The sequence below is a fragment of the Bacillus sp. mrc49 genome, from assembly GCF_002803435.1.
Genome location: NZ_PHNG01000762.1, coordinates 1 through 57,671 on the forward strand (window position 1 = coordinate 1; position 57,671 = coordinate 57,671).

Annotated in this window: 52 protein-coding genes, 1 riboswitch and 1 other annotated feature (1 of these 54 running past the window's edge); of the genes, 15 read left to right on the forward strand and 37 right to left on the reverse strand. The window is 45.0% G+C overall.

Annotated features, from left to right (window positions below; translation table 11 throughout):
- Positions 1-121: 121 nt before the first annotated feature.
- The 3 genes from CVN76_RS22580 to CVN76_RS22595 all read right to left on the reverse strand — a co-directional run bounded on the left by CVN76_RS22580 (position 122) and on the right by CVN76_RS22595 (position 3,063).
- Positions 122-1,441 carry a DRTGG domain-containing protein gene (locus tag CVN76_RS22580; protein ID WP_100533199.1) on the reverse strand — a complete coding sequence of 440 codons (1,320 nt, stop codon included), beginning with the start codon at positions 1,439-1,441 and terminating at the stop codon, positions 122-124.
- 71 nt (positions 1,442-1,512) lie between these two features.
- Entirely contained in the window at positions 1,513-1,737 is a 225-nt protein-coding gene (locus tag CVN76_RS22585) for a hypothetical protein (protein WP_061142234.1), read from the reverse strand.
- Between the two features lie 645 nt (positions 1,738-2,382).
- Positions 2,383-3,063, reverse strand: coding sequence for a metal-dependent hydrolase (locus CVN76_RS22595; RefSeq protein ID WP_100533133.1), 681 nt, complete (start codon positions 3,061-3,063; stop codon positions 2,383-2,385).
- Between the two features lie 119 nt (positions 3,064-3,182).
- Between CVN76_RS22595 and CVN76_RS22600 the strand changes: the two genes are divergently transcribed.
- Complete coding sequence (locus CVN76_RS22600) at positions 3,183-4,280, forward strand: M24 family metallopeptidase (RefSeq protein ID WP_100533134.1); 1,098 nt, start codon at positions 3,183-3,185, stop codon at positions 4,278-4,280.
- Between the two features lie 78 nt (positions 4,281-4,358).
- On the opposite strand, the gene CVN76_RS22605 is transcribed toward CVN76_RS22600, so the two are convergent.
- Positions 4,359-4,928 carry a hypothetical protein gene (locus CVN76_RS22605; RefSeq protein ID WP_157805763.1) on the reverse strand — a complete coding sequence of 190 codons (570 nt, stop codon included), beginning with the start codon at positions 4,926-4,928 and terminating at the stop codon, positions 4,359-4,361.
- Positions 4,929-5,139: 211 nt separating this feature from the next.
- Between CVN76_RS22605 and CVN76_RS22610 the strand changes: the two genes are divergently transcribed.
- Positions 5,140-5,592 carry a universal stress protein gene (locus CVN76_RS22610; protein WP_061142238.1) on the forward strand — a complete coding sequence of 151 codons (453 nt, stop codon included), beginning with the start codon at positions 5,140-5,142 and terminating at the stop codon, positions 5,590-5,592.
- A gap of 55 nt (positions 5,593-5,647) precedes the next feature.
- Here CVN76_RS22610 and argH read toward each other — a convergent pair whose 3' ends face one another.
- Entirely contained in the window at positions 5,648-7,024 is a 1,377-nt protein-coding gene (gene argH, locus CVN76_RS22615) for an argininosuccinate lyase (RefSeq protein WP_100533136.1), read from the reverse strand.
- Positions 7,021-8,226 carry an argininosuccinate synthase gene (locus CVN76_RS22620; protein WP_100533137.1) on the reverse strand — a complete coding sequence of 402 codons (1,206 nt, stop codon included), beginning with the start codon at positions 8,224-8,226 and terminating at the stop codon, positions 7,021-7,023. The genes argH and CVN76_RS22620 overlap by 4 nt, the downstream gene beginning before the upstream one ends.
- 214 nt (positions 8,227-8,440) lie before the next feature.
- Here CVN76_RS22620 and CVN76_RS22625 point away from each other — a divergent pair, with 214 nt between their 5' ends.
- Complete coding sequence (locus CVN76_RS22625) at positions 8,441-8,755, forward strand: hypothetical protein (RefSeq protein ID WP_100533138.1); 315 nt, start codon at positions 8,441-8,443, stop codon at positions 8,753-8,755.
- Positions 8,756-9,129: 374 nt separating this feature from the next.
- Here the strand turns inward: CVN76_RS22625 and CVN76_RS22630 are convergent, their stop codons facing one another.
- From CVN76_RS22630 to CVN76_RS22645, 4 genes are all read right to left on the reverse strand, one after another.
- Positions 9,130-9,642: a MogA/MoaB family molybdenum cofactor biosynthesis protein gene (locus CVN76_RS22630; RefSeq protein ID WP_100533200.1), complete on the reverse strand. Its 513-nt coding sequence runs from the start codon at positions 9,640-9,642 to the stop codon at positions 9,130-9,132.
- The gene (locus CVN76_RS22635; RefSeq protein WP_100533139.1) at positions 9,642-10,481 is read right to left on the reverse strand and encodes an EcsC family protein; all 840 of its coding nucleotides are present in this window, start codon (positions 10,479-10,481) and stop codon (positions 9,642-9,644) included. The genes CVN76_RS22630 and CVN76_RS22635 overlap by 1 nt, the downstream gene beginning before the upstream one ends.
- A gap of 212 nt (positions 10,482-10,693) precedes the next feature.
- Positions 10,694-11,911, reverse strand: a complete 1,218-nt coding sequence (locus CVN76_RS22640) for an acetate kinase (protein WP_100533140.1) — start codon at positions 11,909-11,911, stop codon at positions 10,694-10,696.
- Positions 11,912-12,100: 189 nt separating this feature from the next.
- Entirely contained in the window at positions 12,101-13,087 is a 987-nt protein-coding gene (locus CVN76_RS22645; protein WP_100533141.1) for a class I SAM-dependent methyltransferase, read from the reverse strand.
- A 356-nt stretch (positions 13,088-13,443) separates the two neighbouring features.
- Between CVN76_RS22645 and CVN76_RS22650 the strand changes: the two genes are divergently transcribed.
- The gene (locus tag CVN76_RS22650; protein WP_100533142.1) at positions 13,444-13,749 is read left to right on the forward strand and encodes a hypothetical protein; all 306 of its coding nucleotides are present in this window, start codon (positions 13,444-13,446) and stop codon (positions 13,747-13,749) included.
- A gap of 194 nt (positions 13,750-13,943) precedes the next feature.
- On the opposite strand, the gene tpx is transcribed toward CVN76_RS22650, so the two are convergent.
- From tpx to CVN76_RS22695, 9 genes are all read right to left on the reverse strand, one after another.
- Complete coding sequence (gene tpx / locus CVN76_RS22655; protein WP_100533143.1) at positions 13,944-14,444, reverse strand: thiol peroxidase; 501 nt, start codon at positions 14,442-14,444, stop codon at positions 13,944-13,946.
- Positions 14,445-14,618: 174 nt separating this feature from the next.
- Positions 14,619-15,083, reverse strand: coding sequence for a GerW family sporulation protein (gene ytfJ / locus CVN76_RS22660; RefSeq protein ID WP_061142248.1), 465 nt, complete (start codon positions 15,081-15,083; stop codon positions 14,619-14,621).
- Between the two features lie 14 nt (positions 15,084-15,097).
- Positions 15,098-15,790 carry a DUF2953 domain-containing protein gene (locus CVN76_RS22665; protein ID WP_100533144.1) on the reverse strand — a complete coding sequence of 231 codons (693 nt, stop codon included), beginning with the start codon at positions 15,788-15,790 and terminating at the stop codon, positions 15,098-15,100.
- Between the two features lie 94 nt (positions 15,791-15,884).
- Entirely contained in the window at positions 15,885-16,421 is a 537-nt protein-coding gene (locus CVN76_RS22670; RefSeq protein ID WP_100533145.1) for an RDD family protein, read from the reverse strand.
- A 12-nt stretch (positions 16,422-16,433) separates the two neighbouring features.
- Entirely contained in the window at positions 16,434-17,435 is a 1,002-nt protein-coding gene (gene sppA, locus CVN76_RS22675) for a signal peptide peptidase SppA (RefSeq protein WP_061142250.1), read from the reverse strand.
- Between the two features lie 406 nt (positions 17,436-17,841).
- Positions 17,842-18,837, reverse strand: a complete 996-nt coding sequence (pdxA, locus tag CVN76_RS22680) for a 4-hydroxythreonine-4-phosphate dehydrogenase PdxA (protein WP_064466007.1) — start codon at positions 18,835-18,837, stop codon at positions 17,842-17,844.
- Positions 18,838-20,130, reverse strand: a complete 1,293-nt coding sequence (locus tag CVN76_RS22685) for a four-carbon acid sugar kinase family protein (RefSeq protein WP_100533146.1) — start codon at positions 20,128-20,130, stop codon at positions 18,838-18,840.
- Between the two features lie 12 nt (positions 20,131-20,142).
- On the reverse strand, positions 20,143-21,117 hold the full coding sequence (locus CVN76_RS22690; RefSeq protein WP_064466009.1) for a 2-keto-3-deoxygluconate permease: 975 nt from the start codon (positions 21,115-21,117) through the stop codon (positions 20,143-20,145).
- A gap of 155 nt (positions 21,118-21,272) precedes the next feature.
- Positions 21,273-22,943 (reverse strand): sigma-54-dependent Fis family transcriptional regulator, encoded by a 1,671-nt coding sequence (locus tag CVN76_RS22695; protein WP_198512627.1) that lies wholly within the window; start codon positions 22,941-22,943, stop codon positions 21,273-21,275.
- 476 nt (positions 22,944-23,419) lie between these two features.
- Here CVN76_RS22695 and CVN76_RS22705 point away from each other — a divergent pair, with 476 nt between their 5' ends.
- Positions 23,420-24,223, forward strand: a complete 804-nt coding sequence (locus CVN76_RS22705) for an NAD kinase (protein WP_232732428.1) — start codon at positions 23,420-23,422, stop codon at positions 24,221-24,223.
- A gap of 42 nt (positions 24,224-24,265) precedes the next feature.
- Here CVN76_RS22705 and CVN76_RS22710 read toward each other — a convergent pair whose 3' ends face one another.
- Genes CVN76_RS22710 through CVN76_RS22730 form a run of 5 tightly spaced genes read right to left on the reverse strand, consistent with a single transcriptional unit; the run spans position 24,266 to position 27,862 of the window.
- A complete protein-coding gene (locus CVN76_RS22710) occupies positions 24,266-25,036 on the reverse strand; it encodes a TatD family hydrolase (protein WP_100533149.1) in 771 nt (256 codons plus the stop codon).
- Between the two features lie 19 nt (positions 25,037-25,055).
- Entirely contained in the window at positions 25,056-25,808 is a 753-nt protein-coding gene (locus CVN76_RS22715) for an ABC transporter ATP-binding protein (protein ID WP_100533150.1), read from the reverse strand.
- On the reverse strand, positions 25,783-26,565 hold the full coding sequence (locus tag CVN76_RS22720) for an ABC transporter permease (protein WP_061142254.1): 783 nt from the start codon (positions 26,563-26,565) through the stop codon (positions 25,783-25,785). The genes CVN76_RS22715 and CVN76_RS22720 overlap by 26 nt, the downstream gene beginning before the upstream one ends.
- Positions 26,562-26,846, reverse strand: coding sequence for a thiamine-binding protein (locus CVN76_RS22725; RefSeq protein WP_061142255.1), 285 nt, complete (start codon positions 26,844-26,846; stop codon positions 26,562-26,564). The genes CVN76_RS22720 and CVN76_RS22725 overlap by 4 nt, the downstream gene beginning before the upstream one ends.
- Before the next feature lie 11 nt (positions 26,847-26,857).
- Positions 26,858-27,862, reverse strand: a complete 1,005-nt coding sequence (locus CVN76_RS22730) for an ABC transporter substrate-binding protein (RefSeq protein WP_100533151.1) — start codon at positions 27,860-27,862, stop codon at positions 26,858-26,860.
- Between the two features lie 127 nt (positions 27,863-27,989).
- Positions 27,990-28,099: riboswitch (TPP riboswitch) on the reverse strand.
- A gap of 227 nt (positions 28,100-28,326) precedes the next feature.
- On the opposite strand from CVN76_RS22730, the gene CVN76_RS22735 reads away from it, so the two are divergent.
- On the forward strand, positions 28,327-29,157 hold the full coding sequence (locus CVN76_RS22735) for a protein-glutamine gamma-glutamyltransferase (RefSeq protein WP_100533152.1): 831 nt from the start codon (positions 28,327-28,329) through the stop codon (positions 29,155-29,157).
- Positions 29,158-29,216: 59 nt separating this feature from the next.
- Here the strand turns inward: CVN76_RS22735 and rarD are convergent, their stop codons facing one another.
- The 7 genes from rarD to ezrA form a co-directional block, all read right to left on the reverse strand.
- Positions 29,217-30,146 carry an EamA family transporter RarD gene (gene rarD / locus CVN76_RS22740; RefSeq protein ID WP_100533153.1) on the reverse strand — a complete coding sequence of 310 codons (930 nt, stop codon included), beginning with the start codon at positions 30,144-30,146 and terminating at the stop codon, positions 29,217-29,219.
- A gap of 47 nt (positions 30,147-30,193) precedes the next feature.
- A complete protein-coding gene (locus tag CVN76_RS22745; RefSeq protein ID WP_100533154.1) occupies positions 30,194-31,825 on the reverse strand; it encodes an amidohydrolase in 1,632 nt (543 codons plus the stop codon).
- A 143-nt stretch (positions 31,826-31,968) separates the two neighbouring features.
- Entirely contained in the window at positions 31,969-33,552 is a 1,584-nt protein-coding gene (gene mbcS, locus CVN76_RS22750; RefSeq protein ID WP_100533155.1) for an acyl-CoA synthetase MbcS, read from the reverse strand.
- Between the two features lie 534 nt (positions 33,553-34,086).
- Positions 34,087-34,293, reverse strand: a complete 207-nt coding sequence (locus CVN76_RS22755) for an alpha/beta-type small acid-soluble spore protein (RefSeq protein ID WP_057911412.1) — start codon at positions 34,291-34,293, stop codon at positions 34,087-34,089.
- A gap of 82 nt (positions 34,294-34,375) precedes the next feature.
- Complete coding sequence (gene thiI, locus CVN76_RS22760; RefSeq protein WP_061142261.1) at positions 34,376-35,587, reverse strand: tRNA uracil 4-sulfurtransferase ThiI; 1,212 nt, start codon at positions 35,585-35,587, stop codon at positions 34,376-34,378.
- Complete coding sequence (locus CVN76_RS22765) at positions 35,584-36,732, reverse strand: cysteine desulfurase family protein (protein WP_100533156.1); 1,149 nt, start codon at positions 36,730-36,732, stop codon at positions 35,584-35,586. The genes thiI and CVN76_RS22765 overlap by 4 nt, the downstream gene beginning before the upstream one ends.
- Before the next feature lie 210 nt (positions 36,733-36,942).
- Positions 36,943-38,637, reverse strand: a complete 1,695-nt coding sequence (gene ezrA / locus CVN76_RS22770; protein ID WP_061142263.1) for a septation ring formation regulator EzrA — start codon at positions 38,635-38,637, stop codon at positions 36,943-36,945.
- 168 nt (positions 38,638-38,805) lie between these two features.
- On the opposite strand from ezrA, the gene hisJ reads away from it, so the two are divergent.
- Positions 38,806-39,609 carry a histidinol-phosphatase HisJ gene (gene hisJ, locus CVN76_RS22775; RefSeq protein WP_100533157.1) on the forward strand — a complete coding sequence of 268 codons (804 nt, stop codon included), beginning with the start codon at positions 38,806-38,808 and terminating at the stop codon, positions 39,607-39,609.
- A 2-nt stretch (positions 39,610-39,611) separates the two neighbouring features.
- Here the strand turns inward: hisJ and refZ are convergent, their stop codons facing one another.
- Positions 39,612-40,256 (reverse strand): forespore capture DNA-binding protein RefZ, encoded by a 645-nt coding sequence (gene refZ / locus CVN76_RS22780; RefSeq protein WP_061142265.1) that lies wholly within the window; start codon positions 40,254-40,256, stop codon positions 39,612-39,614.
- 155 nt (positions 40,257-40,411) lie between these two features.
- On the opposite strand from refZ, the gene CVN76_RS22785 reads away from it, so the two are divergent.
- The gene (locus tag CVN76_RS22785; RefSeq protein WP_100533158.1) at positions 40,412-40,891 is read left to right on the forward strand and encodes a GAF domain-containing protein; all 480 of its coding nucleotides are present in this window, start codon (positions 40,412-40,414) and stop codon (positions 40,889-40,891) included.
- 38 nt (positions 40,892-40,929) lie between these two features.
- Here CVN76_RS22785 and CVN76_RS22790 read toward each other — a convergent pair whose 3' ends face one another.
- A complete protein-coding gene (locus tag CVN76_RS22790; protein ID WP_100533159.1) occupies positions 40,930-42,807 on the reverse strand; it encodes a sensor domain-containing diguanylate cyclase in 1,878 nt (625 codons plus the stop codon).
- 506 nt (positions 42,808-43,313) lie between these two features.
- On the opposite strand from CVN76_RS22790, the gene rpsD reads away from it, so the two are divergent.
- Positions 43,314-43,916: a 30S ribosomal protein S4 gene (rpsD, locus tag CVN76_RS22800; RefSeq protein WP_061142268.1), complete on the forward strand. Its 603-nt coding sequence runs from the start codon at positions 43,314-43,316 to the stop codon at positions 43,914-43,916.
- 234 nt (positions 43,917-44,150) lie between these two features.
- On the opposite strand, the gene tyrS is transcribed toward rpsD, so the two are convergent.
- Positions 44,151-45,407 (reverse strand): tyrosine--tRNA ligase, encoded by a 1,257-nt coding sequence (tyrS, locus tag CVN76_RS22805; protein ID WP_100533160.1) that lies wholly within the window; start codon positions 45,405-45,407, stop codon positions 44,151-44,153.
- Positions 45,408-45,474: 67 nt separating this feature from the next.
- Positions 45,475-45,691 (reverse strand) — a binding site (T-box leader).
- Positions 45,692-45,840: 149 nt separating this feature from the next.
- Here tyrS and CVN76_RS22810 point away from each other — a divergent pair.
- The gene (locus CVN76_RS22810; protein WP_100533161.1) at positions 45,841-48,843 is read left to right on the forward strand and encodes a transglycosylase domain-containing protein; all 3,003 of its coding nucleotides are present in this window, start codon (positions 45,841-45,843) and stop codon (positions 48,841-48,843) included.
- A 115-nt stretch (positions 48,844-48,958) separates the two neighbouring features.
- Here CVN76_RS22810 and acsA read toward each other — a convergent pair whose 3' ends face one another.
- On the reverse strand, positions 48,959-50,677 hold the full coding sequence (acsA, locus tag CVN76_RS22815) for an acetate--CoA ligase (RefSeq protein WP_100533162.1): 1,719 nt from the start codon (positions 50,675-50,677) through the stop codon (positions 48,959-48,961).
- A 336-nt stretch (positions 50,678-51,013) separates the two neighbouring features.
- On the opposite strand from acsA, the gene CVN76_RS22820 reads away from it, so the two are divergent.
- The 4 genes from CVN76_RS22820 to CVN76_RS31205 all read left to right on the forward strand — a co-directional run bounded on the left by CVN76_RS22820 (position 51,014) and on the right by CVN76_RS31205 (position 53,828).
- Positions 51,014-51,646 carry a GNAT family N-acetyltransferase gene (locus CVN76_RS22820; protein ID WP_100533163.1) on the forward strand — a complete coding sequence of 211 codons (633 nt, stop codon included), beginning with the start codon at positions 51,014-51,016 and terminating at the stop codon, positions 51,644-51,646.
- Between the two features lie 26 nt (positions 51,647-51,672).
- Entirely contained in the window at positions 51,673-52,323 is a 651-nt protein-coding gene (locus CVN76_RS22825) for an acetoin utilization AcuB family protein (protein ID WP_061142273.1), read from the forward strand.
- On the forward strand, positions 52,316-53,497 hold the full coding sequence (locus CVN76_RS22830; protein ID WP_100533164.1) for an acetoin utilization protein AcuC: 1,182 nt from the start codon (positions 52,316-52,318) through the stop codon (positions 53,495-53,497). Before CVN76_RS22825 ends, CVN76_RS22830 begins: the two co-directional genes overlap by 8 nt.
- Positions 53,498-53,657: 160 nt before the next feature.
- Positions 53,658-53,828 (forward strand): hypothetical protein, encoded by a 171-nt coding sequence (locus tag CVN76_RS31205; protein WP_157805765.1) that lies wholly within the window; start codon positions 53,658-53,660, stop codon positions 53,826-53,828.
- Between the two features lie 73 nt (positions 53,829-53,901).
- Here the strand turns inward: CVN76_RS31205 and ccpA are convergent, their stop codons facing one another.
- Entirely contained in the window at positions 53,902-54,906 is a 1,005-nt protein-coding gene (gene ccpA, locus CVN76_RS22835; RefSeq protein ID WP_100533165.1) for a catabolite control protein A, read from the reverse strand.
- 382 nt (positions 54,907-55,288) lie between these two features.
- Positions 55,289-56,365, reverse strand: coding sequence for a bifunctional 3-deoxy-7-phosphoheptulonate synthase/chorismate mutase (locus CVN76_RS22840; protein ID WP_061142276.1), 1,077 nt, complete (start codon positions 56,363-56,365; stop codon positions 55,289-55,291).
- 237 nt (positions 56,366-56,602) lie between these two features.
- On the opposite strand from CVN76_RS22840, the gene pilM reads away from it, so the two are divergent.
- On the forward strand, positions 56,603-57,671 hold the 5' end (the start) of the coding sequence (pilM, locus tag CVN76_RS22845; protein ID WP_100533166.1) for a pilus assembly protein PilM. The gene runs 1,073 nt beyond the window's last position; only the first 1,069 of its 2,142 coding nucleotides appear in the window; it begins with the start codon at positions 56,603-56,605; the stop codon falls past the right edge of the window.

Sequence of the window (57,671 nt, forward strand, 5' to 3'; positions counted from 1 at the left end):
TCGGCCTGTTCAGCATTTTTGGAGGCTATAAAATGTATAAATATTACCTGCCATATGCGATTGAAGAAGCCGCAAATCAAAAAGGATAATCGACCTTCGATTATCCTTTTTGATTCATTTTTCACGATCTGTCCAGCAATTGGCACGTTAACATTGCCTTCCCGACAAGTTTACCTTGGTTAAACACCTCGACATCCACTTTTCCGAATTTACGCCCTACGTCAAGAACACGCGGGTGAATTTCAAGCGTACTGTCGATTTGGACTGGCTTGATGAAATAAATCGTCATATTCTCCACGACCAAGTCACCCCGCTTGTAGCTTCTCAGTGCCCGGTTCGCTGAATCCGTAACCAATGTCGTGAACACCCCGCTCGAAATCGTCCCAAGGTAATTGGTCATTTGCGGAGTGACGCCATAGTTATACACTTCCTCACCTTTCCCCCGGTTCGAAGTCATCACAAGCTGACTCGTAATCGTATCATCGATCGTCTCGCCAACCTGCGGCTGCCTTTGGCTCATTTGCAGCGCCTTCAGCACATCCTGCCTGCTCACGATTCCTTTGAGGATATGACTGTCATTCACGACCGGAATCAATTCAATCCCTTCCCAAACCATCATATGCGCAGAAGAGGCCACACTCGTTTTATCACCGACGGTCAACGGATTTTTCGTCATCACCTTTTCGATGAGTGTCAACTCCTCCTGACCGATGATATCTTTTGAAGTGACCATTCCTTGGACCTTCATATTGTCATCAACAACAGGGAAACGGCTATGCCCTGACTCCTGATTGAGTTCGTGCCATGTCTGAACCCTGTCACCGATCGTCAAAAAAGTCGTCTCCTGAACCGGTGTCAAGATATCCTCCACAAGCAAGATTTCCTTTTTGATCAACTGGTCATAAATCGCCCGGTTGATCATCGTTGCGACAGTGAAGGTATCATAGCTCGTGGAAATGACGGGCATTTCCAATTCATCAGCTAACCTTTTAACCGGCTCTTCCGTATCGAAGCCTCCGGTAATGAGCACCGCCGCTCCCGCTTTTAGCGCATGCTCATGGGCCTGTGTACGGTTTCCGACGATCAGCAGATTTCCTGCGCCTGTATATCTCATCATCGCATCCAGCTTCATTGCCCCAATGACGAATTTATTCAAGGTTTTATGAAGTCCCGTTTTGCCGCCCAGAACTTGTCCGTCCACAATATTAACCACCTCGGCAAAAGTGAGCTTTTCAATATTCTCTTTTTTCTTTTTCTCGATACGAATCGTGCCTACTCGCTCAATCGAGCTCACAAAGCCCTGATTCTCTGCCTCTTTAATGGCCCGATACGCCGTTCCTTCACTAACATTCAATGCTTTCGCAATTTGGCGGACGGAAATCTTCTCGCCAACTGGAAGCCCATCGATATGCTTTAATATTTGTTCATGCTTTGTAGCCAAGCGCTTCACCCTTTTCACGGTATTCCTATTCCCCATTATAAGGTCAAAGAGCCCAGTTTATCAAACAACTACTAATATTGGCGCAGCCTTTTGTATTCTACCTCCCGTTTCCGCTTGTGCTTTTTAGGTGAATATAGAATGCCCGTCAAGTTCCCGGCCACAGCCAGCAATGCGAACAACAGCCAAGATCCGGCAAACAAGCCCTCCAGCCCGCCGCTTTCCAACGACAACCGCGGCACGGCATAATAGAGCATCACTCCGCATAAAAGCAAACACAACAACAACCTCTGCTTCATCCAATCCCCCCTTCTTTGCCATCTATTCATTTTATGCCTGCGAAGGAAAAAAAGACTGACCTGCATGAACGAGATTAACTTGTCTATATGTCCATATATCGCGCACCCTATAAAATGAAGCGCAATAACGTGGATTTAATGTTACACGAGACTTTACGAGGATTTCTTCGTTCTCACGCAAAAGAGGGTGGAACCGCAGGAGTGACACTCGTGAGGGAAATGCGAGTCTGCGTGAGACACCGAAGGCGCAAAGCACGACCTATGCATTCTTTTTTTCGGCCTGCACTCATCTTAATTCGGCCTACATTCACTTTTTTTCGGCCTGCACCCAGCTTAATTCGACCTACTTCCACTTTTTTTCGGCCTGCACTCAACTTAATTCGACCTACTTCCACTTTTTTTCGGCCTGCACTCAACTTAATTCAACCTACTTCCACTTTTTTTCGGCCTGCATTCAACACCAGCCTACTCCACCTCATTAATACTGCAGGCTCAAGGATTTCTTTTTAATGTTGGAGTGGATTGGAACGTTCAAGCCCGCAGGATCAAAGAAAAAAGCAATAATAAAAAAATGCAGCCAAACTCCATTATTATCGAGTTTGGCTGCATTTTTGCAGAAGCTCCTAAAGGCTACCGCTCTTCTCTTTATAGGTCAATTTCATCTCCAGGTTCCATGATAAATCCATTTCCCTCTTCAAGCAGGTCAAGGAATCGGTTGGGATCCTGCTTGATGACAGGGAAGGTATTGTAATGGATCGGCACGACTTGCTTGGCTTGAAGGAATTTCGCTGCCAGCGCCGCATCTTCCGGACCCATGGTGTAATTGTCGCCGATCGGCAAAAAGGCCAGGTCAATCGGATGACGTTCCCCGATCAATTTCATATCGGAATATACCGATGTATCTCCGGCATGATAGATCGTTTTTCCTTCTATCGTCAGTAACACACCTGCTGGCATGCCTAAATAGATGATCTGTCCATCTTCTGCATTGAAGCCCGTACCATGAAAGGCTGGTGTCAGCTTCACTTTTCCAAATTCGAACTCAAAAGCTCCGCCAATGCTCATGCCATGAGTCTTGACACCTTGTGCACCAAAGTAACCGGCAAGCTCTGCAATGCCAATGACGAGTGCATCATGTTTCTTGGCCAATTCAACCGTGTCCCCTACGTGGTCATTATGTCCATGAGTCAGGATGATCACATCCGGTTTGACATCGTCAACCTTCAAATCGGTTAGTGCATTTCCGTTGATGAACGGGTCGAATATGATCGTCTTACCATTCGTTTCGACTTTTACAACTGCATGTCCATGAAAAGATACTTTCATTTATGATGCTCCCTTCCATACCCAATAATTTTGATTCAATAGATTTCTTGAGACTTTCCCATTTACTATGCTTTTAAATATTGCTAAGGTAATTATATCTTATTAATGGAGGTATCGTCATGAATGAACGTTTGACAGAATTACAAAATTGGCTTCAGACCAATGAGGTGGAAGCCGCTTTTCTTACATCCACCGAGAGCATCTTCTATTTAAGCGGATTTTTTAGTGATCCCCATGAAAGACTGCTTGCACTTGCCATTTTTGCAGATGCCGACCCATTCCTCGTCTGTCCGCAAATGGAGGTTCCCGATGCGAAACAAGCTGGATGGGCTGGGGATATCATCGGATATACCGATATTGAAAACCCATGGGAAAAAGTGAAGCAAGCCGTGACGGACCGCGGACTGACCATCCATAAAATGGCGATTGAAAAAGAACATATGAATGTGGAGCGCTACGAGCACATCCAGCATCACTTCGGAGCACCAAAGCTCGTTCCGGCAGAAGAAAAACTGCAAAAGATGCGAATGATCAAATCGGATGATGAAATGGTCAAAATCCGGGAAGCCTGCCGACTTGCCGACTTCGCGATTGAAGTGGGTGTCAGCGAAATCCATGAAGGTAAAACGGAAATGGAAATCCTTGCAGCGATCGAATACGAATTGAAAAAGGCCGGGGTCAGCCAAATGTCATTCTCCACGATGGTACTGACGGGTAAAAATGGTGCCTCGCCTCATGGTACACCTGGAAATACGAAGGTTCAGCGCGGAGACCTTGTTCTCTTCGACTTAGGCGTCGTTCATGAGGGATACTGCTCTGACATCACCAGGACCGTCGCTTACGGTGACATCAATGATAAACAGGCAGAGATATATGAAACGGTCCGCATTGCACAGGAAGCTGCCGTAGCAGCCAGTAAGCCAGGCGTTTCCTGCTCAGCGGTTGACTTGATAGCCAGAAACATCATCCGCGATAAAGGATATGGCGATTTCTTCCCGCACAGACTTGGCCACGGACTTGGGATCAGCGTCCATGAATACCCGTCCTTGACCGAAACCAATTCACTCGAGCTTCAATCCGGTATGGTTTATACGATCGAACCGGGTATCTATGTTCCAAATGTTGCTGGCGTCAGGATCGAGGATGATCTTTTGATCACCGAAACAGGCTGTGAAGTCCTGACCAAATATCCGAAGAGCTTGCAAATCATCAAGTGATGGGGTGACCAACCCCAGGAACCCCCAATCTCAGTCGAGATGGGGGTTTTGCTTTTCATTCACGATCCAATTTCATGACTAATCGGTCCATACTTCATGCTTAACGACCTTATCACTTTCGTCATACCAAAGGAGCAGCCACTCACTATCTATACTTATGAAGCCCCTTTCGGCTCCAAGATAATAAACGATCGCATCTTCCGCTGAAAAATATTCGGTATCTGTCGGCGGACCTAAAAGAGCGATTACTTCTTTTTCCGTCTTTCCGATGAGCCGACGTTCCGTCAATAAATCATCGACCATATCGGTTCTTTCTTCATGATCCTTCAGCCACCTATCAGTGCTGAAACGGGATTTAGATTCGTTCACTCCCAAAAGGAACAGGCAAGCAAGCAAAAGAAGAAAGCCGACACTTGTTATGATTTTGAATATCGTTTTCCTTTCCTTGTTTTCATGTCTATCAGTATATTTCAAGGATATCCCCTGAACCACTAGCAAAGGTGCAAATGGAAGAAGCAAGGCAGCCACGCTTGCGGCACTGATAGATACCCTTGCGATATTAATGTATATGATCGCAATGAAATAGATTAGCATAAACACGAGTACATATAAATAAAAGGCCAGATTCACCATTCTTGACAGTCTCAAGGAAAAAACACCCCTCCCGCTCATCAGATTACCATAAATAAACAAATAGCGTAAAGACATAAAAGATATAAGGAATCAATCTCTTTTATTGTGGCTGATTACGGTTTCTTCGCTCATTGGCTAAAACATTCGCTAATTTGTTATAATTGAAATAATATCCAACAGGAAAACCATAGTATAATAGGAATGAAATAGAAGGAGGAGATTCACTATGAATAGTATAGATTATAAAAATATTCTCGTAGCGGTGGATGGTTCGGAAGAAGCGGAGTGGGCATTAAAAAAGGCCATCTATTTGGCGAAACTCAGTGACGCCACGCTTGTGCTGACACACATCGTTGATACAAGGAATTTCCCTACAATCGAAGCTTATGATATGACCCTCCGTGAACGTTCTGATGCCTTTGCCAATGAGCTATTGGAAAAGTACAAAATGGAAGCAGTGGCATCCGGAATCGTACACGTCCAAACTGAAGTGGCATATGGGTCACCAAAGGTACAAATCCCAAAAGATTTAGCGAAAAAACATTCAATCGATTTAATCGTTTGCGGTGCAACTGGCCTTAATGCCGTCGAACGCTTCCTGATCGGCAGCGTGTCAGAGGGCATCGTTCGCCATTCCAGCTGCGATGTAATCGTCGTGCGTACGAATACTGATAAATAATCAGCAAAAAAAGCTCGTTCACATTTCCGGTGAATGAGCTTTTTTTTTGCTGTTATTACCTTACTAGCTTCTCCGCTTTTTCAATGGCAAGCTGCACTTGAGCAAAACCAGTACCGCCCGCACTATTACGGCGTTTGACAGCTTCAAAAGGATTTAAGGCCTCGTATATATCATGGTCGAACAGCTCGGATGCTTCCTGGAATTGCCCGATGCTTAGGTCGACCAGATAACAGCCCTTCTGCACACACTGCAATACCAGTTTCCCGACAACCTCATGCGCCTCGCGGAAGGGCATTCCCTTTGCAGCTAGATAGTCAGCCAACTCCGTCGCATTCGAGAAATCATTCCTTGTCGCGTTCTCCATGATGTCCTTTTTCACGTTCATGGTTGAAATCATGCCGGCAAAAATCTTGAGTGAACCTACAATGGTTTTAACCGTATCGAAAACGCCTTCTTTATCTTCTTGCATATCCTTGTTATACGCAAGAGGGAGTCCTTTCAAAACGGTCAATAACCCCGTTAAATTCCCATAAACACGTCCGGTTTTCCCACGGATCAACTCAGCCATATCCGGGTTCTTCTTCTGCGGCATGATGCTGCTTCCCGTTGAAAAAGCATCGTCCAATTCAACGAATTGAAATTCCTGGCTTGACCAAAGGATGATTTCTTCACTGAAACGCGATAAATGCATCATCATCGTCGCGCTATTGCTCATGAACTCAATGGCAAAGTCACGATCGCTTACCGCATCAAGGCTATTTTCATATATTCCATCGAACCCCAAGAGCTCTGCACTGAGGGCACGGTCAATCGGGAATGTCGTCCCGGCCAATGCGCCAGCTCCCAATGGTGACATGTTGATTCTTTTGTAGCTTTCGGAAAAACGCTCTTTATCACGCTCAAGCATCCAAAAATAGGCCATTAAATGGTGGGCAAATGAAATGGGCTGTGCCCGTTGCAAATGAGTATAACCTGGAATGAGTGTTTCGACATTTTCCTTTGCCTGTCCCAAAATCGCTTCCTGAAGATCATTGATGAGTTGAAGAATAACATCCGTTTGATTCCGCATATATAAATGAAGATCTGTGGCAACCTGGTCATTACGGCTTCTGCCGGTATGGAGCTTACCGCCCACTGGACCGATTTCACTTATCAGCATGCTTTCCAGGTTAAGATGGATATCCTCCATCTCAACCTTAAAAGTCAATTCTCCCTTTTCCGCTTTTCCCTGCAAGGTTTTCAGCCCGGCAATAATCTGATCTGCATCTTCTTCAGGCAGGATGCCGCATTGCTTTAGCATCGTGACATGAGCTAGGCTTCCTTGAATGTCTTCGAGGACAAGTTCCTGATCAAAGGAAATGGAAGCTCCGAATTCGTCTACCCATTCCTCTGCAGATTTCGTGAATCTTCCTCCCCAAAGCTTGCTGCTCACACTGTCACCTTCTTTTTATTGACCATGCTGTTCACTTTCGTTGGAAGTCCCCATAGCTTAATGAATCCAACTGCTGCATCATGATCGAATTCATCGGCCTTTGTATAAGTGGCCAATTTCTCATCATAGAGAGAGTATTCCGATTTTCTGCCTTCAACGATCGCGTGACCTTTAAATAGTTTCACACGAACAGTTCCGGTTACGTTCACTTGTGTTTCTTTCAAGAAAGCGGCCAATGCTTTTTGAAGGGGCGAGAACCAAAGTCCTTCATAAATCAATTCCGTCATTTTCTTTTCGATCACAGGTTTGAAGTGAGCCAGCTCTTTTACAAGCGTAATGTCCTCTAGCTCTTTATGGGCAGCAATCAGTGTCATCGCACCAGGAGCTTCATAGACTTCACGGGACTTGATTCCTACCAATCTATTTTCCACATGGTCGATACGACCGACTCCATGCTTGCCGGCGATTTCATTCAGCTCAACAATCAAGTCAGCCAGTTTATAATGTTTGTTATTCATCGTGACCGGCACACCTTGTTCAAATCCAATTTCAATGATGTCAGCCGTATCCGGCGTGTTTTCAAGGCTTGCAGTCAGATCATAAGCCTCTTCCGGAGGAGCTGCCCATGGGTCCTCCAGGATTCCGCATTCGTTGCTTCTTCCCCAAAGGTTTTGATCGATCGAGAATGGGCTTGCCAAGCCGATCGGTACCGGAATTCCATTTTTCGCTGCATATTCGATCTCTTCTTCACGAGACCATTTCCAGTCACGTACAGGTGCAAGAACTTCTAAATTAGGATTCAAAGCTGAAATGGAGACTTCGAAACGCACTTGGTCATTTCCTTTTCCCGTACAACCGTGCGCAACAGCCACTGCATTTTCTGCTTCAGCCACTTCCACTAATTTCTTCGCGATAAGCGGACGCGATAGAGCTGACACCAATGGATATTTCCCTTCATACAACGTGTGTGCCTGAAGGGCCGTTAAAGCGAATTCATCCGCAAATTCATCTTTTGCATCAATCACATATGAACTGACGGCACCAACCGTAATCGCTTTTTCCTTAATGAAGTCGAGGTCTTTGCCTTCACCGACATCCAAGCAGCATGCCACCACTTCATATCCTTGATCTTGTAACCATTTAATTGCAACGGAAGTATCCAAACCTCCGGAATATGCTAAAACAACTTTTTGATTTGCCATTTTCATCGTCCCTTTCGTGTGAATAAAAATTCATACATTGTTATTTTTATTCATTCTATGATTAGTACTTTATCATTTTTACAAAAGGAATACAAGGGGTATTTTGAAGATTCAGCTAAAAATTCCGTTCCAATTATCGAGCCCATCATACATTGGATGCATCCGGTGGAATATAGTAAACTAAGAGTATGAAAAACTTAAAAGTGGAGGGAATATGAAAGAGTTATTTACTTATGATGAACGGCTCGGCATCGACACTCCTGATTTGAACTTGGAATGGGATGAATATACGAAAGGCGAGCAGCAGCAAATACTCGTGCACTGGGAAAATATCCGCGGGAGCATCCCTGACCGGATCAAGGAACTGGAAACAACCATTAACCGGAAGCAGAACCAGCTCTCCGATGAGAGTGATTTCGCCTCATCCTGCCAGCTCAATTCCGAAATTGCCGACCTGGCCTCCATCATCAATGACTTATGGCTTTGGTACCGTGCCAATCAAGGCGTTAGTGAGAAGATGCATAATTAGGGGCTTATCTATGCAAAAAAGGGGACAGGATAATGAAGTACCCTACAGGATAGACACTTTTAAAAAAAGTCCATCCTGTAGGGTACTTTTGTTTTTATAATAAGAAAACACTCTTTGGATCGAACTTATAAAATAGTACAGACAACTCGCTTCCGACATGCATCCATACGAAGATAGAATTCCGTTTGCCAACAGCTTTGGAGGATTTGCACTTAGACCGGTCCACTCCGCTTCAGGCGCGATGTGAAAAGCCAGGAAAGGGACGAGAAATCTAAAAAAGATGCCGCCTGCAAAGTACAGACCGCATCTCCTTCAAGTTTCCTAGTTTTTGTTAAAGCTCCCTTTACAAAGGGGATACATTTCATAGGAATTTTTTATAGATCTTTCCTGAGTTCACCGACGACATGCCCCAATTCCGGAAGAATCAATTTATTCATCGCAAGCCGCACCGCACCTGATGAGCCAGGTGTCGAAAAAACCGCTTTATCGTGCACGATTCCGGCAACGGCCCTCGATAATAGCGCTGCCGACCCGATGTCCTCCTGATAGCTGAGCATACGGAAAAGCTCGCCGAAACCGGGAATTTCCTTGGACATCAATTCTTTGACCGCCTCGATCGTTACATCCCTTTTGGCGATTCCCGTGCCGCCGTTCGTCAAGATGACGTCGACCTTGCCGCTTCGACATGCGGCTGTAACCGTTGCTTGTATCACATCTTTTTCATCTTTTACAATTTCGTACTTTGTCACTTCATGCCCATTCGCTTTCAATAATTCCATCATCAGTGCGCCGCTTTTATCCGTTTCTTCATTGCGCGTATCGCTAACGGTTATCACCATGCAGCGAATGGCCTCTTTAATCGCTTCTTTATGAGTATTGACGCTCATCATCCATCAGCCTTCTTCTCCAGTAAATAACGATATTGATAAAACTTCTGGGCAAATTCACTGACACTCCGGGTCATTTGGTAATTCGCTCCTGCCCCGATGGCGATGCTGATGAACGGAATGCCCCGAACCAGTTTTTGACGGAAAACCGTGATCGATAACGCCTTCAACAACTGCTTCAATGGCTGTTCCATCCAAGTCGGATTTGTCAGCTCTTCAATTCCCAAGTAAAAATAATCATCTTCTGCAGTTTGGATTTCATGGATCAATTCTTCCCATGCTATTCCCTGGAGTCTCTTTGGCATCGCCCCTGCATTGAAAACCTTAAGTGCGACCATCATTTCGAAGGGAGTATTCACCTCGAAGCCATAGGACATGGCGATCAGCTGCACGGTCCGGATATTGATGACCGTCATGGCCGGTAGATCACTCCCAAGTAAAAGCAGGCCTCCTGATCCACTTATCCCCCCTTGTGCAAAGGAGTATAAACGATGCTTGGCAATATGCTGGTTCGCTATGTAATTCAACTGGTCAATCGATAAGAGATTCATGTCACCAAGCGTTTCGATTTCCTCATTGAAAACGCGTGCCGATGCCAGAATCCGCTCCCTTGCATCTATTTGAATTTGTGAGCTCTGTACCATGGCATGCAAATGAAAAAGCCATGTATCAAGCTTATCAAAAAACTGTTGCTGAACGTTTTCAGGCAGCAGTGAAAACCCCTGCTCCAGCCATTTATCATACAATGCAGCAAGATCCGTCGGCTCATATTGATAAAGATTTTCTTGCCATTCATTAATTTCATTCCAAACTTTCAGTTCCCGATTGGTGAATTCCATGCATCAAGCCTCCTATGTACTAAAATTGGTGGATTCTCCCTTAAGTATACCATATACGACGGTTTTTCAAGAATGGGAGGATGGTTCGTCCCGCATTTTACGGGGGTGGTGCAGGGGGAAAACAGCGGGATCAATATATCTTCTGGTTCATCGAGATAGAAAAAAAGATTCCCTTACCGGAAAGAATGGCAAGGGAACCTCTTATCAGAAAATCAGGAAGACATGTTTTCGGCTTTGCCGTGTAAAGCAACCTTCATCGTATCCCTGACGATCATGATTTCTTCATTGGTCGGGATGACCATCACTTTCACTGGTGAATACGGTGAATTGATGAACGCTTCCTTACCTGAAGAGGTACGATTAAAGTCTCTATCCCAGTAAACGCCCATGAATTCAAGCCCCTCCAAAATCCGCGCTCTAATGGCCTGACTGTTTTCACCGATGCCGGCTGTGAAAATGATGCCATCCACTCCACCCATTTTTGCTGAATAGGACCCGATATATTTGTGAATCCTGCCTGCAAACACTTCAAGGGCCAGTTTGGCTCTTTCATTGCCTTTGTCCGCTTCGACTTGGATATCGCGCAGGTCGCTGGAAAAACCGGAAAGGGCCAACATGCCGCTTTGCTGATTCAAGACATCCAGCACTTCATCAGCTGTCTTACCTGTTTTTTCCATAATATACGGAATCAGCGCAGGGTCGATATTACCTGAACGTGTCCCCATTGTCACACCTGCCAATGGTGTGAAGCCCATCGATGTATCCATCGACTTGCCGCCTTTTATGGCCGTAATGCTGGCACCGTTCCCTAGATGGCAGGATATCAAGCGAAGCTGTTCGAGCGGGCGGCCGATCATTTTTGCGGCCCGTTGGGAAACATATTTATGGGAAGTCCCATGGAACCCGTACTTCCTTATTCCATAGTCTTCATAATATTCAAAGGGCAAGCTATACATATATGAACTTGCAGGCATCGTCTGGTGGAAGGCCGTATCGAATACCGCAACAGCAGGAACATCGCCTAATATTTGCCTGAAGGCTTTGATTCCCGTGCTATTGGCAGGGTTATGGAGTGGTGCCAACTCTGATAGCCGATCGATTTCCTTGATTACTTCCTCGGTGATCAGGACCGAATCACTGAACACCTCACCGCCATGCACCACACGATGTCCAACGCCATCTATTTCTTCAAAGGAGTCAATGATGCGGTGGTGGATCAGCTTTTCCAACAATATCCCTACAGCCACTTCATGATTGGGTATATCGATTGTTTCAGAAACATTTTCGCCATCGACACTCAAAGTAAAAGTGGAGTTTTTCAAGCCAATCCTTTCCACGAGACCTTTTGTAATTACTTGTTCATCAGGCATCTCAAAAAGCTGAAATTTCAATGAAGAGCTGCCTGCATTTATTGCAATGATTTTTGACATCCTTCCTGCTCCTTTACTCTAAGCTAGTCTACATTTTCTTATGGTTCCCTAAAAAGAAAAATGCAGTATATAGTACAATCTTATCATGGCAGGTGCATACTACCAAATAAAAAGGGGAGGTAAAAAATAACCAACGTAGGATATACAAAAAAAATGAAAGCCAATGCGAAATGCATCAGCTTTCATTTATTATTTTTCCAATTTAAACCAATCATCCATCTGCTGCATGACAGAACTTGTCGCTTCGAAATCCGAAAGCTTCGGAAGTTGTACGAGCAATGCCTTCTTCGGCGCTTCGATACCTTCTTTTTTCTTTTGAAGGATCAGGATGCTTTTCGCTGCCGTTTCATTTTTAAACATGGAAAGAGGCAATTGCACCATTCCTTGGATATGGGTATGTTTTTTCAGGAAGTCATTGAGTTTCGGCGCTTCTTCCGACACGAACAAGTTATTCGGGACGATGAAGAAAAGATGTCCCCCATCCTTCACATGTTTAACGCTCTGCTCGATAAACAAATGGTGGGCATATGAATGTCCCTCTCCCGCCTTCAATTCATAGTCGGACGCCCGTATATCGTTCGGGTAGTAACCAATCGGCAAATCGCTGACGACGACATCGGAAGGATCGATGAAAAGCGGTTCCAAGCTGTCCTGATTGAAGAATTCAAGCGGGTGTTCTTGCAGGTTGGCACCTGCATACGCTAGCTTGATCAACGTTTCATCAATCTCGACGCCATATGAAGCGATGTTTTTATCAGGCAATTGATTCAAGATCGCAAATAACAAATTCCCTGTTCCAACGGCGGGGTCAAGCATGATCAGCTCTTTTTGATCCTTGGTGAATTTACCGACTAAATAACTGACGAACATGCCGACTGCATCAGGGGTCATTTGATGATTCGGTTGCACGCTCTGCTGCATGCCCTTTAATATAGCAAGCTGATACGCTTTACGAATGGCTTCCTTTTCATATTTTTCAGGTGAAAAGTCGGCATAATGCTTCATTAACCTTTTCTTCGATACTTCACTCAATCCCTCCTGCAGGACTTTCCCTTGGAAGAAATTCTCGCCCGTTTCACCTAGGGCATCAAGATACGTACATGATAATTCACCTTGCAATATCTGGGCTGTTTCATTGAATTCATTAAATAATTGTTCAACTGGGGTAGACTTCACTTGTTAATTCCTCCTGTTTGCTTCTGTCCCTATTTTAAAGGTAAGAAGAAGGAGATACAAGCCGGAGACCCTAGCAATCATCCTTGGTTTTAATTCGAACGTTGCTTTCCACCCCGAACGAACACGAAGAAGGGGTTTTGATTGTCCTGAATGGGACTTTGATCGTTCCATTGCACTGCAGGCGTTCGCTTATTTTTCCACAGGAGTCCCGCACACCCGTTTCATTCCGCTCTGAGTGAAAACAAGCTTTATATTTCCATTTACTAACAGCTCCAAAAATTTGCCCAATATTTTTTATTACTGGGAAAGGCTCAATGTATGCCCAAACAGAGTACTATACATGAGGTGGTGATTATATGGATAATCAAAATCAATACTATCATGGGCCGGTTAATCCGATAAATCAGCAACATGATATACAATCAGCAGATGAATTCAACAGGCAACAACAAGGGTTTCAACAAGGGTTTCGGCAAGGATATCGACAAGGGTATCGACAAGGGTATAGAGATGGATATCGGGCAGGGCAACAAGCAGGGGGGCATTACCCAAGGCAAATGCCGTCTTGGCCTAATGAAGTTGATATAAAAATCGGTACACCTAATGGTCAAGAGTGGTACGGTAAGATCGTTTTACCATTGAATGGTGAGAATTCAGACTAACTGAATCGGCATATTGAACCTAAAAAACGGTATAACAGAACACGTAAAGATGATTCTAACTGCATTCACATTGAAAAATCAGGGCCTAAAAAGGCTGTTGTCCACTTCAACTAAGCTGTTGATCAACAAAAGAAAATCAACATGCAAACAAAAAAAACCGGGCCCATTGTGCCCGATTTTTTTGTTTGCACAGCTTATTTTGACGCTTTGGCCGCTTCGATTGCACCTTCGTAATTTGGATGGTTCGTACCCTCGCTCACATATTCCACATAAGTGATTTCATCAGAACTGTTCACGACGAATACAGAGCGTGCCAGAAGACGTAGTTCTTGCATGACAACACCATACGCTTCACCGAAGGAAAGGTCACGGTGATCGGAAAGAACTTGAACATTATCCAATCCGCTCGCAGCGCACCAGCGTTTTTGTGCGAAAGGAAGATCGTTGCTAATCGTCAATACTTTCACATTGTCCAATTTTGCCGCTTCTTCATTGAATTTTCGTGTTTGTGCATCACATACACCTGTATCCACTGAAGGAACCACACTGATAATGCGGACAGAACCTTTGGAGTCGCTTAATGTAACGGGTGATAAATCATTGGCCAATACAGTAAAATCAGGAGCCTTGTCCCCAACTTTTAGTTCCTGTCCCACCAAAGTGACCGGGTTGTTTTTAAATGTAACTGAAGCCATTAAAAATTCCTCCTTTTTGTGCTATATGTACAAGCCTAATCATATTTGTTTTACCGAAATTTTGCAATTAATTGATTTGGGAATGTGGAAGTGTCCATGGCATTCACTCAAGCATGTTATCGTTCTAAGGCGATATCATTGCAAAAAGAAAACTCGGCGGATGCCGAGTCGCTTTTAGAAATCTAAGTCTTGTTTAGGTTCCTGATATCTCGTTGCTGGCGGTTGACTTGCCCCTTGCTTTTGATTACTGTCCTTCTTGGCCAGCATGGACTGGATTTTATCGACGACCTGAGGTGCTAAATCCATCATTTTTTCAAGAAGATGCGTCCCTTCATCCAGATGAATCATCTTCACGCCATGGGAACCGACGATCAAAAAAGCAATCGGCGTTATCGAGACACCCCCGCCGCTACCGCCGCCAAATGGCTGTTTGGATTCACCTTGCTGTCCTTGATGATTGCCATCAATCACGAATTCGCTGCCGCCTGCCGCAAAGCCGAAGCCCACTTTTGACACGGTTAAAATGACACTTCCATCCGGAGTTTCAACCGGATCGCCGATGATCGTGTTCACATCGACCATTTCTTTCAGATTTTCCATCGCTTCTTTCATTAATCCTTGGATCGGATGATCTGACATCTAAATTCCTCCCTCTAGAACGATTGTTTATTGGAATCACCTGATAGCCTCGCTAAATTCCTGGACTTGAAATTCGCCTTCCTGCCTTTCCAATAACGAAGCAGTTTTATTCCAGTCCACATAGCCTGCCCGATTCTAAATTGTAATATGCAGGAAATTAACGTATTGGCCTGCCATCGCTGAAAGTCAGGCGTAACCGAATAGGAAGGCATGATTTGAAAATTCAAATAGGAGGTCAATAAGCCGATGATGGACCCCTTAAGCGCCCAGCATGCCCCCGTCAGCATACCGGTATGTGCGGCATTTTTAGTTCCGACCCTGCTGTGCCACACGAATTTTTTAACCTTGACCTTTCGTGTGAACTGGCGGACGATTCGATGAAATCCGACTATATGCACAATCATCGTCCGGAGGTCAGCAAATCCGTCTCGCAAATTTTCTGGTGTGATTTTTTTCGTTTCTTCCTTTTTGCTTTCTTCCTTCATTCCTTGTTCTTTCTTTACTGTTATCGCTGCAGACCCCTCATCCTTTTTAATGACAGGCACTTTGATCGTATAATGAAAAAGTCCAAACCAAGCTGATAATTTAATTTGTATTTGGTCATTTTTGTGAACATGCTTTAAGTCAATGTACACCTTTATTTTAGTGAACATAAGAAGAAGCAGCAGTAAAATGAGGCAACCTGCAATCAACAAAAGCCACTTCATGCATCCACACCCTTTTTGCCTTTCAGTATCGGCATATCCCCAAAAAAATAAACCTGCAAAAGCGAATATAACGCTCTTGCAGGTTCATGAATACTTATCTTCTTACCAAGACCACACTTGTGTCTGCAAAGACATCGTGCAAGGCCTGTTTCTTCGGCAGCAGTCCTGCCAAGAGATAGCCAATCCAGGTCATCTTTGAAATATAGCGTCCGATCAGTTCCCTGAATAATACCGTTCCCCAGGAAATGACCTTTGCCTCTTCCTTCAATGCCACGACCTTCAGGCCAAAAATCATTTTGCCCAAGGTTTGGTTCAAGAACTTGGTCATCAAAACAAAGTACAGGAAGAATACGATTCCCGTCAAGAAGCCCTCTGCGGAAAACCACAGATCATCTGTCCCTTCATAAAACTTGAAGATCGGATGAATCAAGATCCGATTCAAGCTTCCTATAACAAGCAGGTCCGCTAAATACGCCCAAAATCTCATCCAAAAACCAGCAAAGCAGACAGCCTTCAGTTCCCTATCTAAGGTAACCTCCGCTGGTGATGAATCCGACTGAACGGGTCCATGCTGATTCTCCAATAAATCGGGTGAAGCGATTTGTTCATTGATTTCATTTCGTTCCGTCATCCTTCAGTCCCCCTATTCCGCATACAAATACATTAAGCGTGGAGAATTTGAAGAGGAAAGGATTTTTGTCAAGACTGCCGTTTCCACATCATTTCCCAACATTTTTTGCGCTCCCATACTGAATAACGAGCCGAATCCTGCCTCATCCGTGTAACGGATGACTTGAGCATCTTTTTCACCTATATCCTTTTTCATGGCAGCAATGACATCATCCAAATGGCCGAAATCATCTATTAAATGGTTTTCCTTCGCCTGACGCCCATCATATATGCGGCCATCGGCAATCTTCCTTACTTCCTGCTCGGACATACCCCGTCCGTCTGCAATGACCTTCACGAATTGATCATACGAGTTATTGATCATGTTTTGAAGTATATCTCGTTCCTCGTCCGTCATTTCCCTGGTCGGACTCATAATGTCCTTGTGCGGTCCGCTTTTGATCGTTTCGAACTCCACGCCATATTTCTTGGCCAGCTTCTCATAATTATATCCATGCATGATGACGCCGAGGGAGCCCGTCATCGTTTCCGGACTTGCATAAATCTTATCGGCCGGGGCTGAAATATAATATCCACCCGAAGCGGCCATTGACCCCATTGAAACATAGACAGGTTTTTTCACTTTTTTAATATCCAGGATCTTGTCATAGATCTCTGCACTTTCGACGACACCGCCTCCAGGTGAATTCACCCGGAGGATAATTCCCTTGATATCATCATTTTCTTCTGCCATCTTCAGCTTATCCATGAAGGCTCGGTGATTATATGTTGCCGAACTTAGTAAGGATGCTTCTCCTGTATCCTGAATCGTCCCCTCTACATCAAATACGGCAATAACATTCGTGTAGTCTTCGCCTTCGATGATTTCTTCGTAAAATTCGCTTTCGGAAGCGAATAATTCATTAATGACACTTTCCGTATCAGCTGTAAAAAAAGTCGTAGCCGTCCCTACCAGAATAGAGACAAAAAATAAAACGGCTGCAATTCCTAATGCTGCCCAACGCTTTCCATTCATCTGTGTTCCCCCTTAACGATATGTATCCTTCTTACCATACGAATTGCATCCAAAAATGTTTCATTCCATGATAAACTAAGATATTTAAAATTGTAGCAAATAATCCTCTAATTGGAAATGGAAGCCGCCCTTCGCAAGCCTTTTTTTCTTTCCCTTCTATATAAAATTCCTATCATCCCCACTCATACCAATGGGAACTTGTTGGACTCTCCCGTAAATTTTTTTTGCTTTTCATCCATGGTTGGCGACTGTTGAAAAGGATTGGCCTCACATCGCGTACACTTGAATGCGATCAGGCAGGTTTGGCGTCATTTTGGCCATATCGCAGTAGCACTCCCGATGATTATGGCGTGGATGTCCATAATAGATAAAAAGCTGCCGGAATCTATTCCGGCAGCTTCTACTCTCATTCCTTGGGCGCTAATTCAATGGCAGAATGAATCGCCGCAAGCATGCTTTTCTCATCAGCAATGTTCTTCCCTGCTATATCGAATGCAGTGCCGTGATCGACGGATGTTCTGATGATGCCGCCTTTCAGGCCAACGGTAATATTGACCCCCGCCTCGATCCCCATTACTTTGATGGGGGCATGTCCTTGGTCGTGATAACAAGCAACGACCATATCAAAATCCCCGCGGCCTGCCCTGAAGAACAATGTATCAGCAGGAAGCGGTCCTGTTACATTGATTCCTTCTTTTTGTGCCCGTTCGATGCCAGGCATTAATTTTTCTTCCTCTTCACCGTTCCCGAATAAACCATTTTCCCCTGCATGAGGATTTATTCCGCATACCGCGATGCTTGGATTATGGAATCCAGCCTTCGTCAGTGTTTCATGTGCAAGTTTGATCACTTTGTACGTTCGCTCAGGATTAATGCTTTCGATGGCTTCAATCAATCCCATATGTGTCGTCAAATGGATGACCTTCAGGTTGGGGGTAGTCAGCATCATTGAAAAGTCTTCCGTATCCGTAAGGTCAGCGAGAATCTCCGTATGTCCCGGATACATATGCCCTCCTTTATGGAGCGCCTCTTTATTCAGCGGTGCCGTACAAATTGAATGGATCTTCTTCTCCTTCGCCAAGTCAATCGCCTTTGCCAAGTATTGAAATGCGCCGTCTCCCGCTACAGCCGACACCTCTCCGAACGGGAGGTCTGAAGGAATGATGTCTAAATCCAGGACATCTATCGAACCGAATTCATACTTTGCCTCAGAAGGATCTTTTATCGCATTCACGATTCCGGTAAAGCCTACGATGGGCTTTACCTTCTCAATTATTTTGGCATCTCCAATCAACAGCGGCCTGCACTGTTGATATACCTCGGCATGCGTTAATGCCTTAACGATAATTTCCGGGCCAATTCCAGCCGCATCTCCCATGGTAATTCCTATAATCGGTCTCATTTAAGCATATTCTCCCTTCAACTTTTTCATGGCATGTATAAATACGTCCTCTGAACCGAATCCGCCCGCTTTCGTGACGACATATATAGCGTCATTACCCAGGAACTTGGATATAGGGACTCCTATTTCCAATTCGTCCAGCAATTCGAATCCTTTTACATCCCATAAATTGCATATTTGCTTGGCAGTATCGCCGCCAGTCATGGTTACACCTTTAAAGTATTTTTTCTCTAATAGGACGGAACATACCGTGCCCATCGCTTTCACAATCTCGTTGCTGATTTGGGTATGCGTTAGGCCCCTGGATTTTCCAGTGTCCCAAGCCTTTTCGATATCAGCTTTTTCAGCAGTGGAATAGATGACGACATCTTTCCCGATTGCTGCCTTTTCGATGGCCTCCTGATAAACCCGTCGAATCTCCTCCGTTCTTTCCTTGTCATCCGCTATGGCTTTATAGGACTCGAAGGATATTGCATGTACCTCGGTTTGTTCTAGCAGTTTTTTCAATTGCAGCCGTGAATTCTTATTTACACTTCCAATCACAGTGAGCACCGGGGAAGTTGCAAGAGGGATCGTGAACTGGTATTCCCTGGCTGGAATAGAATAATAGTCTGGGAGGTAATTGGCGATCCCTGCTGAACCCGCCCACGTTAGTTCAAGCTCGATATCTTTTGTATACTCCAATATGTCTTTCAAATGCTGCTCTGTGGAAGAATCGATGATGATATACGGAATCGAATCCGCCGCAAACCTTGATAGCTTCCTTTTCACATGTTCTTTGCCTTTATCCAGGTCCCCAACGGTGATTGTACCTATCGGGCGGGCCGTCTGTTTAGCGATTAGCTCTGGCAAATACGATTGGGTCAACGGGGTTTTCGGATCCTTGGAAATCTCCGTTTCTCCAAGAGGTATTCCATTTAAATAGTGAACAGAATCAAGAATCGATCTGCCGTTTTTAGGATACCCCGGAGCGATCATGACCAAATTCGGCTTAACGGCGTCATATAGGGCGTCAATTTCTGCACCGATATTGCCGCGCATGGTCGAGTCCAGCTTTTTATATATCGTCGAAAAGCCGGACCGCTTTAAAAAATCTGCCGCTACCCTGACTTTATCGTAAGCGTCTTGCTTTTCTAGTGAACGGCTGTCTGTATCGAATACGACAGCGTCATAATCCTGTACACGTTTTTCATCCATTCCAAAAAGAACGGTCGTCTTAAGTCCATGACGTGCCAATTGAACTCCGCTATCATTGGCGCCCGTCAAATCATCTGCGATGATCGCTAATTTCATAGTTAATCCCCTCTACTCGTTGTATTTCGCCACTCCACCCTTTTTATCCAAATGCTTGGATAGGAAGCCGATGAAGATCGGGAGAAGGATGGCTGTCGTAACGACACTCGCTGCAATTTGTACGGTCGCAAGCTCGGCATGGACACCAAATGAGGCATTGGCTGCCACGATGGCAACAGGAGTACCGACCGCATTACCCGCTGTAGAACCTTCGGAAGCACCGACAATCGGATTCCATCCAATCCATTTGAAGATTAGATATCCGCCTCCACCAGTTAGCACGACGGTGATCACACCAAGTAATACGCCACTTAATCCCCCTTGGATGATCGCTGTGAAATTAATCCCCATCCCTAACGAGAAAGCAAAGAATGGTACAAGTTTATCACTGCCCTTAGAAAGGAAATCCTTCATCTCGGAATCTAAATTACCCAATACCACCCCGACTATAAGCGGAAGCAATACGGCTATGAATGAGGTTGGAGAGAACATTCCGTTTGCGAAGCCCATTGTCCCAAAGATGGACAGCGCTACCATTGTCAGGAACGGACCGTCACTTAATGCTAGGAATGGATAGGCTGCTTTATCTTCTTCTTTCCCGTACTGACCGGCCAGTGCAATATAAAGTCCGCCATTCGAATTCGTCATTGCTGCAATGATGGCCAGTGGTGCCATTCCCAAAAACAATCCGTTGCTATCGGCCAGCCAAAACCCAAGAAGTCCGACCAATGCTCCCAATACCCACTTATATGTTAAAAGTGTAACACCCTTTTTAACCGAAGTGCCTGCAGTGCGAAGATTGATTTGTGTTCCCGCAATCAAGAGAAATAAGGCGATTAAAGCACTGGAGCTGTTCACGAACAATGCTTCGGTAAAACCGCCAATCCTTAGTAAATCAGGAAATAATGTATTGATGGTCGCCGCCAACAATAGTGGAACAACCATCATCCCGCCTGGGATTCGATCTAGCGTTGCTTTAATTCTCATAATAAAAACCCCTTTGCTTTATTTATTAAAGCGCTTTCAATATTTATATTAAAATATCATGTTAATTAAAGCAACACTTTTTATATTTAATAACAATAAGATAGTTAAATAGTTTAAAAATGCAACACATTAGATAAAAAAAAACAAACTTAAAGTCATTCTTTAAGTTTGCGCCATAATGTTGCTCGGTTAATGCCCAATCGCTCAGCCGTTTTCGTTTGATTATAGTCTTCTTCCTTAAGGGTCCGCTGAATGATGTATTTCTCCATCTGTTTCAGTGTCGCTTTTTGCGATACGAGGATATCAGTTGAAAGACCATCATCTTCCAACACTTTTTCAATGGTTTCTTTTTGAATCACATACTCTTTTTCATTCAAGGCTATTTGCTTTATAAACCGTTTCAAGTCGTCAATATTATTCGGATACGAGTAATCTTCCAAAAGGGCCAAAGCCTCACTTTTAATATTCATTGCCGTCGTTCCATACGTTTGATGATAATGGGATAAGAAAAATTTCGTTAATTTTTCGATATCCTCCTTACGGTGTGATAAATCCGGCAGATGAATCGTGTTTATTTCCAGACGTGCAGCAATTGCTTCGCTAATTTGTTCATTTGACCCGATAAATATCGATACCCCATTTTTGCAACAAGTGTACAAAAATTCGTTTAATGGGTCAAACTCCTTTATGCGATTGATATTCTTCAGGAAAACGGTTCGAATGTCATCTAAAGGCAGCTCGTTAAGTGCGCTTTCTTTGAACTCCTCGAAATCAATGGTACATAGCATCCCATTATTCGCTAGTTCATTATGTATATAATTGACAAGAAACTCTTTACCCGTCCCACGACTTCCTTTTAAATGGATGATTTCATGGTTCTTGTAGAGAGAGGCCACAGTATTTACAAAAGCTGCGTCCATAGCAATCGGCTCCGGGAAAGAAGCTGCCTTGCTCTCCACCCCTTTCAGTTCCAACCGTTTCACGGAACTGGCCGTTATAATGTACATCCTATACGATGCTTTCAAACCATGATGCCAAAAACCTTCTACATCTATACTCTTTCCGTCAAGGGAGAAATGGGCATGAACAACCTGCTTATTCTCGGTAAGTTCTGTATTCAAGCTCTGGTATTGGCCAGCATTCAACGGATTAGCATCAAAATCGGTTAAATGCTCATAGACCACTTGATTTTCCTCATTAAAAATGACGATATTTTGGACTTCTTTGACCAAAAGCCTTTCAAGCATCCCATTCATATCATTTTTGTAATGAAGGAAGGAAATCATCTGTTTCGCATCATTAACGGCCCTTAAGATCGATTCCCGCCCCGATTGAATCAGGAAACCCTTCATGCCGTAAGAAATGGTCGCATTAATGGTAATTACATCACCAACGATTTGTTTATACCCCTCATTCTTCAGCTTTAATATGAGAGGCACCACTTCTTCAGATTCGCGAACTGTATATACCTGTAAGGGAAGCTCCAGTAAATCGATAATGGACTGGGCACCTGAAGTTATATTTGAAAATCCAACTATGGCGGTTTTATCTTTCAGCTCACTGGCAAGCGTCAAGGAACGAATCATGTCATATCCTGAAAGGTGCATGTCGATAACCGGGATATGGACGGATTTCTTAATGAGCTTGGCTGTACCGCCCCTGCTGATAATGGCATCCGCTCCGTTTTTCTCCTCCAATTTCGCAAGTTCCACACCTTTTTCCAAGTCACCCACCGAATAGCCGATTTCCATATCCGGATACAAAGGCAGACACGCTTTTATAATGGGCAGCATCGATTCATATGGGGCAATGATATGCACTTTCATATACATAACCTACTTTCTTGAATATCCGTACTCTATTAATAAGCACCCATCCTATCGAAGGGATTGAAGCCCCCTGTAGAATCGGGTGAATAGAGAATTATTATACCATTTTTCTCCTCCCACTTCTTTTATTCAAGCTAACATCACTGTGCTCATTGTCCCGTATGGGTTTGGCGGTTACGGCTGCGGTCAATAATGAAGCACTCATTTCACGAGTAATGGCTCCCGAAAATAACCATTCCAGAACCATTTCATGGGTAAAACGGTGAACTCCCACGTAAACGCTCCAAACACACGAGTAAATGAATGAAAAGTGCACCAACATACTAAAATGTTTCATTCCATGATAAACTACTATGTATAAGTGCAGCACACCATTCTCTAAAATGGACGGACGAAGGCCCATATTGGCTTCATCGCTTCCTAATATAGAGAATATAGAAAGCCCTTTCATTACTATTATTATTAGGGGGATCATGATGAACACTCGAAGAAATATTTATTTTTTCCATGCATCAAGTTCAGAAATGCAAAACAAGGTCGAACATCTTGCGGAGTTGGCCAACCAGAACGACTATGAGGTCGTCCAAGATTTCACAAAAGCTAACATTATCGTGAGCATTGGTGATGACGGTACCTTTTTACAGGCGGTACGTAAAACCGGCTTCAGGGACGATTGTTTATATGCCGGCATTTCCACTACCGGAAATTTGAATATGTACTGCGATTTCCATCTAGAAGATACAGACAAAATGATTGATGCGATGACAAGAGAGCAAATCGAGGTTCGTAAATATCCAACGATCGAGATTCAATTGGACGAACAGCCTCCATTTTATGCCCTAAATGAACTGAGTATCCGGACTTCGATTACGAAGACGTTCATCATGGATATTTTTATCGATCAAATTCATTTCGAAACCTTCCGCGGGGATGGAATCATCATTGCGACCCCTACCGGAAGCACCGCCTACAATAAGTCGGTGAATGGCGCCGTCGTGGATCCGCTCCTCCCTTGTTTTCAGGTGAGCGAGCTCGCTTCCATCAATAATAATACGTATCGGACCCTCGGGTCTTCATTTATACTAAGCAGCGATAGAACCTTGACTGTTCAACTTGAACAAAATGGTCCAAGCTATCCGATCGTCGGACTTGATAATGAAGCCTTGAGTATCAGCCATGTCGGAAGGGTAAAGGTCCGCTTAAGCGGCAAAGTGATCAAAACCGTCAAACTAAAGGATAACTCTTTTTGGGAAAAGGTAAAAAGGACCTTTCTCTAAAAAACCTTGAAAAAGGTGCCAGATATTATCTCTGGCACCTTTTTATATTTCATAAAAATCCTTGGTGTTTCGATAAAGGGTTTCATACACTTGGTCGACCGGCAAGCCTTTGATCGAAGCGATGTGACGCACACCCTCATGGATCATGCCAGGATGTGTCGCTTTCCCCTTGAATTCGCCTTCGAACTCCCATGGTCCATCCGTTTCAACCATCATCAGCTCAAGCGGATATAGAGACACTAAATCCTTTATTTCTCTTTCATAGCAAACGTCGGGGGTGATGGAAATGCGGTATCCATTTCGGATCATCCTAGCGATCGTTTGGCCATCGCCTTTAAACCAATGGAAATGTGCCTTTCTGATATCGTGCTTCTCCAATAGGTCGCATACGATGGGAGCATCCTCATATACGGCATGAAGGATTACCGGTTTATCGATTTCTTTTGCAAAAGCAAGAAGCCTATCCAATATCTTTATGTATCCTGCCAACTCGATAGCGGGATTTTCCTGTCTTAAGTAAAAGGGAAGCCCAATCTCCCCTACAGCCACCATATTGTGCTGATGTGCCTGCATCCAATTCAACAATTCATTCATTTCCTGTTCACTAGGAAGGGGCTGTTCGGGGTGAAACCCAAAGGCTGGCTTAATTCGTGAATCTTTGCGTGATAGCTGGTCATTTATGATGGAAGATTCCAAATCCATGGAAACCGTCAGCAGTGACTCCACCTGCACCATTTCCATATCCGCGAGTATTTGCTCCTGCACCCTTCCATCATATTGATCAAAATGGATATGGCTGTCGATGATTTTCATGCATCATACCCTCCTTGGCTTATGTAGTGAAGGTTGGCTTCAGTGCGGCATATAATTCCCGTTTCAACTGAAAGAATTCATCACTGAGAAGCTGTTCTTCCCTCCTTGGCCTTGGAAATGGAACGACAACCTCCTTGATGACAGATGCCGGTTTGGATGATAACACGTATATCCTATCGGAAAGGAACACCGCTTCATCGATGCTATGTGTAACGAAAAGCACCGACCGCCGATATTCCTCCCAAAATGACATCAGCCATTTTTGCATCTGCACCCTAGTCAGTTCATCCAAAGCGGAAAAGGGTTCGTCAAGGCACATTAAATCCTGAGGGCTCAAGATGCTTCGGATAAATGCGGCCCTTTGCTTCATGCCGCCGGATAATTCGTGCGGATATGCTTGTTCATACTCTCCCAACCCTGCTTTGATCAACAAGGCCTTGGCTCTTTTTTTGTCTTTAATCCCGGCAAGTTCACTTCCTAGCAGGACATTTTCCATAACCGTTCTCCAAGGTAATAGCGAGGGCTGTTGGGGCATATAGCTTATATGGCCTTTTAAGCCATTTATTTTCTTTCCGTCGAGTAAAATGTCGCCATGGTCCGGCTTCAAAATGCCGCCGGTCAAGTGAAACAATGTACTTTTTCCACTGCCGGATGGTCCAAGGATCGTGACGAATTCCCCTTCACCCACATGAACATTCAGCTTCTCTAAAATATTCTGTTTACCATCAAAGGAATAGGAAACGTCTTTAATTTCCAGATGCATGCTTTTCATCCTCCTTCCGCTTCCATGAAACAAGGTACCTCTCCAGTAGGGTGATGATTCCAAAAAAGAGCAGGCTCATTCCCATAATGATGAAAATGGCTACAAACACCCGATCGGTCCTGAACGCCGAGGAGGCGAGTGTCATATATACGCCAATCCCGGATTTCGCCCCGAGCCACTCCGAAATGACTGCACCCATTACACTATAGGTCGCCGAGATTTTGAGGCCGGAGAAAATGGACGGAATCGAGTGGGGAAGTTCGAGCTTCCAAAACAACTGTCTGTTTCCCGCTCCCATCATCTTAAAATAATGCTTGAGTTCATACGGTGTCTGGCGCAGGCCATCCAATGAGGCAACGGCAACCGGAAAAAAGCATACAAGGGAAATGACGATGAGCTTAGGCAGCATCCCAAAGCCAAACCAGATCACTAAAAGCGGTGCCAGCACGATGATGGGAATATTCTGTGACAAAATGAGCAAGGGATAGACGGCATCTTTCACACCTGAAAACAGATGTAAGGCCGCAGCAATCAATAAGCCGATACAGCTTCCAATTAAAAAACCGGATATCGCAAGCTCGGTCGTTGATAATAGGTGTCCCAATAGATTATGAAAAGACTCGATTCCTTCAATGAAAATGGCAGATGGAGCAGGAAGCAGCCATTTTTCGATTTTCAATATCGCTGTCGCTGACTCCCATGCGATCAGCAGCAATACTAAAAGAAAGAAGGGAGCCCCCTTCTTCCAAATCCTTCTTCCGATCATGCCCGATACTTCTCCGTCAACGTATCCATCGTGATCCCGCTCGGCTGATATAATATTTTGACTTGGGAAATGACATTCGGCGAACCTAGTTCAATCATTCTTTGATTCATTTTTTCTATCACCGCAAATAGCTGGGAAAGCTCGCCCTCCATGGTTGTTTCCAGGGGGTGAACCTCGTATTTGACACCTGATTCATCTATGATCTTGATTGCTTCATCGACTAAAGGAATGACATTTTCACCTTTAGGAATAATTTGTATACTGATTAAAGAACTGGCCATTTTTTTTCCTCCTAATTAGGTAAAAATTCGTTGGTAAACGCCTCTTCAGGTTTAAAATCACCTTCAAGAAGCTTATTTTCTCTCATCCAATCACTGTAATTCTTCCATATATCAAGCTTTTGTTCACCCCAGCGCGGAGCATCATCCTGATATTTATCCGCAAGCCACGCCTGGCTCTTCCTCACTAGTTTGGCATCCAGGTCCGGAGCGGCCTTCATTAAAATGTCCGCTGCCGCATCGGGATCATCAATCGCAAACTGATACCCTTCAGAAGCTGCATGAACGAATGCCTTAACCGTGTCTGGATCTTCTTTGATCAGCTTTTCGTTCGTTGTCAGAACAGGCGTATAGTAATCGAGCTTATCCGAGTAATCAGTCAAGTAAATCATATTCAGCTTTTCATTTCTCAGCTCGGCCTCGACACCTGTCCATCCATAATAAATCCAGGCGAAGTCTACATCCCTTTTAACTGAAGTGAAAAAATCAGCATCCCCTGTATTGACGATATCGACTTTATTTACATCCGCATTTTCTTTTTTCATGAGCGAATCCATGATGGCCTTTTCTACCGGTGACCCCCAGCCACCATATGTTTTCCCTTCAAAATCCTTAGGGGATTTAATGTTTTTATCCGCTGGAGATGCGAATCCAGAGGTATTATGCTGGATGACTGCAGCCAGTGAAACGATCGGCACACCTTGGACGCGGGCCTGGGTAATGCCTTCCTGGTAGCTTACGCCAAATTCGGATTTCCCGGAGGCCACCAGCTTATCCGCACCGGCTTCACCTGGCATGATGATATCGACATCCAATCCTTGTTCTTTAAAATACCCCTTTTCCTTGGCTACATACAATCCTGTATGGTTTGTATTCGGTGTCCAATCGAGAACGACCGACACTTTTTTCAATCCTTCATTATCTTCCTTTTTTGTTGCTTCATCTTTTTCGTTCGTTCCGCCGGCGCCACATCCAGCTAAAAGGAACAACGAAGTCAGCAATGGCAAAAATTTATTCAAGCGGGTATCCTCCTACTCATCGTATAAGATCCACATGCAGGAATATTAAGGGCGCCAGGTGCATTTTGCCAATCATAAAACAAAAAACGCCCGAAGATGAATTCGGACGTTAACATACAAAACGGAAAATCTGTCATAATATGTTCCCTCCGCTGGCACCATCCAGATCAGGTTCTAAGAGTCAGCATCTAAAGGATGCAATCTCAGCCAGCATTACTGGCTCCCCTACATTTCTCGCACATATGGACTTTTCTCTATCATTATATCAATTCATCGGGAAAAGGGAAAACTAATTTGCTTCCGTTAAAAAATCTCCTACATCTGCCATCCGAAACATGCTTCATTACCGGCACTTTTCCTCCTTCACATAATCACTTCCATGCGGATAATCATATAATGACCATGACCTGCAGACATTTCCATGTACCAGATTCATAACTCATAAGCAAAAGGTGGATATGATCATGATCAAGATTAATCACAAATGGTTAGATATCAGTCAACTCCAGCCAGGAATACCCTCTGCCAAGGCGCTGGAACTGCTACAATTGCTGGCGGGATATGCGACCGTTTTTGAATACCGGAACTTGGAGGAACTTAATTTCGACATTCAATTGAGGCTTCGAGTCATGGAGGCAGCCATTTCATTAGATAAAAGCGGTGCTGAATTTGCTACACTCGATGAATCGGAAACAAATCAACGATATTGGCACCTTGCAAAGGATGGCACCTTCACCCTTCAGCCAGGAATTCCTCCCCATGTTGCCATTGCAGATATTTTCCAAAATGGAACGCTATATGCTTTCGAATGCGGGACAGCAATAGTCGTCACGTTCTTAATGGGGATCATGGATGTAATCGGCCCGCGGAAGTTTGACTATCTTTTTTCAGACCTCGTTCTATATGACTGGCATCCCCCAACGAATATGATCCTGCTCGTTCACCGCGGCACCGATTATTTACCAGGGGACTGCGTGTATTTCAAAAACCCGGAACATGATGAAAAAAAGCCTGAATGGCAAGGGGAAAATGCGATATTATTAGGGAAAAATCTCTTTTTTGGCCACGGGATCGGCATTACCAATTCTAAAGGAATCATTGATGAGTTAAACGATAATAGAAAATCGAATGCAACCATATCGGCCTACCTGACAGACCATATCGTCAGCCTTGACAGTTCCTATTATTTTGACACAGTCCAACCCTATCCCATCCGGAAAGAACAGATACCCCGTCTCAACAGCCTCCCTGATTTGATCGTTTCTGAAATAGGTTCGACGTTTCACCTATCCTGATGCATGGCCCTGCATAAAAAAATGCTTGGAGGAAAAGCTCCGCCAAGCATCTTTTTCATTCATGCACCCATATTCCTCTTTTCTTTGAACCTGCGGGCGCTTGCCTGCCCCCATTTCGTGATGGAAAGTGTATAAACGGCCAAAGCAGACCATATGAACAAAAAGGCTAAAAGATGTGCTTTGGTAAAACTTTCATGATAGACGAATACACCGATCAGTAAAGATAAGGTCGGAGCGATATATTGAAAAATGCCAAGCATCGAAAGCGGGATCTTTTCTGCTCCTTTTGCAAAGTATAAAAGAGGTAGCGCCGTGACGATCCCGCCGCCAACCAACAGCAAGCCTGTGCTCCCAGCTGTAAAGAATTTCATGTCTGCCTGGGCCGATAAGTATATCAGGTAACCAAGGGCGAGGGGCGTCACCATCATCGTTTCTAGCGTCAGCCCGATCGCCGATTCGGCCTTGATCATTTTTTTCGCCAATCCGTACAATCCAAAGGTCATCGCCAAGACAAGGGAGACCCAGGGAATGGTGCCAAAATGAATCCCAAGGATCAAAACACCGATTCCGGCAAGCGCGAACGACATGATTTGCGCTCCGCTCAATTTTTCCTTTAAGACGATCACGCCCAAGAGGACGCTGACTAGCGGATTGATATAATAGCCAAGGCTGGTGTCGAGAATCCGGCCGGAGTTAACGGCCCAGATGAACACTCCCCAGTTAGCTGTAACGAGCAGTGACGCTGTAAGTAAAGCCATAAAGAGTTTCGGGTTACGAACTATATTCTTGACATAGTCAAGAAACGCTTGCCATTTTTTCATGAACAGCAATAACACCAGCATGAAGACGAAAGACCATAATACCCTTTGCGCCAGTATCTCTGTTGCACCGACCCCCTGGAGGAATTTCCAGTACACCGGAACAATTCCCCACATCATATAAGAAAGAGCGGCATAGATCGCCCCTTCTTTTTGTTCATTCACTTTCATAACCTGCCTTCTTTCCATTCATTCCTTGATCTTTTAAAACCATCTACCTATTCTGCATTCCGATGACTCGTTTTGCAACTGTTATTTTCATCATACATGATCCTGTCATCAATGACCGTCATGACCGCTTGAGCTGTTAGGAGATCATCAGGCTTCACTGCAAAGACATCCAAATCAAATACGGTAAAGTCGGCATCATACCCTTTGAAGATCATACCGCGCCGCTTTTCCTGGCCAATTGCCGCGGCACTCCCTTTCGTATATAGAGAAAATGCCTCAAAAACGGTAAGCCTTTCAGCCAAGCCATATCCCGCATCATCACTATCGATTTTCGCTCTCGTGACAGCTGCATGGATCCCCAAGATTGGATTCAATGGCTCGATCGGTGCATCTGAACCGCCCGCACAAGTGATTCCCATATTCAAATAGGTTTTCCAGGCGTATGAGGATGCCAATAGCTTTGCCGGAACCTTTTCTTCCACCCAAGGAAAATCGGACGGTACGAAACCGGGCTGGATATCAAAGATCACCGGCAGTTTGACTGCCCGCTCCAGCAGCTCCGGCCGGACGATCTGGGCATGTATGAGCCGATCATGCAGTCCGTCTTTCGGAGGCAGAGCTTCAATGGCATTCAATACATATTCAAACGCAAGATCGCCAATGGCATGGGCCGCAATCGGCATGTCTGCCTGCCTTGCTTTTTGCACCCAATGGCGAAGCTCTGCTTCCGTGAATATCGCTACGCCATTCGTACCGCTTTGATCTGCATACGGCTCGCTCAGCAAGGCTGTATGCCCCCCTAAGGAGCCATCGGTGAATATTTTCATGCTATCGAACTTGATATATTGCGTTCCCTCTTGATAACGGCCTCCTGCTGCCAGCATATCTTCAAGGGCCTCATGATGTACGAGCAAATTGGCTCGAAAGGCCATCCCCTTATCCTCGATGACCGATTTAAACGCCTCGTAAGTCGGAACGAAGCCATTGTAATAATGGAGGTCCTCCGTATGGCCTCCCGTCAGTCCAAGCTTATGCGCATCTTGTATCGCCTCTGAAAGCGCAGCTTCGATATAGTCCTGGTCAATGCCGGGAAGGCTGTCTAAAATCAAGTTCTGTGCCTGACTTTCCTTGAATAGACCATTTAATCGCCCATCGGGATATCGGCATATCACACCGCCTGCCGGTTCTTCTGCCTCCTCCTTGATATCCGCTGCCAAGAGGGCACTGGAATTGACCACCAAGGCATGGCGGCAGATTCTTTTCAAGACGATGGGATGCTCCGTCGATATCGCATCAAGCTCATCCCGTAAAATCAAGTCAGGATCAGTCCATTCATTTTCATTCCATCCTTCAGCGACAATCCACTTTCCTGCGGGTGTGACGGCGCACTTTTCCTTGAGGGCGCTCAGAATGGCATCCCGGGCTTCCATCAAGGAAAGGTCTAGACGAAGCAGGCGCTCGCCATGCCCGACCAAATGAAGGTGGCTGTCCACCAACCCCGGAAGCATCGTTTGTCCTTTTAAGTCGATTTCCCTGGAAATATTGCCGGCATACGCCTGTCTTATATAAGCAAGACTGCCCGTGTCGACTATCACGCCCTTTTCACTGAAAAGAGCCTCCACCCGATCTCCTTCTTTAATCATCGTATAAATGGACCCATTGAACCATAACGTTCCCATACCGGCTTTACACTCCTTATTAAATGTTTCTTACGGATATGCAGTAAGTGTACCATCTCATTCCACAGATTCCCATAGGTAAGATTCCATGCCATCCCGTCCATAGAAAAAAAGTCAGCCGGATGGCTGACCAATGCTCACGATTAGTTATTCAGGATTCCTTCTTCCCTTTTCCGTAAATCAACCCGTTTGATTTTACCGGAGGTCGTTTTCGGAAGCTCATCAAGAAACTCGATTTTCCTTGGATATTTATATGGGGCCGTCGATTCTTTTACATGTGTTTGGAGTGTTTTGACCAGGTCCTCGCCAAGCGGGTCGATATCATCCATCAAGACGACATACGCCTTGACCACATGACCCCTCATTTCATCAGGACTGGCTACAACGGCACACTCTTTCACATACGGATGCTTGACAAGTGCATCTTCCACTTCAAATGGCCCGATGGTATATCCAGAGCTGATGATGATATCATCGGCACGCCCTTCAAACCAGAAATAACCTTCTTCATCCTTTTTCGCCTGATCGCCGGTAATATAATAGTCACCACGAAATTGCTTCGAGGTACGCTCGGGATCTTTAAAATATTCTTTAAAGAGTGCAGGTGTATCGACATGCACGGCAATGTCCCCGACTACGCCCGGAGAACAAGGGTTGCCGGAATCATCAATGATTTCCACATGGTTTCCCGGAGTCGGTTTGCCCATGGAGCCCAGCTTGATCTCCATCCCTTTTGTAACACCCACCAACAAGGTATTTTCGGTTTGTCCATATCCATCCCGGACTTCAATATGAAAATGATTTTTGAAGACCTCGAATACTTTTTGGTTGAGGGGCTCACCAGCCGATACTGCGCTATGAAGGTGTGAAAGATCATAATCATCAAGATTATCCACCTTGGCCATCAGACGGTACTCGGTCGGTGTGCAGCATAACGCATTCACCTTGTAATCCTGTAGCAGCTGAAGGTATTTCTTCGCCTCGAATTTCCCATGATAGGCCAGACCTGTCGCTCCCGTACCCAGAACCGCCAGGAAAGGACTCCAAATCCACTTTTGCCAACCTGGACCGGCCGTGGCCCAAACGACATCCCCTTCACTGATTCCGAGCCAGTTTGCAGCTGATGTTTTCAGATGGGCATAAGCCCAGCCATGTGTATGGACGACCCCTTTAGGATTTCCTGTCGTTCCGGAAGTGTAAGATAAGAAGGCCATATCCTCACTCTTCGTCGCAACCATTTCCAGCTGATCCGATTCGGCAGCGGCAAGCTCATCCAAATCCAGCCAACTTTCCACCGGCTTACCGATTGAGAATTTCAGAAGGCCAGCCGCACCATCGACCTCATTCAGTTCAGAAGTATATTCATGATAACTGATTATCCCTTTGACATCACCGTGGCCAATCCGATACTCCAAGTCCTTTGCACGCAGCATCTCCGAGCAAGGGATGACGATCATGCCTATTTTCAATGCGGCTAAATACACCTGGTAAGCCTCTACCAAGCGAGGAATGATGATCAGGACGGTATCTCCTTTTCCCAGCCCTTCCTTCTTGAAGGCATTTCCGATTCTATTTGCACGTTTAATTAATTTTTCATATGTAAGTTGTTTTTTTTCTCCGGCTTCGTTCTCCCAAAGAACAGCAACTTTTTCTGGTTTTTTTGCAAAACGTTCCATCTCACTCACTAAGTTGTACTGTTCCGGAGCTAATAAATCTTCACGTTTCATTTTCTTCCCCTCCAATTATGAACTCTTAGTACCTACTCATTATACAAGATACTGCTCCTACATATCCATGTATTTTTACAAATAAAAAAGAGATCAGGTTCGATACCCGTTCTCTTTATCCTGTATCTGCCTAACACTCATTTTTTTCGGCCGTTCACGACACTAATTTGGCTTAACACTCGCTTTTTTCGGCCGTTCATGCCATTATTTCGGCCGTTCACCACATTTTTTCGGCCTACCTCTCGCTTTTTTCGGCCGTTCACCACTTTAATTCGGCCTACCTCCCGCTTTTTTCGGCCGTTCACCACGTTATTTCGGCCTACCACCACTTTTTCGGCCGTTCACGCCATTTATTCGGCCTACCTCTCGATTTTTTCGGCCGTTCACCACATTTTTTCGGCCTACCTCCCGCTTTTTTCGGCCGTTCACCTCATTATTTCGGCCTACCTCTCGATTTTTTCGGCAGCACACGAATTGGAGACAAACAGAAGAGAGCGGGTTCAGAACCCGCTCTCTGTAGCCATTTTTATGAAATTATCTTTTGTACCCTCCGCCTAATTGTTGTTCAGCCATTTGAACAAGGCGTTTTGTAATTTCTCCACCTACTGATCCGTTAGCGCGAGCAGTTGTGTCTGCACCAAGTTGTACGCCGAATTCAGAAGCGATTTCATATTTCATTTGTTCTAGAGCTTGTTCCACTCCAGGTACCAATAATTCGTTTGAGCTGTTGTTGTTTGCCATGTGTTTTTCACCTCCTTGTGATTATAGAGTGTGTTAAAACACATGGCTTCATTCGCACTATTTTATTGGTAATTACAGGATATTAAAATAAGTCTTCCATGGCTTCTTTATTATCGAATGTCTGCCCCGGTTTGATGGTCAAGATTTCGGTTTCGGAGACCGCTTTTTCAATCAAGGAGTCGAAGTCAACGAAGCTTTCATAGTAATTGACCTTTTCACGTTTCGGTTTCGTTTTTGGACTTGCCGGCGTGAATACTGTACAGCAATCTTCATAGGGGAGATTGGATATTTCAAACGTATCGAGCTCCCTGGCAATTTTGATGATCTCGGTTTTATCCATTGTGATAAGCGGACGCAAAATCGGTGTATTCGTCACTTCATTGATGGCGAACATGCTGCTCATCGTCTGGCTCGCCACCTGGCCTAGGCTTTCGCCGGTGATAAGTGCCATGGCTTCCTCTTTTTCACGGATTTTATCGGCGACCCGCATCATCAAGCGGCGAGTTGTGGTCATCGAGTAGTTTTCCGGAATCTGTTTTTGAATCAGTAATTGAATTTCCGTGAATGGCACGATATGCACTTTCATGCTTCCATTTATTTCAGCAAGCTTGCCAGCCAGGTCAATGACCTTTTGCTTGGACCGTTCACTTGTGAAAGGCGGACTGTAAAAATGGATCGCTTCGACATCCAACCCGCGTTTCATTGAAAGGAATCCGGCAACAGGGCTATCGATTCCGCCTGAAAGCATCAGCATCGCCTTCCCGCTCGAACCGAAGGGAAGCCCTCCGGCGCCTTGGATGATTTCACCCGTCATATATACAGCCTCACGTCTCACTTCAACCAGCAGGTTCAAATCTGGATTCTTCACATCCACTTTGACATCTTCCGTATTTCGAAGCAAATGCCCGCCAAGCGCCCTGTTAATCTCATCGGTGTTATAGGGGAAATCCTTGTCGGCACGTTTCGTCGTGATTTTGAATGTGCTGACCTCTTCAGAAGTTTGATTAAGGTAATACAGCGCTGCCGTTTTCATCACTTCCAGGTCACGCTCGATTTTTATCGCTGGACTTAAAGACTGGATGCCAAAAATGCCTTTTAACCGTTCGATGACAGGCTTATGGTCCACCCCGTTCAGAAGGACGTACATCCGCTCTCGGTTTGCCGTAAGCACAACACCTTCGATATCCTTTAAACTCCAGCGGATATGTGCCTTCATTTTATCTACAAAGCCTTTACGGTTTCTTTTTTTCGTGGAGATTTCTCCATAGCGGATAATTATATGATCAAATTTCATTTCGCAACCCTCATTATTTTTTCTAAATTAGCGACAATTTTCTGTATCGCCGCCAGAACTTGCTTGGCTTCATCCAGCTCATTTCCATAAGTAGTGCTGATACGGAGGACGCTCTCGGAACGAGCTTGGTCATGGAACATTGCATCCACCGTTTTGCTAACCGTCCTTTTTTTCGAAGAACAGGCACTCGTCGTCGAAACAAAGATTCCATCCGATTCGAGAGCGTGCAACAATACCTCTGATTTAAGCAGCGGTACGGAAAAATTCAATATATGGGGCGCGCCCTCCGAAGGGCTGTTGACCAGCACCCCTTCCATGTCCGATAACCCTTTGTATAAGTAGTTTTTAATTTGTTCAAGCTTATCATGATACAGCAATTGATTGTTCATACTAATACGAAAAGCTTTGGAAAGGGCGACAATCCCCGCGACATTTTCGGTGCCGCTCCTGATTTGCGTTTCTTGGTTGCCCCCGTGAAACAGCGGGTCTATCCGAACGCCGTCACGAACGTAAAGGAAGCCGGTCCCCTTCAAGCCGTGGATTTTGTGACCGGAAAAGGTGCATAAATCAACATGGGCTTCGCGTAATGATAAAGGAACCTTGCCTGCTCCCTGCACGTTATCGACATGAAAAAGCACGTGCGGGTACTGCCTAAGCCAATTCCCTATTTCAGCAATCGGTTGTATCGAGCCTACCTCATTATTGACATGCATGACGGAAACCAATATGGTATCGTCCCTCAATGCACCTTTAAGGTCATTCATTTCAATCTGCCCGTATTCGTTAACAGGTAGAATCGTGATTTCAAAGCCCGATTTCGTCAATGATTGACACGCATCTTCGACAGATGGATGCTCAATTGCCGTCGTGATGATGTGTTTGCCCCGTTTCATCTGAGATTGGGCTGCACCTTTAATGGCGAGATTATTCCCTTCCGTCCCCCCGGAAGTGAAATATATTTCCGAGCCTTTTACCTTCAATAAATCAGCAACCTGCTTTCGTGCTGCCGCCAGAAGTTTTTCGGCTTGGACCCCAAGCCCGTGCAGCGAGGATGGATTGCCGAAATAATCAGAAGATATCTTCATGAATGATTCGATCACTTCCGGATATGGTTTGGTTGTTGCACTATTGTCAAAATAAATCATGGGTTCACCTTCCATGTTTTGTATCTATGATGGTCATTCTTTTACATATAATTTTAATCGTTGCTGTTGCAACTACTAATATTAACATAATTGAATTTGAAAGAGAATGTAAATCAATGGTCCTGGTTTGAAAGAACACGCAATAAGTGGATAATCTGCCATAGCCATAGCCGATCGTGTCCCAAATAAAAAAACCCGCCATGGCGGGTTTTAAGATAGGACTTCTTCGATATTCGCCCCAATTTTCCGTAAGCTGCCGGGGTCGACCTTTTCAATCGCCGTGGCTGCCGTTTCCAATGCAGCTTGATATTCATAGCTGCGGAATTTCGCCTCTGCTTCCCTAAGGCTGTCGGCAACCGTATCATGACTGCTCCGATAACGGTTTCCGAATTGAATTACCTTTTCGGCCAAATACATATGCTCGATCAATTCATGTGCCTTTTCGTAGACCTTATGCACCTGTTGAACCGCTTTTTCTAAATAAATATACACAGCGGCCATATCAAGAGGCTTTTCTTCCAGTTTATTTTGAACGTCCTCGATGCTTTCCTTGGCATCCTGGAGCACAGCTTTATATTCTTCAGGCAGCCCAGGGATATTGCTTTTGGAAATTAAACGGCCCGTATCGACCAGTTTGCGCTTCAGTTCAGCCAATGAATCCCTCGCGTCCATTTCATCTTTCCGCAACGCCTGTAATTTAACGGTAAAGTCTTTCTGATTCTCCTGTAGTTCTTTCAGCTGTGCTGAAAGCCCCTGCATCTCTTCACTGATTAAAGAGCTTGCCATCACATTATCCTCCATTTTCAAAACAAGCAATTGATGGCGTTTCGAAATCTGGGCAATCTGCTTTTCCATTTTCCGCTGTGCATCGAGCTCATTTTCAGTCAGATGATAGGTGTGCTGGACATGTATCGTTTCGACTTTAAGTTTATCATTTTCATATTCAAGGTCACTTATCGTTTTCCTGAGGACTTCATCATTTTTCAAGATATACTGTTTGGAGAGCACCTCTTTTTCCAGAAGGTCATACAGTACATCGATGCTTTCATGCATATCTTTGATGCCTTTTTCGACCGTTTCCGTTTCGGCATTTTCCAATTGCGTTTTATAAAGCGCCAGTTCCTCCTCAAGCCTTGATATTTCCTGCTGAAAATGGATATGGCTCAACAGGTAACCCTGTCCCGACATCTCCTCATACCCATCCTTTAATTCATTGATTTGGGCGTGCAGCTCGGATTGGCTGTCAACCAATAACTTTGGAAGCATCTCCATTTTGACGGCCAGGACAGAAAGCTTATCCTTTATCGAAAGAACAAGCTCCCTCGCATTCAAGTAGTTCCCGTTTTCCGTTTCTTCTTCATACTTTTGCAGGACCTGCAATACTTCATCAAGGGAGCCTTCCAGCTTATCCGCCGCTTTCCCATAATTGTGTCTATGTGCAAGCAATGATTTCTTCAGTTGGCGGTAGGATTCTTTAATATCCTCGATTTCCAAGCGATTTTTCTCTTCACTGCCTACGAGTTCATTCAATTCATATAAGATCTTTTTGATCATTTCTTCAATTTCATTCAGCATGACGGTAATTTTGTGCTGTACCTCTTTCGAACGGCTGAACCGGTACTTATCGACAAACTCCTCTGCATCGAATAAAAGCTCTTCGACTTTCGGCATATGGTCCGTAATGATCGCGTCCCATTCGATACGCCAGTTTTCGAACATCTCCTCCGTTTCACCAGTCATGTTCAATTGTTTGACTTTAGAAAGCTCTTCCAGCACGGGGCGGTGCATGATGCTTATTTTCCAGGTTTCCAGTCGATCGATTTCTTTAAAATATCTCTTTTTGAAAAAATAACCCCAAATGATGAAAATCAAAATTAATACAATTACCCCAAGTATGTACTCCATGCTAGGCCCCCTGTTCTAGTCCTTACAGTCTTGCTCTATTATATATCAATTTTTAAAATGTTAAATTTAATGCTTTTATGATACCATGTTAGCAATAATTTTTGATGAGAAAAATGATTTTTTTGTAGAAAATTGCTACAAATACCTGTTTTTTGGGAGGGAATGGCCTTGAAAGCTGATAGTCACGTGCATACTCCGTTTTGCCCTCACGGCTCTACGGATACTTTCGATGAATATATTACGCGGGGAATCGAGCTGGGATTAAAGGAAATCACATTTACGGAGCACGCACCCTTACCTAGGGATTTCCAAGACCCGACACCTGAAAAAGACAGTGGCATGGACGCTGCCCTGCTCCTCGATTACCTTCAGGAGCTCCGCGTGTTGAAGGAACGCCATAAAGACAAAATCTTGATCAAAATCGGACTGGAAGTCGACTTTATCGAGGGCCATGAGAAAGCAACAAAGGAATTCCTCGATGAAATCGGGGAGTTCCTGGACGATAGCATACTTTCCGTCCACTTCATCAAGAATCACGAGAATTGGCACTGCATCGATTTCAGTGCAGATGAGTTTGGTCAGATCGCTAAAACACTAGGATCCGTCGAAGCGCTATATGCCAAATACTATGATACATTAGAAAAATCGATTGAAGCTGATTTAGGCATATATAAGCCGAAACGGATCGGACATATCACCCTGGTCCATAAATTCCAGCAGCGCTATCCATCCGCATTGAATTTTGACGAGCGTGTATACAGGGTGCTGGATTTGATCAAGAAAGAAAACTACCAATTGGATTATAATGGCGCCGGGCTTGTTAAACCGCTATGCGGCGAACCGTATCCGCCGGAACGGTTTGCCAGACGCGCCATGGCTCTCGGCATTCCGCTCGTTTATGGATCCGATGCCCATCAGGCCCAAGATTTGGGGCAGGGCTACCAGGCATTGATTTCCGAGTTCAATGGGTAACTTCAGGCCCGCCCCGCCAACTGTGGCTCGAGGTCCTTTGCAATGAAAAGGGTATCCTGAAGGAACCGTCCCACTTCATTCGCATAAATATTCGTGTAATAGGCTTCCTGCGGAAACACATGAAGCACATCCATCGCATAATGGGTATGCAGGACAGGCGCCGTAAGCAGGCCCTTCAGCTGCAGCAAATACATCGGGATTGAAACCGAGTGGAAGCTCCTGTTCTTGATTCCCTGTTCCAAAATATATTGAAAATAAGACTTTTCTTTTGTAAAATAAGTCGAATGAATTTCCCGGTTTAAATTGGAATCGAGTGAGGATTCCCCATATATGAACCGTGCAGCCAAGAAGTTTTCCCTCTGGAAGGCGAGAATGCCCTTCACCAGGTTCAGCAAGCATTGCTGCGGTCCTTTAAGGTCAAGAAGGGTCATGTTCGTCTCAAGGACCAGGATATAGTCTTCTAAATAAGAAGTGAAACAGAATTCCAGCAGCCCCTGCTTATTTTTGAAATAGTAGGCAATATTTGCAGCGTTCACTTTCGCTTTATTGGCAATATCCCGGATTGAAGTCGCATGGTAACCTTTCAAATGAAATAAATGCAGGGCAGCTTCGACAATGGCTTGTTTCGTTGGCGTTTGGCGATTCATTCAGGCAATCCCTCGCTTTCTTTGAGACAAGTCTTGTGGACTAATTTCTGCACGAATGAAGCTGAATCCTTTAGTTAGTTCTCGACAATTTCCCAACAATCAAGCAACATGGCTAGAATGTGCTGTAAAAATATGCGGAAGACAGGTGAACGCTTTTGTTTAATGTCGAAATGTATCAAGGAAAAAAAGAAAAAAACTATGAACTGGTCCAAAAACAACTTTCCGCCTTAATTGAAGATGAAACGAACCGGATTGCCAATTTAAGCAATGCGGCGGCTTTACTGAATCAGTTTCTAGATGAGATCAATTGGGTCGGCTTCTATCTATACGAAGAAGGCCAATTGATATTAGGACCATTCCAAGGGCTTCCGGCATGTGTCCGCATCCCAATGGGCAGGGGCGTATGCGGAACATCCGCGGCCACTGCAAAAACCTTGCGCATCGAGGACGTCCATCAATTCCCTGGACATATTGCCTGTGATGCAGCATCGCGATCTGAAATTGTCATTCCTCTCATGCAGGAAGGCAATTTGATTGGTGTGCTCGATATCGACAGCCCGATCACGAACAGATTTGACGAAATTGATCAGCAGGGACTCGAGAAGTTCGCTGAGATTCTTTCCAAGCATTTATAACATGAAAGGGAGCGGCTCATGCAAGCTGCTCCCTTTTTTCATTGCAGGACTCCATGCACATGCACCCGGTCCTTGCCTGAATTCTTCGCGCTATATAACGCCTCATCGGCCCTTTTGACGATTTCATTGACACTATCCTGACACCCTTTCCCCCAATGGGACACGCCTGCCGAGATCGTCACACCTGGATCGGAAATATCCCTCACTTTATCCTTCAGCCGTTCGGCAATTAGAATGCCCGTTTCCAAAGATTCACATGGCAAGTAGATAGCAAGCTCTTCCCCGCCCCACCTTGCCCCTATATCATGATCACGAATATTATGCAGGAGAAGGTTCGCCACTTTGATCAAAATTTCATCGCCAACCTGATGACCGTATGTATCATTTATACTTTTGAAGTTATCGATATCGATCATGATGAATGCTCCCCCTTCATCCTTTTCCATTGATCTAGACATTTTTTCATCAAGGAATCCCCTGGAATACAGCTGTGTCAGATGATCGGTAATGACCATTTTTTCAAGTTCTTCCCGCAGAATCGAATTGGCCATCGCCATGCTGGAGTGATGGATGAGGGATTGCAGCAACTTGAACATTTCGAACGAAAAGAAATAGGCCTCCGTATGGAGGATGACGGCGAAGCCCTTGATTTCATCCCCTTCCATCATCGGGACGGCCATCAGGGAACGATACCGTATCTCTGCATCCGGGAGATGCACCCTTAGATCACCGATGAAAAGCGATTCCTTCTCACTCCCGAGCCTATCGATCAGGAATGAGACATAAAGACCCGCTTCCCCTGAATCAAAAAAATCCGAGCTGCCAGAGAGGATTGCCCCCGCGTCATCCAGATCAAGCGTCAAAAAGCCAACTTGTTCCGCATGAAAGGATGTGATGATCTGCCGCTTCATATATTCCATCGTTTCATCCAGGCGCAGATTGGAATTCAAATGGCGGGATATCTCATTTATAAGCTGCAGGTCCGCAACAAGCCGTTTGGATTGTTGATACAGCTGGGCGTTCTCCAAGGCGCTCCCGGCCGTATTGGCAAGCAATGATATGAACTCGATTTCCTGCTTCGGGAAAGTGAGGGTTTTAGGAGCAATGACCTGAAGCACTCCATAGACTCCCTGTTTCCCCTTTAATGGTGCATATAGAATGGATTGATTTTCGGAAGGCTGATCTTCGAATTCCATATTGCCCGATACATAGGCTTGCAAAGCGGCCACATTATCACTATCATATTCGAGTTCCTTGATCGGCAAGTTTTCATGACCGTCATGATCATGCGAAAGTAACAGGAAATACTCGAATGTCGGATACACGGTATGTAAAGTAGCGATGATCTCCCCCAATACCGCATCCCTGCTCATGGAAGAATGGAACTTTTCTGTAACCTTGAAAAGTTGTTTATACCGCCTTTCATCGTCCGATATCTTTGAAATGGATAAAGCGGTTTTCAAGATGATCGTGAATTCATTAGCAAAGATGGAGCCTTCCTCCAACGTCAGGCTGGAAAGAGCGCTGGCTTCCCGTTCTTTAAATGCCGTCACGCCAATCACCTTCCCGTTATCCCAAAGGGGGATGGCGACATGAATATCCAGGGCTCCCGCTTGCATGCGGACCATTCCATCCCCATCACCAACTTGTTCTCTCCATAATAATTGAATATAATCCTGAACAGGGGCTTCCATGATATAGTCGTGAAGGCTTCCAGTCGAGGCTTCTTTATAGAATTGCTGTTTCCACTCATCGAATTTAAAGAACGTGACCTCTTCCATCTCCAGCAATTCTTTTGTATCCAATAAAAAGGTCTCCAAAAACGTCGCGTCATGAAGTTCATCTTTTCTATTTTGCATGTGTTGAAAGAAGAGCATCCTTAATTGATTTAATATCTGAGCTGTTTTATTCTTCATCTTTATCATCCCTATATTACAGCCTATTTTTTTGAGAGAACCTGAGATTTCATCATATCCGAAAGTTGAATCGATGCAAAGAAACCGGGATCAGACCATGCAAATAACATATAATTAGGGCTCCCAATGAAAAGGGAAAACCACCCATGAAATTATGTTTTATACTCATTATTTCATTATAACGCTCACTATGAAAAATTCCTCCCTAATAATAGTATTTTTTAAATATTTTGTCTTTCCACCTTCTTCGGTTCACTTTCCCGCTTCTTTAATTAATCGCCGATACCCTTGACTCATTGAGCAGAATATTATACAATACTCCTTGTGTAAAATATTGCAGCCTATGTGACAGCTTTTATGTTCTCATTTTGTTCCTCCTTACAGAGGTGTATCTCGTAACTCTCTGCTGCTAGGGCGAAGGTACATGAAAACAAAATGGTCATGATCGTCCATTCACACGGTTTTTATTTTACCAAAATAAAAACATTTAAAGGAGGAGTCATCCTATGGCTCGTTATACTGGCCCAAGCTGGAAACTATCCCGTCGTTTAGGAATTTCCCTAACAGGTACTGGTAAAGAATTAGAAAAACGCCCTTATGCTCCAGGACAACATGGTCCTAACCAACGTAGAAAAATTTCTGAATACGGAATGCAACTACAAGAGAAACAAAAACTTCGTCACATGTACGGAATCACTGAACGTCAATTCCGTTCAATGTTCGACCGTGCTGGCAAAATCAAAGGTGTTCATGGTGAAAACTTCATGGTTCTTCTTGAATCACGTCTTGACAACCTAGTTTACCGTCTTGGTTTAGCTCGTACACGTCGTCAAGCACGTCAACTTGTTAACCACGGTCACATCATTGTAGACGGACGTCGCGTAGACATCCCTTCTTACAAAGTGTCCCTTGGACAAACAATCGCAGTTCGTGAAAAATCACGCAACTTCTCAATCATCAAAGAATCAGTTGAAGCAACTAACTTCGTACCTGATTTCCTTACTTTCGATGCTGAGAAATTAGAAGGTACTTTCACTCGTTTACCAGAACGTTCTGAATTGCCTGCTGAAATTAACGAAGCGCTTATCGTTGAGTTCTACTCTCGTTAATACTTTGTTAACTTTAAAAACCCTAGAAACATTGATTTCAATGTTTCTAGGGTTTTTTTCTTGTTCTCCTGAATTTTCGTTCTCTTGGAATGGAGGACGTTTTTTAGATAGGCTGTTTTTTCGCATAGATTGTTCATCCACCAAGCTATGCGGCGCGGTTGATTGGAGCGGAAATCAACCGTTCTGCACTTGCGCAGTGAAGCCCGGCTGTCACTCAGCCGGGCTTCCCTACACTTATTTCACTAATGTATATTTCTTCTTGCCGCGGCGAACGAGGATGAACTCTCCCTCGATCTTGGCAGCTTCCGTCACGACATACTGCAGATCCGTCACTTTTTCTCCATTGATGGAGATGGCACCGTTTTGGATATCTTCACGGGCTTGGCGCTTCGATGGGGAGATTTTCGCTTCGACGATCAACTCGACCAGACCGATATCTTCCTTGCTTTCACGTTCAAAGCTAGGGACATCTTTAAAGCCCAGCTTGATTTCCGCTGCAGTTAAATTCTTCACCTCACCGCTGAATAGCGCAGCAGAGATTTTGATTGCTTGATCAAGGGTTTCTTGACCATGAATCAAACGGGTCATCTCTTCGCCCAACGTTTTTTGCGCTTTGCGAAGATGCGGTTCAGACTGTACGGATTGCTCTAGCTCTTCAATCGTTTCACGAGATAGGAATGTGAAGAATTTCAAGTATTTCACGACATCGGCATCAGCTGTATTGATCCAGAACTGGTAAAACTCGTACGGGGTTGTCTTTTCCGGATCAAGCCAGATCGCTCCGCCTTCCGTTTTACCGAATTTCGTACCATCCGCTTTCGTTACGAGCGGAATCGTCATACCGTATGCTTTTGCTTCCTCATCATTCGATTTCCGAATCACTTCAAGTCCTGTCGTAATATTGCCCCATTGGTCACTTCCGCCAATTTGTAATTTACAGTTGTAATTGCTGTATAAATGCCCGAAATCAATTCCTTGTAAAAGCGTATACGTGAATTCAGTAAAGGAAATCCCCGTGTCCAGGCGCGAAGCAACTGTATCCTTTGCCAAAATGTAGTTAATGCCAATGTATTTCCCATAATCACGCAAGAAGGTGACGAGATCGATTTTACCCAACCAGTCATAGTTATTGACCATGACTGCACCATTTTCGCCCTCGAATTCAAAAATATGTGATAGCTGCCCTTTGATGCAGTCGGCATTATAAAGAACTTTTTCCAGCGTTTGCAGCTGGCGTTCCTCCTTTTTACCACTCGGATCACCGATAAGTCCAGTCGCGCCGCCAACTAGCACAAGAGGACGATGGCCGTGCTGCTGGAAACGGCGCAATGTCAAGAATGGCAGCAGATGTCCGATGTGCATACTATCGGCAGTCGGATCTACACCGCAGTATAAAGAAATTTTCTCTTTTTCTAATAGGTCTTTAAAGCCCTTTTCGTCCGTTTGTTGATAAATAATCCCTCTCCATTCGAGGTCTTTAAGCAATTCCATGTAATATTCCTCCTCCATCTATAGAAAGCCTCCGCAAAAAGCACACAAAAACGCCCCTTCATAAATATGAAGGGACGAATAAATTCGCGGTACCACCCAACTTGAGGACATACTATGCCCTCCGCTCTAAAACGAATAACGGTCGTCAACCGTTCCCTGCTACTATCATTTCACAGCAAATGCTCCAGGAAGTAATTCATCAAACCATTTGTACCGATTTCCACTAACCACCGGCTCTCTAAAACAGGGATAGTTTGACTACTGGGTCCTATCATCGCGATCAATTCATTCTTTTATTGTTGTTAATAAACTTTTATCATACATAAGATTGCTTGTCAACATTACCCTTACAGATTCTAGAAAAATAAGAAAGATGACCTTTCGCCTACTTGTTATATGCTATAATATATGTGATTTCAGGGGGTATGATACGATGAATAATATTCAAAAAGATAGATTACGGACGGCATGGAAGCAGCTGACCCGTTTTTTCCGAAATGAAAAGACACAAAAAAATGCGCGGGTCACCTACCAGGTCTTTTGGAATTTAACGCTGATCCTCATTATTGTCGGGATTCTAGGATTCTCATTCGCCGGCGGCGTTGGAGCCGGCTATTTCGCTGCCCTCGTCAAAGATGAGCCGGTACGCTCAAAAGAAGATCTAAAAAAAGACATCTACAATTATGAAGAGACCTCTGAGGTATACTTTGCCAATGATGTGTATTTGGGCAAGCTTAAGAGCGATCTCGAGCGTGAAGAAGTGTCAATCGATAAAGTTTCCAAGTATCTTCAAAATGCGGTCATCGCCACAGAAGATGAATATTTTTACGAACATGACGGAGTTGTCCCGAAAGCGATCCTGCGTGCCATTTACCAGGAATTCTCCAATGCATCCGTCCAATCGGGAGGAAGCACATTAACGCAGCAGCTCATCAAAAACCAGGTGCTGACAAACGAAGTGTCGTTTGATCGGAAGGCAAAGGAAATCCTGCTTGCACTCCGGGTAGAGAAATTCTTTGAAAAAAAAGAGATTTTGGAAACTTACCTAAACGTCTCCACATTGGGAAGAAACTCTTCCGGTCGGAACATTGCTGGTGTCGAGTCGGCTGCTGAAGGTATTTTTGGCGTGGAGGCCAAGGACCTGACACTGCCCCAATCCGCGTTTATCGCCGGATTGCCGCAAAGTCCATTCGGTTACACACCATATACGCAGCAAGGAAAATTGAAAGATAATCAACAGCCTGGCATCAACAGGATGAAAACCGTTTTAAAACGGATGTACAGTAACGGATACATAACAAAGGACGAGTATGATAAAGCAAAAGCATACGACATAACCAAAGACTTTATCGGAAAATCGGAGATGCCATCGGAGAAGTATCCATGGCTCACCTATGAAATTGAAAAACGCTCCATTGAAATCCTTTCTGTCAATCTAGCAAAAGAAGATGGATATGAAGAAAAGGATTTAGAGGATGATGATCTAAAAGCGCAATATGTAGCCCTTGCCGATCGTAAGCTGCGACAAAATGGCTATAAAATTTATACGACCGTCAACAAAAAGATTTATGACAAAATGCAGGAAGTAACGAAAAACTATCCGAACTTCGGATACGATAAACCGACGCAGGTCGTCGACCCGGATACGAAGGAAACGAAAACCGTCAGCCAGCCCGTGGAGGCCGGAGCGATCCTGATCGAGAATAAAACAGGGAAAATCATCAGTTTCGTTGGCGGCCGCGATTTCAAGCGGGAACAGACGAACCATGCGACCGCATCATTGCGCTCAAACGGTTCAACGATGAAGCCATTGCTTGTATATGGCCCAGGGATCGAGCTAGGCAAGATCTCGCCTGGCAGCGTATCGGCCAACGTGCCGATTTCCATTGGATCTTGGAGTCCCGGGAACTATGGCGGCGGCAGCTATACGGGCGTATCGACTGCCCGCGAGGCCCTGAAGAAGTCCTACAATATCCCGGCAGCGCTCTTTTACAAAAAGATAATCAACTTGAGACCTGCTTCGTATTTGGAGAAAATGGGCTTCTCCACCGTGACGAAAGGCGATTACTCCAACCTGTCCACGTCATTGGGTGCCATGGACAGAGGTGTAACCGTTGAAGAAAACGTCAATGCGTTTGGCACTTTTGCCAATTCAGGGGAATTCATCGATGCTTATATGATCGATAAAATCGTTTCGAAGGATGGCAAGGTCATCTATCAGCATAAAGTGAAACCAGTGGATGTTTTCTCTCCACAAGCCGCTTACCTGACGCTTGACATGATGCGTGATGTCGTAAACAGCGGGACGGCGGCGTCGGTCAGGAACCGCCTGGCCTTCTCAAGCGATTGGGCCGGGAAAACCGGTACTTCACAAAATTATTGGGACGCTTGGTTCGTAGCCACCAATCCGAATGTATCGTTCGGGACATGGCTCGGTTATGACAAGCCAAAATCCTTGCAAGGCAACTATAACGGACTTGAATACAATAAACGGAATATATATTATTGGGCCGATCTGATCAACGCGGCCTACAAAGTCGAACCGAAACTCATCGATCCCGATAAACGGTTCCAAATGCCTGGCGGAATCGTCAGCCGTTCCTTCTGCGGCGTTTCCGGACTGCTGCCTTCAAGTTCGTGCCAAAAGGCCGGACTTGTCAAGTCGGATTTATTCATCGCCAAGTACGCACCATCCAAGGCGGATAATAGTTTCATAGACGGACAATATGTTTCAGTCGGAAGCAAGCGCTACGCCGCCCTTCCGCAAACACCTGGCGAATTCACGAGCGGCGGGTTCATGCTCAACCCAGATTCGTTTGCAGATATCGGTTTGCAGTATGTGATCGATCCGGGCGCCATCATTCCTGGCGGCGAGGAAAAGGGGGAAGTCGTCGCTACGAAAGCGAAATTGAATGATAATGGCAAAGCGCCCGCCCCCCTTTCCATCTCCATGAGCAGCGATAAGATCACTTGGGGGCTGCATCCTGAAGGGGATGTCGTCGGCTATCGTGTCTATAAGGACGGGAAAAAAGTGGCGAGCATCAATGCTGGTGCAGAGCTTGTTTATAAAGTCGGCTCAGGCGGCTCCTATTACGTAACCGCCGTTGACATAGTCGGGAAAGAATCGTCTCCATCGCAACATGTCGAAAGCGGCGCTAAAAAGGCAAGCAAAGAAGATTCGACCAAAAATAAAGACGATAGCAAAAAAGATAACATTGCAAACGAAGATAAAAAAACGGAAGCAAAAGAAGAAACTCGCACATCAGGTCAAGATAAGGCCAAAGATTCTGATACACAGCAAGAACAAGATAAAAACAAAGATCAGGATCAAGACGAAGATGATGCAGATAAAGAGGATACAAAGACCGACAAGAATAAAGACACGGTCAATGATAAAGACAAAGAATCCAACAACGCGGAAGAAGAGGAAGAATGATTCTTTTCGTAAAACAGGCTGGCGGGATCAAACCGCCAGCCTGTTTTTTCCTATCAAACGACATAAAAGGCATCCATGCGCTGAACATGGATGCCTTTTTACATGTTATTTACAATCAATCCTCCATCGATGATAGATCGCCAGTTGGCAAATCCAGTTCCCAGGCTTTTAAGACGCGGCGCATGATTTTACCGCTTCTCGTTTTCGGAAGCTTGTCCCTGAATTCAATCTCACGCGGCGCGGCATGCGCTGCAAGACCATTTTTTACAAATTGGCGGATTTCCTCAATCAAGGCATCGTTTGCATCGTATCCGTCACGAAGGGCGATAAACGCTTTGATGATTTCCCCGCGGACTGGATCGGGCTTCCCGATGACCCCCGCTTCAGCTACGGCCGGATGCTCGACCAGCTTGCTTTCCACCTCGAACGGCCCCACTCGTTCCCCTGCCGTCATGATGACATCATCAACCCGGCCTTGGAACCAGAAATACCCCTCTTCATCCATATAAGCGGAATCCCCGGAAACATACCAATCGCCAGGCATGAAGTAAGATTCATATTTTGCTTGATTATTCCAGACAGTCTTCATCATGGAAGGCCAGCCTTTCTTGATGGCCAGGTTCCCCATTCGGTGCGGCGGAAGTTCATTGCCTTGATCATCCACTATCGCCGCTTTCACGCCAGGTATCGGTTTTCCCATCGAGCCCGGCTTGATTTCCAGGCAAGGATAATTGCAGATGACCTGTGCTCCCGTCTCCGTCATCCACCATGTATCATGGATGCGATGATTGAAAACCTTCATTCCCCAGCGGACCACCTCAGGATTCAATGGCTCGCCGACACTCAGGATATGGCGGAGGGAACTCAAATCGAAACGTTTAACGATTTCGTCACCTGCCCCCATCAGCATCCTGAAGGCAGTCGGTGCACTGTACCAAACCGTGACACCAAAATCCTGCAAGGTTTTGTACCAGGATTCAGGCTTGAATCGCCCGCCTACAATGACATTCGAGGTTCCTGTAAGCCATGGTCCGAAAATGCCGTAAGACGTCCCAGTCACCCATCCAGGATCGGCTGTGCACCAATACACATCCTCCTCCTGCAGATCCAGGACCCATCTTGCCGTTTGGTAATGCTGTACCATCGCATTATGAACGTGAAGCACGCCTTTAGGCTTCCCTGTGGAACCGGATGTATAGTGCAAGATCAATCCGTCATTCCGATCCACCCATTCAATGTCGAATTTGGTGTCGGCTTCTTTTAGCTTTTTATTGAAGTGATGATACTTTCCCTCTTCTTTTATATTCTCGCCCACTAGGAAAATATGTTTCAAATGGGGCAATTCATCGACCGGGACGCGCGGCAGAAGTTCCGGGGTCGTAACGAGGACACTTGCTTCACTATCTTCGAGACGGTCCCTTACCGCGCCTTCCATGAAGGCCTCGAACAACGGTCCGACCACCGCTCCCGTTTTAATCGCACCCAGCAAGGCAAAGTAAAGCTCCGGGGAGCGTGGCATGAAGATGAAGACACGATCTCCTTTTTCGACAGAGGCAATGTCCTTGAACACATTGGCCGCTTGGTTCGTATAATCCTTCATTTCCTTGAATGTATATTTTTCCTTTCTTTTATCGTCTTTATAATAAAGGGCTATTTTGTTTTTTCTGTATGTTTCGGCATGGCGGTCAATGGCTTCATATGCCAGATTCACCTTACCGGTTTCGGACCAGGAGAATTCCTTTTCCGCCTCGGACCAGTCAAACCCCTTGTATGTTTCATCGTAATTCTTTAGATTGAACTTACCTTCCACTACTGGCAACGCTTTCACATTCATACGACAAACTCCCCCTTTTTTCGGCTCTATATGCTCATTATAGTATAAAGGAATAATTATCTCAATTTTTAAAATACTAGCCGTTTCCATAATAGGGAAAATGAATGGTTGATAAAGCATTGAAATCGCCTGCACTATATTGTTATCGGGAAGACAGGTATAATGATGCTAACAGGAAAATGTGCTGTGGCAAAAGAATGATATTCGCCTTGAACTTTCTGAATTAAGCTATGTATAATTTAAGGTATACTTCCATTTGCTCGGTTTTCAAGCAGCGCGCCTTATCCTTCGCAAACGAAGTGTATAAGAGTACTATTTTACAAGGATGGTGAAAGAATGGAATATAACAAGACCTTTTATGCCAAGGAACTGCAGACATTAAGTGGAACCCTCATCATCGAGGGGCCGTTGGATGGGGAACGGATGTCGGCTTATGAGTTTCATGAAGACTTGGTCGCCTTTCGTCCGCCTGCTTTGCAGCATAAAGCGTTAATAGAGATTGCAGACTTGCCTGAAGGCAGGATCTTCATCGCACGTAAACAAGAAACCATCGTTGGTTATGTAACCTATTTATATCCGGATCCGTTGGAACGATGGTCGGAAATCGAGATGAAGGACCTGATTGAGCTAGGGGCAATCGAGGTCATCCCTGAATACCGGGGTGCCTCCGTCGGAAAGAACTTGATCCGCCTTTCGATGGAAGACGATTCGGTGGAAGACTTCATCATCATCACGACTGAATACTATTGGCACTGGGACTTAAAAGGCACTGGCCTTAATATTTGGGAGTACCGCAAGATCATGGAAAAAATGATGAGCGCCGGGGGCCTGGTTTACTTTGCAACGGATGATCCGGAAATCAGTTCCCACCCAGCGAACTGCTTGATGGCCCGCATTGGCAAGAGGGTGCCGCCGGAATCCATCGAGAAATTCGACCAGCTGCGTTTTATGAATCGGTTCATGTATTAAAGAGGTGAAATGGAGGAGGAAGGAAAATGATTGTTGAAAAAATAATGAATGAGGACATAATCACCCTCACTCCAGCGGATACAATCCAAAGCGCTGTCGTGATCATCAAGGAAAAACGAATTCGCCACATTCCCATTGTCGATGAAAGCTTTCAACTTGTCGGATTAGTCAGTGACCGTGATATACGAGATGCTGCCCCTTCAATATTCAACACCGCAGAATACAAAAATGATTTACAAAAGCCATTATCAAGCATCATGAAAACGGATCTAATCACAGGGCACCCGCTCGATTTCGTGGAAGAAATCGGGGCTGTATTTTGTGAAAGCAACATCAGCTGCCTCCCGATCGTCAAAGAGAGGAAATTGGTGGGCATCATAACCGGTTCTGACTTGCTTCAGTCATTTGTTGAATTGACGGGTGTCAATCAGCCGGGCTCACAAATCGAAATCAAGATCCCGGACAAGGCAGGAACCCTTCACGATATTGCCCACATTTTCAAACGGCGCAACTCCAATATCCTGAGTACCCTTGTTTATCCGGAAAAAGACGGCACCGATTATAAGATTTTGGTCATCCGTGTCCAGACGATGAATCCATTTATGGTGGTGGAGGACTTGAAACAAGAAGGCTATACCGTCTTGTGGCCGAGCTTACCGGGGACGTCCCATGAATGATACATCCCTTTTCGTCTACTCGGAGGAACTTCTTGCCTACAAATTCAATGATGAGCACCCATTCAATCAAAAGCGCCTTACCCTTACGCTTGATTTGCTGAAAAAACACCATGCCATTCGTGATGATCAAATTATCAAGCCAAGAATGGCCACGGATGAGGAGTTGGAGCTGGTTCATGACCGGCATTATGTAAACGCCGTCAAATTGGCCGGGGAGGGAAAGCTGCCCAGCGAAAAGGCCTTGAATTACGGTCTGGGGACGGAGGACACCCCCATATTCCCCAACATGCATGAAGCGAGCGCCTTGCTTGTAGGCGGCACTTTGACGGCCGTGGATGCCGTCATGACCGGTAAGTCGCTGCACGCACTCAATCTTGGCGGGGGCTTGCACCACGGCTTTCGTGGCAAAGCCTCGGGGTTTTGCATTTATAATGATAGTTCGGTCGCAATCAAATACTTACAAAAAAAATATGGGGCACGTGTCCTGTATGTCGATACGGATGCCCATCACGGCGATGGGGTCCAATGGTCCTTTTACGATGATCCGGATGTATGCACGCTTTCCATCCATGAAACGGGACGCTACTTATTTCCCGGCACGGGGACGATAAACGAAAGGGGCCAAGGAAAAGGCTACGGCTTCTCTTTCAACATCCCTGTCGATGCCTTCACGGAGGATGACTCCTGGCTGGAGTGCTATCGAGCCGCCTTTCGAGAGGTCATTGAATTTTTCAAACCGGATATCATTTTAACCCAGAACGGAGCCGACTCCCATTATTACGATCCGCTCACCCATTTATCCGCAACAATGAAGATTTACCGGGAGATACCAAAGCTTGCCCATGAACTGGCCCATGAATATTGCAACGGGCGCTGGATTGCAGTCGGGGGCGGCGGCTATGATATATGGCGTGTCGTCCCGAGGGCTTGGTCGAGAGTATGGCTTGAAATGACCGATAACGACCTATCCGGTCCCCTTTCAAAAGAATGGCTTGACAGCTGGCAGCCAGAGTCCCCAGTTCCACTCCCTCAGGAATGGGATGACATGGAGGATATGTACGAGCCCATCCCGAGGAAGCCTGAAATCACAGAAAAGAATGCCCTTACGCTTGAAAAGGCGCTCTACCCTATCCGGTCATCCAGACAAACATCAACAAGCAATGAACATAGCTAACGAAAGGGGTTCGGCAGGTAACATCCCGAACCCCTTTTTGAGCTTTGCGCAAGATAAAAAATGAGACCATTAACGACCTTTTCCTGACCCTTGCTTACTATACGCTGTGAATAAATGAACAAAGTTGCATACATGAATTCCACTCACGGGAGCGCCTGCAGTGGAATGGGTTGATGGCTGCGCTCTTCATTTTCACGCAAAGTGGAAGGCAACGGAAGGCGTGACACTCCTGCGGGAAATACGGTCAATGGGGAGATACCGCAGGCGCAGCCGAGGAAGCTCCCCGACCGCCCGCGGAAAGGGATCGCCTGCAGTGGAATGGAACAAATAAATCACCATTACCAAGCTGTAGGCAATGTTCTGTCGAATAAAAAAAGAGCGCCCTAAAGGGCACTCTCTTAAGCTTATTTCGTTGATTGACGTGCCTCGATCCGATGGGGCAGGATCACTTTTTCATGACCTTCCTCCACTTGCTCCTTATTCATCAACTTTGTCAATAGCCTCATCGCAACCGCACCAATATCATATAGGGGTTGAACGATGGTCGTAATTTGCGGACGAACCATCAAGGTCAATCTAGTATTGTCAAAGCTGATCACTTCGAAGTCTTCCGGCACATTGTACCCTTTATCCTGGGCGGCATGTACGATCCCAAGCGCCATTTCATCAGCACCAACGATGAACGCCGTCGGTTTCTCCCCGGACTCCAGGAACTTTTCAAAAGACTCGATGCCCGAATCATATGTATAATCGCCTTCGACAACATAACCTTCATCAAACGTAAGCCCTGCTTCCTTCAGCCCTCGCTTGTAACCCGCCAATTTCTTTTCATCAATCAACGCTGAAAGGTTTCCGCTTACAAAAGCGATATTCTTATGGCCTTTTTGGGCAAAAAATGTCACTGCGTCGTATGCTGCCGCCTCATAATCAATATTAACGGATGGCACTTGCCCGCTTTCATCGACTGATCCAGCCAGAACGATAGGAACCGGGGAATTCGTAAACTCCTTGACATGTTCATCGGTTATGTTACCGCCCATGAATACGATGCCGTCCACTTGTTTTCCAAGCATCGTATTCAACAAATGGAATTCCTTATCTATATTCTCATCGGAACTGCTTAAAATGATATTATATTTATACATTGTCGCTATGTCTTCTATCCCTCTTGCCAATTCGGCAAAAAAGATGCTGGAGATGTCCGGTATGATGACACCCACGGTCGTCGTCTTCTTGCTGGCAAGACCCCTTGCCACTGCATTGGGACGGTACCCTAGCCTCTCAATCACGTCCGATACTTTCTTTCTTGTAGCCGGCTTTACATTTGGATTCCCGTTAACTACGCGGGAAACGGTGGCCATGGAAACATTCGCTTCACGCGCCACATCATAAATGGTTATATTATTCATTCATCCATTCCTCCATTTCTTTCATTTTTCCCATAAAAGACCCGAATTATTTCGAAAAAAAATCTTTTATACGTTTTTCCTCTATAAGGAAGATTATATTAGGAACGATCTGCCTAAGAAAAATGCAATCCTACTCTCTTCTCAGCCAAAGATTCAATACTCTTTGCAAGTATAAAAGTTCACATAGATATCACTTTATGTATGACCAATCTTCCGAACAGTTCTCATTCTTGTTATTTATCATACGATAGACGAATCTTTCCTGCAATCCAATAGTGCTTATTTCCGTGTTTTTTCTGCAAAAACAAGTATTTTACCATTAAAAAAAGCCCTTGCCAAGGTGGTAAGGGCCGTAAGTAAATCATTTAATGACTATTTTAGCTTATACAGTTACCCAGTTCAAACGTTTAATTTCTTCGTAAAATTCATCAAATTGCTTGAAGTCCATTTGCTGTGCAGAATCAGATAATGCAACGGAAGGATCCGGATGCACTTCCGCCATTACACCGTCAGCACCGATGGCAAGTGCAGCTTTTGCCGTTGGAAGCAATAGATCGCGCCGTCCAGTTGAATGCGTCACATCAACCATGACCGGTAAGTGCGTTTCTTGTTTTAAGATCGGCACCGCAGAGATATCCAATGTATTTCTTGTTGCTTTCTCGTAAGTACGGATACCGCGCTCACAAAGGATGATGTTGCCGTTGCCCTGTGACATGATGTATTCCGCTGCATGAATGAACTCCTCGATCGTTGCAGCCAGTCCACGTTTTAAAAGCACTGGTTTATTAACGGCACCAGCCGCTTTTAACAAGTCGAAGTTTTGCATGTTACGTGCTCCGATTTGGATGACGTCAATATGATCGATCGCCGCTTCGATGTCATTGGCACTAACGATTTCACTGATGACGGCCAAGCCGTATTCATCTGCAACACGTTTAAGTATTTGCAAGCCCTCCAAGCCAAGTCCTTGGAAATCATATGGAGATGTACGTGGCTTAAATGCACCGCCGCGCATTAATTTCAACCCTTTAGCTTTAATGACTTCAGCCACTGCTGCCGTTTGTTCATAAGATTCAACGGCACAAGGTCCGAAGACGAAGCTAGGAATTCCATTACCGACCAATTCGCCCTTGATGTCGATGATCGTGTCTTCAGGCTTTTGCTTTCTAGATACAAGAAGCGTCTTCTTCTGATCGTCTTTTTGCAGCTCCAAGCCCAATTTGAAGATTTCCTTGAAAATATGTTTAATCGAACCAAGATCAAGCGGTCCTTGGTGGTTCGCTTCGATAAGATCAAGCATTGTTCTTTCGCGGACCGGATCGTAACGGTTTACACCTTGTTTTTCTTTGACGCGACCAATTTCCTGTACAAGTTCAGCACGTTGATTAATAAGATGTAATAACTGAAGGTTCACATCATCCAGTTGATTACGAAGACCATCAAGTTCTTTGTTGCTCATTACAAATCCATCCCTTCGTTTTTTAAAATGAAAATCGGCTCAGCGGCCATACCCGAAAATCCCTTCTGAATCTCCGATAGAGCGACCCGATTATTTTATCAATGAAAATTTTAGAATATTTCATGTATAATTAACTCAATTATAAAGCATGCATCTTCAAATGTCACTAATTTTTTCTTTATTAGTTAAACGCTTTTAAGCATTAAAGTTATAAATATATAAAAGTAGGTGTTACCCATGCAGGAAAAACTGTTTGCGTTAGATATTGGAACACGATCCGTTGTAGGAATTATATTGGAAAAAGAACAGGAATGCTATAAAATAGTCGACATTTTATCTTGGGAGCATTCCGAGAGAGCGATGCTTGATGGCCAGATTCACGATGTGCTGGCCGTCTCCAAAGTCATTTCCCATATAAAAGGCCAATTGGAAGAAAAGCACGGTCCGTTAAAAAAGGTATCCGTAGCTGCCGCAGGAAGGGCATTAAAAACCGAACGGGCGAAGATGACGATCAAGATTGGCGGGAAGCCCCTGATGACGCGGGAGGATGTCCTTCACCTTGAATTCAGTGCCGTCCAGGAAGCGCAGACCATCGTAGCTAAGCAAAAACATTCCCAATCAACCTATTATTGTGTAGGATATTCCGTTTTATACTACCATCTTGATGGGCAGGAATTAGGCAGCCTGCTTGATCAGAGCGGTGATGAGGCATCCGTTGAAATCATCGCAACCTTCCTGCCAAAGGTTGTTGTGGAATCGTTGCTGGCAGCCTTAAAAAGAGCGGATCTGGAAATGCAGGCCCTCACTCTCGAACCGATTGCAGCCATCAATGTGCTCATTCCGGCATCGATGCGGCGCTTGAATGTCGCTTTGGTCGATATTGGCGCAGGAACATCCGATATAGCCCTGACGGATTCAGGGACCGTCATTGCCTATGGGATGGTGCCGATCGCCGGTGATGAAATAACCGAAGCGATCAGCGACCACCTCCTCCTTGATTTCCCTCAGGCCGAACAGGCAAAGCGGGATCTGGCGAATCATGAACAAATAAAGGTTACCGATATACTCGGCTTTGCCAATGAATTATCCACAACGGAAATCATTGATCAGATCCATCCTGCACTCGATCGTCTGGCTGAGAGCATAAGTTCGGAAATCCTTTCCTTGAATAACTCAAAAGCACCTAAGGCAGTCATGCTTGTCGGTGGAGGCAGCCAAACACCCGAGTTACCTCGCCTTTTGGCCCAAAAACTGAACCTGCCCGAGAACAGGGTGGCCATCCGGGGCATCGATGCCATCCAGAATC

What these genes read in the sequence shown, in the direction of transcription:
- CVN76_RS22585 (WP_061142234.1), bottom strand. Translation starts at nt 1,737, where the DNA reads ATGAAGCAGAGGTTGTTGTTGTGTTTGCTTTTATGCGGAGTGATGCTC.
- CVN76_RS22595 (WP_100533133.1), bottom strand. Translation starts at nt 3,063, where the DNA reads ATGAAAGTATCTTTTCATGGACATGCAGTTGTAAAAGTCGAAACGAAT.
- CVN76_RS22600 (WP_100533134.1), top strand. Translation starts at nt 3,183, where the DNA reads ATGAATGAACGTTTGACAGAATTACAAAATTGGCTTCAGACCAATGAG.
- CVN76_RS22610 (WP_061142238.1), top strand. Translation starts at nt 5,140, where the DNA reads ATGAATAGTATAGATTATAAAAATATTCTCGTAGCGGTGGATGGTTCG.
- CVN76_RS22620 (WP_100533137.1), bottom strand. Translation starts at nt 8,226, where the DNA reads ATGGCAAATCAAAAAGTTGTTTTAGCATATTCCGGAGGTTTGGATACT.
- CVN76_RS22625 (WP_100533138.1), top strand. Translation starts at nt 8,441, where the DNA reads ATGAAAGAGTTATTTACTTATGATGAACGGCTCGGCATCGACACTCCT.
- CVN76_RS22630 (WP_100533200.1), bottom strand. Translation starts at nt 9,642, where the DNA reads ATGAGCGTCAATACTCATAAAGAAGCGATTAAAGAGGCCATTCGCTGC.
- CVN76_RS22635 (WP_100533139.1), bottom strand. Translation starts at nt 10,481, where the DNA reads ATGGAATTCACCAATCGGGAACTGAAAGTTTGGAATGAAATTAATGAA.
- CVN76_RS22640 (WP_100533140.1), bottom strand. Translation starts at nt 11,911, where the DNA reads ATGTCAAAAATCATTGCAATAAATGCAGGCAGCTCTTCATTGAAATTT.
- CVN76_RS22650 (WP_100533142.1), top strand. Translation starts at nt 13,444, where the DNA reads ATGGATAATCAAAATCAATACTATCATGGGCCGGTTAATCCGATAAAT.
- tpx (WP_100533143.1), bottom strand. Translation starts at nt 14,444, where the DNA reads ATGGCTTCAGTTACATTTAAAAACAACCCGGTCACTTTGGTGGGACAG.
- ytfJ (WP_061142248.1), bottom strand. Translation starts at nt 15,083, where the DNA reads ATGTCAGATCATCCGATCCAAGGATTAATGAAAGAAGCGATGGAAAAT.
- CVN76_RS22665 (WP_100533144.1), bottom strand. Translation starts at nt 15,790, where the DNA reads ATGAAGTGGCTTTTGTTGATTGCAGGTTGCCTCATTTTACTGCTGCTT.
- CVN76_RS22670 (WP_100533145.1), bottom strand. Translation starts at nt 16,421, where the DNA reads ATGACGGAACGAAATGAAATCAATGAACAAATCGCTTCACCCGATTTA.
- sppA (WP_061142250.1), bottom strand. Translation starts at nt 17,435, where the DNA reads ATGAATGGAAAGCGTTGGGCAGCATTAGGAATTGCAGCCGTTTTATTT.
- pdxA (WP_064466007.1), bottom strand. Translation starts at nt 18,837, where the DNA reads ATGAGACCGATTATAGGAATTACCATGGGAGATGCGGCTGGAATTGGC.
- CVN76_RS22685 (WP_100533146.1), bottom strand. Translation starts at nt 20,130, where the DNA reads ATGAAATTAGCGATCATCGCAGATGATTTGACGGGCGCCAATGATAGC.
- CVN76_RS22690 (WP_064466009.1), bottom strand. Translation starts at nt 21,117, where the DNA reads ATGAGAATTAAAGCAACGCTAGATCGAATCCCAGGCGGGATGATGGTT.
- CVN76_RS22695 (WP_198512627.1), bottom strand. Translation starts at nt 22,943, where the DNA reads ATGAAAGTGCATATCATTGCCCCATATGAATCGATGCTGCCCATTATA.
- CVN76_RS22705 (WP_232732428.1), top strand. Translation starts at nt 23,420, where the DNA reads ATGATGAACACTCGAAGAAATATTTATTTTTTCCATGCATCAAGTTCA.
- CVN76_RS22710 (WP_100533149.1), bottom strand. Translation starts at nt 25,036, where the DNA reads ATGAAAATCATCGACAGCCATATCCATTTTGATCAATATGATGGAAGG.
- CVN76_RS22715 (WP_100533150.1), bottom strand. Translation starts at nt 25,808, where the DNA reads ATGAAAAGCATGCATCTGGAAATTAAAGACGTTTCCTATTCCTTTGAT.
- CVN76_RS22720 (WP_061142254.1), bottom strand. Translation starts at nt 26,565, where the DNA reads ATGATCGGAAGAAGGATTTGGAAGAAGGGGGCTCCCTTCTTTCTTTTA.
- CVN76_RS22725 (WP_061142255.1), bottom strand. Translation starts at nt 26,846, where the DNA reads ATGGCCAGTTCTTTAATCAGTATACAAATTATTCCTAAAGGTGAAAAT.
- CVN76_RS22735 (WP_100533152.1), top strand. Translation starts at nt 28,327, where the DNA reads ATGATCAAGATTAATCACAAATGGTTAGATATCAGTCAACTCCAGCCA.
- rarD (WP_100533153.1), bottom strand. Translation starts at nt 30,146, where the DNA reads ATGAAAGTGAATGAACAAAAAGAAGGGGCGATCTATGCCGCTCTTTCT.
- CVN76_RS22745 (WP_100533154.1), bottom strand. Translation starts at nt 31,825, where the DNA reads ATGGGAACGTTATGGTTCAATGGGTCCATTTATACGATGATTAAAGAA.
- mbcS (WP_100533155.1), bottom strand. Translation starts at nt 33,552, where the DNA reads ATGAAACGTGAAGATTTATTAGCTCCGGAACAGTACAACTTAGTGAGT.
- CVN76_RS22755 (WP_057911412.1), bottom strand. Translation starts at nt 34,293, where the DNA reads ATGGCAAACAACAACAGCTCAAACGAATTATTGGTACCTGGAGTGGAA.
- thiI (WP_061142261.1), bottom strand. Translation starts at nt 35,587, where the DNA reads ATGAAATTTGATCATATAATTATCCGCTATGGAGAAATCTCCACGAAA.
- CVN76_RS22765 (WP_100533156.1), bottom strand. Translation starts at nt 36,732, where the DNA reads ATGATTTATTTTGACAATAGTGCAACAACCAAACCATATCCGGAAGTG.
- ezrA (WP_061142263.1), bottom strand. Translation starts at nt 38,637, where the DNA reads ATGGAGTACATACTTGGGGTAATTGTATTAATTTTGATTTTCATCATT.
- refZ (WP_061142265.1), bottom strand. Translation starts at nt 40,256, where the DNA reads ATGAATCGCCAAACGCCAACGAAACAAGCCATTGTCGAAGCTGCCCTG.
- CVN76_RS22790 (WP_100533159.1), bottom strand. Translation starts at nt 42,807, where the DNA reads ATGAAGAATAAAACAGCTCAGATATTAAATCAATTAAGGATGCTCTTC.
- rpsD (WP_061142268.1), top strand. Translation starts at nt 43,314, where the DNA reads ATGGCTCGTTATACTGGCCCAAGCTGGAAACTATCCCGTCGTTTAGGA.
- tyrS (WP_100533160.1), bottom strand. Translation starts at nt 45,407, where the DNA reads ATGGAATTGCTTAAAGACCTCGAATGGAGAGGGATTATTTATCAACAA.
- CVN76_RS22810 (WP_100533161.1), top strand. Translation starts at nt 45,841, where the DNA reads ATGAATAATATTCAAAAAGATAGATTACGGACGGCATGGAAGCAGCTG.
- acsA (WP_100533162.1), bottom strand. Translation starts at nt 50,677, where the DNA reads ATGAATGTGAAAGCGTTGCCAGTAGTGGAAGGTAAGTTCAATCTAAAG.
- CVN76_RS22820 (WP_100533163.1), top strand. Translation starts at nt 51,014, where the DNA reads ATGGAATATAACAAGACCTTTTATGCCAAGGAACTGCAGACATTAAGT.
- CVN76_RS22825 (WP_061142273.1), top strand. Translation starts at nt 51,673, where the DNA reads ATGATTGTTGAAAAAATAATGAATGAGGACATAATCACCCTCACTCCA.
- CVN76_RS22830 (WP_100533164.1), top strand. Translation starts at nt 52,316, where the DNA reads ATGAATGATACATCCCTTTTCGTCTACTCGGAGGAACTTCTTGCCTAC.
- ccpA (WP_100533165.1), bottom strand. Translation starts at nt 54,906, where the DNA reads ATGAATAATATAACCATTTATGATGTGGCGCGTGAAGCGAATGTTTCC.
- CVN76_RS22840 (WP_061142276.1), bottom strand. Translation starts at nt 56,365, where the DNA reads ATGAGCAACAAAGAACTTGATGGTCTTCGTAATCAACTGGATGATGTG.